The organism is Curtobacterium sp. ME12, assembly GCF_903970855.1.
Lineage (GTDB): Bacteria > Actinomycetota > Actinomycetes > Actinomycetales > Microbacteriaceae > Curtobacterium > Curtobacterium poinsettiae_A.
Genome location: NZ_CAJCKD010000032.1, coordinates 1 through 41,191, shown reverse-complemented (window position 1 = coordinate 41,191; position 41,191 = coordinate 1). Strand labels below are relative to the sequence as shown.

General features: G+C 71.8%; 47 protein-coding genes. 34 read left to right on the top strand and 13 right to left on the bottom strand.

Going from position 1 to position 41,191, the window contains the following annotated elements; genetic code table 11:
• Both H7A73_RS14295 and H7A73_RS18215 read left to right on the top strand, forming a co-directional pair.
• Nucleotides 1-918 (top strand): methyltransferase domain-containing protein (locus tag H7A73_RS14295; RefSeq protein WP_182066578.1); only part of this gene is annotated, 918 nt, incomplete at its 5' end.
• A 303-nt stretch (nucleotides 919-1,221) separates the two neighbouring features.
• Nucleotides 1,222-1,920 (top strand): transglycosylase family protein, encoded by a 699-nt coding sequence (locus H7A73_RS18215; protein ID WP_182066577.1) that lies wholly within the window; start codon nucleotides 1,222-1,224, stop codon nucleotides 1,918-1,920.
• Nucleotides 1,921-1,989: 69 nt separating this feature from the next.
• Here H7A73_RS18215 and H7A73_RS14285 read toward each other — a convergent pair whose 3' ends face one another.
• Entirely contained in the window at nucleotides 1,990-3,033 is a 1,044-nt protein-coding gene (locus H7A73_RS14285; protein WP_182066576.1) for an LCP family protein, read from the bottom strand.
• Nucleotides 3,034-3,108: 75 nt separating this feature from the next.
• Nucleotides 3,109-3,516, bottom strand: coding sequence for a MarR family winged helix-turn-helix transcriptional regulator (locus H7A73_RS14280; protein ID WP_182066575.1), 408 nt, complete (start codon nucleotides 3,514-3,516; stop codon nucleotides 3,109-3,111).
• 77 nt (nucleotides 3,517-3,593) lie between these two features.
• Here H7A73_RS14280 and H7A73_RS14275 point away from each other — a divergent pair, with 77 nt between their 5' ends.
• From H7A73_RS14275 to H7A73_RS14260, 4 genes are all read left to right on the top strand, one after another.
• Nucleotides 3,594-5,708 (top strand): MMPL family transporter, encoded by a 2,115-nt coding sequence (locus H7A73_RS14275; protein WP_182066574.1) that lies wholly within the window; start codon nucleotides 3,594-3,596, stop codon nucleotides 5,706-5,708.
• 12 nt (nucleotides 5,709-5,720) lie between these two features.
• A complete protein-coding gene (locus tag H7A73_RS14270; protein WP_182066573.1) occupies nucleotides 5,721-6,371 on the top strand; it encodes a GntR family transcriptional regulator in 651 nt (216 codons plus the stop codon).
• A gap of 146 nt (nucleotides 6,372-6,517) precedes the next feature.
• Complete coding sequence (locus H7A73_RS14265) at nucleotides 6,518-8,020, top strand: LCP family protein (protein WP_182066572.1); 1,503 nt, start codon at nucleotides 6,518-6,520, stop codon at nucleotides 8,018-8,020.
• Between the two features lie 38 nt (nucleotides 8,021-8,058).
• A complete protein-coding gene (locus tag H7A73_RS14260) occupies nucleotides 8,059-8,841 on the top strand; it encodes an endonuclease/exonuclease/phosphatase family protein (RefSeq protein ID WP_182066571.1) in 783 nt (260 codons plus the stop codon).
• 58 nt (nucleotides 8,842-8,899) lie between these two features.
• Here the strand turns inward: H7A73_RS14260 and H7A73_RS14255 are convergent, their stop codons facing one another.
• Nucleotides 8,900-9,643, bottom strand: a complete 744-nt coding sequence (locus H7A73_RS14255) for a hypothetical protein (RefSeq protein WP_182066570.1) — start codon at nucleotides 9,641-9,643, stop codon at nucleotides 8,900-8,902.
• 198 nt (nucleotides 9,644-9,841) lie between these two features.
• Between H7A73_RS14255 and H7A73_RS14250 the strand changes: the two genes are divergently transcribed.
• The gene (locus H7A73_RS14250) at nucleotides 9,842-10,768 is read left to right on the top strand and encodes an SDR family oxidoreductase (RefSeq protein ID WP_182066569.1); all 927 of its coding nucleotides are present in this window, start codon (nucleotides 9,842-9,844) and stop codon (nucleotides 10,766-10,768) included.
• 130 nt (nucleotides 10,769-10,898) lie between these two features.
• On the opposite strand, the gene H7A73_RS14245 is transcribed toward H7A73_RS14250, so the two are convergent.
• Complete coding sequence (locus H7A73_RS14245; protein WP_182066568.1) at nucleotides 10,899-11,216, bottom strand: hypothetical protein; 318 nt, start codon at nucleotides 11,214-11,216, stop codon at nucleotides 10,899-10,901.
• Between the two features lie 169 nt (nucleotides 11,217-11,385).
• On the opposite strand from H7A73_RS14245, the gene H7A73_RS14240 reads away from it, so the two are divergent.
• Together H7A73_RS14240 and H7A73_RS14235 are read left to right on the top strand one after the other, a co-directional pair.
• A complete protein-coding gene (locus H7A73_RS14240; RefSeq protein ID WP_182066567.1) occupies nucleotides 11,386-12,069 on the top strand; it encodes a TetR/AcrR family transcriptional regulator in 684 nt (227 codons plus the stop codon).
• Between the two features lie 91 nt (nucleotides 12,070-12,160).
• Nucleotides 12,161-12,355 (top strand): DUF2795 domain-containing protein, encoded by a 195-nt coding sequence (locus H7A73_RS14235; protein WP_027467172.1) that lies wholly within the window; start codon nucleotides 12,161-12,163, stop codon nucleotides 12,353-12,355.
• A 94-nt stretch (nucleotides 12,356-12,449) separates the two neighbouring features.
• On the opposite strand, the gene H7A73_RS14230 is transcribed toward H7A73_RS14235, so the two are convergent.
• From H7A73_RS14230 to H7A73_RS14220, 3 genes are all read right to left on the bottom strand, one after another.
• Nucleotides 12,450-13,967: a threonine/serine exporter ThrE family protein gene (locus H7A73_RS14230; RefSeq protein ID WP_182066566.1), complete on the bottom strand. Its 1,518-nt coding sequence runs from the start codon at nucleotides 13,965-13,967 to the stop codon at nucleotides 12,450-12,452.
• A gap of 57 nt (nucleotides 13,968-14,024) precedes the next feature.
• Complete coding sequence (locus H7A73_RS14225; RefSeq protein WP_182066565.1) at nucleotides 14,025-14,279, bottom strand: hypothetical protein; 255 nt, start codon at nucleotides 14,277-14,279, stop codon at nucleotides 14,025-14,027.
• A gap of 96 nt (nucleotides 14,280-14,375) precedes the next feature.
• The gene (locus H7A73_RS14220) at nucleotides 14,376-14,816 is read right to left on the bottom strand and encodes an OsmC family peroxiredoxin (RefSeq protein WP_182066564.1); all 441 of its coding nucleotides are present in this window, start codon (nucleotides 14,814-14,816) and stop codon (nucleotides 14,376-14,378) included.
• A 137-nt stretch (nucleotides 14,817-14,953) separates the two neighbouring features.
• On the opposite strand from H7A73_RS14220, the gene H7A73_RS14215 reads away from it, so the two are divergent.
• Both H7A73_RS14215 and H7A73_RS14210 read left to right on the top strand, forming a co-directional pair.
• Nucleotides 14,954-15,553 carry a DUF805 domain-containing protein gene (locus tag H7A73_RS14215; protein WP_182066563.1) on the top strand — a complete coding sequence of 200 codons (600 nt, stop codon included), beginning with the start codon at nucleotides 14,954-14,956 and terminating at the stop codon, nucleotides 15,551-15,553.
• A gap of 21 nt (nucleotides 15,554-15,574) precedes the next feature.
• The gene (locus H7A73_RS14210; RefSeq protein ID WP_182066562.1) at nucleotides 15,575-16,618 is read left to right on the top strand and encodes an NAD(P)-dependent alcohol dehydrogenase; all 1,044 of its coding nucleotides are present in this window, start codon (nucleotides 15,575-15,577) and stop codon (nucleotides 16,616-16,618) included.
• A 109-nt stretch (nucleotides 16,619-16,727) separates the two neighbouring features.
• Here H7A73_RS14210 and H7A73_RS14205 read toward each other — a convergent pair whose 3' ends face one another.
• Complete coding sequence (locus H7A73_RS14205; RefSeq protein ID WP_182066561.1) at nucleotides 16,728-18,608, bottom strand: gamma-glutamyltransferase; 1,881 nt, start codon at nucleotides 18,606-18,608, stop codon at nucleotides 16,728-16,730.
• A gap of 159 nt (nucleotides 18,609-18,767) precedes the next feature.
• On the opposite strand from H7A73_RS14205, the gene H7A73_RS18210 reads away from it, so the two are divergent.
• From H7A73_RS18210 to H7A73_RS14155, 10 genes are all read left to right on the top strand, one after another.
• Entirely contained in the window at nucleotides 18,768-19,964 is a 1,197-nt protein-coding gene (locus H7A73_RS18210; RefSeq protein ID WP_182066560.1) for a peptidoglycan DD-metalloendopeptidase family protein, read from the top strand.
• Between the two features lie 151 nt (nucleotides 19,965-20,115).
• On the top strand, nucleotides 20,116-20,919 hold the full coding sequence (locus H7A73_RS14195; RefSeq protein ID WP_182066559.1) for a sulfite exporter TauE/SafE family protein: 804 nt from the start codon (nucleotides 20,116-20,118) through the stop codon (nucleotides 20,917-20,919).
• Nucleotides 20,916-21,551: a DNA alkylation repair protein gene (locus tag H7A73_RS14190; protein WP_182066558.1), complete on the top strand. Its 636-nt coding sequence runs from the start codon at nucleotides 20,916-20,918 to the stop codon at nucleotides 21,549-21,551. The genes H7A73_RS14195 and H7A73_RS14190 overlap by 4 nt, the downstream gene beginning before the upstream one ends.
• Before the next feature lie 139 nt (nucleotides 21,552-21,690).
• Complete coding sequence (locus H7A73_RS14185; protein ID WP_071404842.1) at nucleotides 21,691-22,884, top strand: zinc-dependent alcohol dehydrogenase; 1,194 nt, start codon at nucleotides 21,691-21,693, stop codon at nucleotides 22,882-22,884.
• A complete protein-coding gene (locus H7A73_RS14180) occupies nucleotides 22,884-23,963 on the top strand; it encodes an NAD-dependent epimerase/dehydratase family protein (protein WP_182066557.1) in 1,080 nt (359 codons plus the stop codon). Before H7A73_RS14185 ends, H7A73_RS14180 begins: the two co-directional genes overlap by 1 nt.
• Before the next feature lie 223 nt (nucleotides 23,964-24,186).
• The gene (locus tag H7A73_RS14175) at nucleotides 24,187-24,540 is read left to right on the top strand and encodes an SHOCT domain-containing protein (protein WP_182066556.1); all 354 of its coding nucleotides are present in this window, start codon (nucleotides 24,187-24,189) and stop codon (nucleotides 24,538-24,540) included.
• Nucleotides 24,537-24,794, top strand: a complete 258-nt coding sequence (locus H7A73_RS14170) for a hypothetical protein (RefSeq protein ID WP_182066555.1) — start codon at nucleotides 24,537-24,539, stop codon at nucleotides 24,792-24,794. Before H7A73_RS14175 ends, H7A73_RS14170 begins: the two co-directional genes overlap by 4 nt.
• Entirely contained in the window at nucleotides 24,791-25,321 is a 531-nt protein-coding gene (locus tag H7A73_RS14165) for a hypothetical protein (RefSeq protein WP_182066554.1), read from the top strand. The genes H7A73_RS14170 and H7A73_RS14165 overlap by 4 nt, the downstream gene beginning before the upstream one ends.
• A 20-nt stretch (nucleotides 25,322-25,341) precedes the next feature.
• Nucleotides 25,342-25,752 (top strand): DUF6314 family protein, encoded by a 411-nt coding sequence (locus tag H7A73_RS14160; protein WP_182066553.1) that lies wholly within the window; start codon nucleotides 25,342-25,344, stop codon nucleotides 25,750-25,752.
• A 35-nt stretch (nucleotides 25,753-25,787) separates the two neighbouring features.
• On the top strand, nucleotides 25,788-26,453 hold the full coding sequence (locus H7A73_RS14155) for a pentapeptide repeat-containing protein (protein WP_182066552.1): 666 nt from the start codon (nucleotides 25,788-25,790) through the stop codon (nucleotides 26,451-26,453).
• Here the strand turns inward: H7A73_RS14155 and H7A73_RS18140 are convergent.
• Both H7A73_RS18140 and H7A73_RS14150 read right to left on the bottom strand, forming a co-directional pair.
• A complete protein-coding gene (locus H7A73_RS18140) occupies nucleotides 26,438-26,683 on the bottom strand; it encodes a hypothetical protein (RefSeq protein WP_259362915.1) in 246 nt (81 codons plus the stop codon). The two genes, H7A73_RS14155 and H7A73_RS18140, sit on opposite strands and share 16 nt — an antisense overlap.
• The gene (locus H7A73_RS14150) at nucleotides 26,653-27,441 is read right to left on the bottom strand and encodes an NAD(P)/FAD-dependent oxidoreductase (RefSeq protein WP_259362913.1); all 789 of its coding nucleotides are present in this window, start codon (nucleotides 27,439-27,441) and stop codon (nucleotides 26,653-26,655) included. The genes H7A73_RS18140 and H7A73_RS14150 overlap by 31 nt, the downstream gene beginning before the upstream one ends.
• A gap of 67 nt (nucleotides 27,442-27,508) precedes the next feature.
• Here H7A73_RS14150 and H7A73_RS14145 point away from each other — a divergent pair, with 67 nt between their 5' ends.
• Nucleotides 27,509-28,117, top strand: a complete 609-nt coding sequence (locus H7A73_RS14145; RefSeq protein ID WP_182066551.1) for a helix-turn-helix domain-containing protein — start codon at nucleotides 27,509-27,511, stop codon at nucleotides 28,115-28,117.
• 9 nt (nucleotides 28,118-28,126) lie between these two features.
• Here the strand turns inward: H7A73_RS14145 and H7A73_RS14140 are convergent, their stop codons facing one another.
• Both H7A73_RS14140 and H7A73_RS14135 read right to left on the bottom strand, forming a co-directional pair.
• Complete coding sequence (locus tag H7A73_RS14140) at nucleotides 28,127-28,780, bottom strand: hypothetical protein (protein WP_182066550.1); 654 nt, start codon at nucleotides 28,778-28,780, stop codon at nucleotides 28,127-28,129.
• 111 nt (nucleotides 28,781-28,891) lie between these two features.
• Nucleotides 28,892-29,641, bottom strand: coding sequence for a glycosyltransferase (locus tag H7A73_RS14135; protein WP_182066549.1), 750 nt, complete (start codon nucleotides 29,639-29,641; stop codon nucleotides 28,892-28,894).
• A 146-nt stretch (nucleotides 29,642-29,787) separates the two neighbouring features.
• Here H7A73_RS14135 and H7A73_RS14130 point away from each other — a divergent pair, with 146 nt between their 5' ends.
• The 9 genes from H7A73_RS14130 to H7A73_RS14090 all read left to right on the top strand — a co-directional run bounded on the left by H7A73_RS14130 (nucleotide 29,788) and on the right by H7A73_RS14090 (nucleotide 36,499).
• A complete protein-coding gene (locus tag H7A73_RS14130; RefSeq protein ID WP_182066548.1) occupies nucleotides 29,788-30,615 on the top strand; it encodes a hypothetical protein in 828 nt (275 codons plus the stop codon).
• A complete protein-coding gene (locus tag H7A73_RS14125) occupies nucleotides 30,612-31,055 on the top strand; it encodes a phage holin family protein (RefSeq protein ID WP_182066547.1) in 444 nt (147 codons plus the stop codon). Before H7A73_RS14130 ends, H7A73_RS14125 begins: the two co-directional genes overlap by 4 nt.
• Nucleotides 31,052-31,624: a DUF3618 domain-containing protein gene (locus tag H7A73_RS14120; RefSeq protein ID WP_182066546.1), complete on the top strand. Its 573-nt coding sequence runs from the start codon at nucleotides 31,052-31,054 to the stop codon at nucleotides 31,622-31,624. The genes H7A73_RS14125 and H7A73_RS14120 overlap by 4 nt, the downstream gene beginning before the upstream one ends.
• A gap of 79 nt (nucleotides 31,625-31,703) precedes the next feature.
• Nucleotides 31,704-32,129 carry a MarR family winged helix-turn-helix transcriptional regulator gene (locus tag H7A73_RS14115; RefSeq protein ID WP_182066545.1) on the top strand — a complete coding sequence of 142 codons (426 nt, stop codon included), beginning with the start codon at nucleotides 31,704-31,706 and terminating at the stop codon, nucleotides 32,127-32,129.
• 58 nt (nucleotides 32,130-32,187) lie between these two features.
• Entirely contained in the window at nucleotides 32,188-32,829 is a 642-nt protein-coding gene (locus H7A73_RS14110; protein WP_182066544.1) for an MBL fold metallo-hydrolase, read from the top strand.
• Nucleotides 32,830-32,883: 54 nt separating this feature from the next.
• On the top strand, nucleotides 32,884-33,573 hold the full coding sequence (locus H7A73_RS14105) for an HAD family hydrolase (protein WP_182066543.1): 690 nt from the start codon (nucleotides 32,884-32,886) through the stop codon (nucleotides 33,571-33,573).
• A gap of 97 nt (nucleotides 33,574-33,670) precedes the next feature.
• On the top strand, nucleotides 33,671-34,153 hold the full coding sequence (locus H7A73_RS14100; protein WP_182066542.1) for a GNAT family N-acetyltransferase: 483 nt from the start codon (nucleotides 33,671-33,673) through the stop codon (nucleotides 34,151-34,153).
• 52 nt (nucleotides 34,154-34,205) lie between these two features.
• Nucleotides 34,206-34,826, top strand: a complete 621-nt coding sequence (locus tag H7A73_RS14095) for a TetR/AcrR family transcriptional regulator (RefSeq protein ID WP_259362912.1) — start codon at nucleotides 34,206-34,208, stop codon at nucleotides 34,824-34,826.
• Complete coding sequence (locus tag H7A73_RS14090) at nucleotides 34,823-36,499, top strand: MDR family MFS transporter (RefSeq protein WP_182066541.1); 1,677 nt, start codon at nucleotides 34,823-34,825, stop codon at nucleotides 36,497-36,499. Before H7A73_RS14095 ends, H7A73_RS14090 begins: the two co-directional genes overlap by 4 nt.
• A 339-nt stretch (nucleotides 36,500-36,838) precedes the next feature.
• Here the strand turns inward: H7A73_RS14090 and H7A73_RS14085 are convergent, their stop codons facing one another.
• Entirely contained in the window at nucleotides 36,839-37,837 is a 999-nt protein-coding gene (locus H7A73_RS14085) for a LacI family DNA-binding transcriptional regulator (RefSeq protein ID WP_259362911.1), read from the bottom strand.
• 162 nt (nucleotides 37,838-37,999) lie between these two features.
• Between H7A73_RS14085 and H7A73_RS14080 the strand changes: the two genes are divergently transcribed.
• The 3 genes from H7A73_RS14080 to H7A73_RS14070 form a co-directional block, all read left to right on the top strand.
• Nucleotides 38,000-39,031, top strand: coding sequence for a nucleoside hydrolase (locus H7A73_RS14080; protein WP_182066540.1), 1,032 nt, complete (start codon nucleotides 38,000-38,002; stop codon nucleotides 39,029-39,031).
• A 6-nt stretch (nucleotides 39,032-39,037) separates the two neighbouring features.
• A complete protein-coding gene (locus H7A73_RS14075) occupies nucleotides 39,038-40,468 on the top strand; it encodes an MFS transporter (protein WP_182066539.1) in 1,431 nt (476 codons plus the stop codon).
• On the top strand, nucleotides 40,465-41,191 hold a 727-nt coding region (locus tag H7A73_RS14070; protein WP_182066538.1), incomplete at its 3' end, for a ribokinase. The genes H7A73_RS14075 and H7A73_RS14070, both read left to right, overlap by 4 nt.

The window sequence follows — 41,191 nt, the reverse complement described above, 5'->3', positions numbered from 1 at the left end:
GTCGGCATCCTCGACCACCGGCAGCGCGGGGTGGACCTCCGGCACTGCGGCATCTGCACGCCCGGCATCCGGCACGCGTTGCCCGTGCTGGCCGAGTTCGTCTCGACCGCCGGGCTGATCCCGTACGACGTCGCCGCGCGCCGGGGCGAGCTCAAGTACGTCCTGGTCACCGAGTCGCCCGACGGCGAGCTGATGATCCGGTTCGTGCTGCGTTCCGAGGGGCAGCTCCCGCGGCTCCGCCAGCACCTCGACGCCCTGCGTGCCGCACTGCCGAACGCGGTCGTGGTGACCGTCAACCTGCTGCCCGAGCACAAGGCCGTCACCGAAGGTGACCGCGAGGTCGTGCTGACCGAGCAGGAGACCCTGCCGATGCGGCTCGGCGGGATCACGATGCACCTGCGGCCGCAGAGCTTCTTCCAGACGAACACCGGCGTCGCGACCGAGCTGTACGCGCAGGCCTCGGCGTGGATCGACGAGCTCGACCCGGCATCGATGTGGGACCTGTACTGCGGCGTCGGCGGGTTCGCACTCCACGCTGCCCGTCCCGGCCGCGTGGTGACCGGCATCGAGACGAGCGCCGAGGCGATCCGTTCCGCGAAGCAGTCCGCTCGTGAGGCCGGCCTCGAAGGCCTCCGGTTCGCCGCAGACGACGCGACCGAGCACGCCGTCCGCGCCCGTCCGGACGCGGTGCCCGAGCTCGTCGTCGTGAACCCTCCGCGTCGCGGCATCGGAGAGCGCTTGTCGACCTGGCTCGAGGAGTCGGATGTCCAGCACGTCGTCTACTCGAGCTGCAACCCGGTGACCCTGGCGAAGGACCTCGCGCGCATGCCGTCGTTCCGACTGCGTCGCGCCCGGGTGCTCGACATGTTCCCGCAGACCGGCCATCTCGAGGCCGTGACCCTGTTGTCGCGGACGTGATCCGGGCCTCCCGGTCGTCATTGCCAGGGAATTGCCAAGGACGCGTACCCGGGTACGGCTCGATCACCATGGCCATGGGGATCGAGCCGTTCAGGTTCCGGGGAGGGGTACATAGCATGCACGGGTAGAACCGTTTGTCTCGGTTTGATAACAGTCAAGAGTTTCCTATGGTTGCCGACCGAGGTGCCGCCGGCCCGATGACCACTGCCCCCGGTGGCGCACCCCCACAACTGACCGCGATCGGTCGGGGTGGGCAGTGGATCCCGCAGCAGATGCGGCTCGTGACCCCGGTGGAGCAATCACATGAAGAAGCTTTCCCGTACCCGCACCATCGTCGGCGGCCTGGCGTTCGCCGGCATCGCCGCGACCGGTGTCGGCCTCGCGGCAACCCCCGCGAACGCAGCGTCCGGTTCGACCTGGGACGCCCTCGCGCAGTGCGAGTCCGGCGGCAACTGGGCCATCAACACCGGCAACGGCTACTACGGCGGCCTGCAGTTCAACCTCGGTACCTGGCAGGCGAACGGTGGCGCGGGCAACCCCGCCGCCGCCAGCCGCGAGGCCCAGATCGCCGTCGCCGAACGTGTCCTCGCCTCGCAGGGTTGGGGCGCATGGCCCGCCTGCTCGGCCCAGCTCGGGCTGAGCGGCACCAGCGGTGCAGCCCCCGCCGCGGCGGCTCCGGCCCCCGCACCGGCTCCGGCGCCCGCACAGCAGGCCGCCCCGCAGCCTGCTGCTCCGGCGCCCGCCGAGCAGGCCGCCCCGCAGCCGGCCGCGCCGAGCACGACCGAGTCGACGCCCGCCCCGGCAGCGACGACGCCGAGCAAGCCGGCCCCGGTGAAGACGAGCGGCAAGACGTACACGATCGCCTCGGGTGACACGCTCGACACGATCTCGACGAAGCTCGGGATCGAGGGTGGCTGGAAGCAGCTCTGGGCCGCGAACACGTCGACCATCGACGACGCGAACCTGATCTACGCCGGCCAGGAGCTCCAGCTCCCCGCCTGATCTCTCCGCAGACCGAACACGACGACGCCCCACGACCCCGAGTCGTGGGGCGTCGTCGTGCGTGCCGGGCTACTGCGGGTCGTCGGCGAGCCAGCCGGCGACGTCGTCGGACCGGAGCGCCTGGGACAGGGACCCGACCGCGAGCTGGTTCAGCGTCACGACCGACTGCCCGTCCGGTGACGTCCCGGAACCCGCCGTCGGTACCGTGAAGGTCACGAGGTCATCGGCCCGGACCGCGCGGAGCGACCACCCGAGTTCGGCCATCCGAGTGAACGTGAACCCGGCGTCGACCGACAGGTGTGCGCTCGTCGCAGCGACGAAGTCCTGGATGCGCCCGGGGTTGGTGACGGTGCCGCGGGACAGCAGTCCGTCCACGACGCCGCGCATGAACGCCTGCTGGTTGCGGACCCGGGTGTGGTCGGCGTCGGCGAAGGCGTGGCGCTCCCGCACGAAGGCGAGTGCCTCGGCGCCGTCGAGCCGGTTCGTCCCCGCCACGAAGTCGTGGTGGGTGGTCGAGAAGGCCTGCGGGGACGTCACGGTCACGCCGCCGAGGGCATCGGTCACGTCCTCGAACCCGGTGAAGTCGATCTCGGCGACGTGGTCGACCCGGACGTCCAGGAGATGCTCGACGGTCTGCACCGTGAGGGGTACCCCGCCCCAGGCGTACGCGGCGTTCATCTTGGCGCGCCCGTGCCCGGGGACCTCGACCCAGGAGTCCCGCATGATCGACATCAGGTAGACGTGCTGACGATCGGCGGGCACGTGCGCCAGCATCAGGGTGTCCGAACGCCCGCCCGCCGCCGCGGGTCCACCGTCGGGGTTGCCCTGCGCCCGGGAGTCGGAACCGATGAGCAGGACGTTCTCGCCCGCCGTCGGCGTCGGCCGGGTACCGCTCGGGAATGGGTTGCTGATGGTCTCACGTCCGGCGTCGAAGCTCCGAGCGAGACCGCCGACGAACGCACTCGCGACGACGGCGACGACCAGGGCGACGCCGACGAGCGAGCCGAGCGTCGCGATCAGCGCGACCAGGAACGGCCGCCGTCGCCGTCTGCTGCCGGCGGCGGCGTGCTGAGCGTGTGCAACGGCCGCGCGGGCGGCTCGGCGTTCGGACATTCGGGGCTCCTGTGGTCAGGTCGGCACGAACCGACCACGGGATACTACCGCATGTGGTATTTCAACGACAATGTTTCAATCAGTCGCTGGCTTGGCGAGTAGCTCGCCCAGCGCCGACCGGAGTGCGGGGTCCTCCGGCAGGACCTCGCGCTCGATGTGCCGCGCGGTCTCCCAGGCGGACCGGCCGGCGGCCGTCACGCTCACGATGCGGCGCCGACGATCGGCGGGGTGCGGAGCGCGCTCGACCAGGCCGTCCCGCTCCATCCGCTCGAGCGTGCGGGACATCGTCTGCGGCTGGACCCGGGCCGTGCGGGCGATGGTGTCGGCGCCGGTCGGACCGGTCCGGATCAGGATGTCGATCGCGACGACCGCGGCGTGCGAGAGCCCGATGGCGCGGAGGCGTTCGTCCCAGTCCCGCTCGACGGACCGTGCAGCCGCGGACAGCAGGCGCCCGAGGGGCCACTGCTCGCTCGTGTCCTGCATGCCGTGATTCTATGGTCGCCGAGCGCCCTCGACGGTCAAGTAGTCAGCATGCTGACGATCGGTGTACGCTCACCGACGTGTCCCGCTCCCTCCGCATCGTCCTCCCCGCGCTCGTCATCGTGGTCTGGCTCGGCATCGCCTCGGTCGGCGGTCCCTTCTTCGGCAAGATCTCCGAGGTCTCCACCAACGACCAGACCTCGTTCCTGCCCGCATCGGCCGACGCCACGAAGGTGCAGGAACGGTCCTCCGAGTTCCGCGACGAGTCGGGGGCGCCCGCGATCATCGTCCTCGAGCGCGACGGCGGCCTGACGTCGACCGACCTCGCCGACGCGAAAGCACTCGCCACGACGCTGTCCGACCGGGCCGACGTCGAGGCCGTCAGCCCGGTGATCCCGAGCGAGGACGGCGACGCGGTCGAGATCGTCGCCACGCTCACACAGGACGCCGAGACCGGGGACGCGGTCGAGGCCATCCGGTCAGACGTCGACGATGCGCTGCCGTCCGGTGTGAGCGGCCACGTCACCGGCCCGGCCGGGTTCACCGCGGACCTGACCGAGGCCTTCGCCGGCATCGACGGGCTGCTGCTCGGGGTGGCGCTCGCCGCGGTGTTCGTGATCCTGATCATCGTCTACCGATCACCCCTGCTGCCCGTCCTCGTGCTCGGTACCGCCACGTTCGCCCTGTGCGCCTCGATCCTCGTGGTCTGGTGGCTCGCCGAGGCCGACATCGTGACGGTCAACGGGCAGGTGCAGGGCATCCTGTCGATCCTGGTGATCGGTGCGGCGACGGACTACGCGCTCCTGTACACCTCGCGCTTCCGGGAGGCCCTGCGCGACCACCGCACGGGTTGGGACGCGACGAAGGCCGCCCTGCGGGGGAGCCTCGAGCCGATCCTGGCCTCGGGCGGCACGGTGATCGTCGGGGTCCTCTGCCTGCTGCTCTCCGACCTCAACTCGAACAAGGCGCTCGGCCCCGTCGCGGCCATCGGCATCGCCTTCAGCCTGCTCGCCGCCCTGACGCTCCTGCCCGCGCTGCTGCTCGCGTTCCGCCGCGCGGCGTTCTGGCCGCTGCGTCCCGCGTTCGGCAGCGCCCACCCCGAGCTCACCGGTCCGGACGCCCGTGGCATCTGGGCGCGCGTCGGCCGGCTCGTCGCCCGGCGGTCGCGAGTGGTGTGGATCGTCTGCACGGTGGGCCTGCTCGCGATGGGTGCCGGCCTGTTCGGACTCAAGGCGGACGGGGTGCCGCAGAGTGACCTCATCATCGGATCATCGCAGGCGCGTGACGGGCAGGACGTGCTGGCCGACCACTTCCCGGGCGGCTCCGGCAGCCCCGCGCAGGTCATCGGCGCGGAGCGCGACCTCGACCAGCTCGTCGATGCGATCACCGCGGTGGACGGGGTCGACGGTGTCGTCGCCGCGGCGAAGGACAGCCCCGCCGGGACCGTCCCGGTGACCGGGGACGCCGCCGGCAGCAGCACGCCGACCGTCTCCCGCGGTGACGTCCTGCTCGAGGCGACCCTGTCCGACGCCGCCGACTCGGACGCCGCCGAGCAGACCGTCCGCGACCTCCGCACCGCCGTCGAACGGGTCGACCCGGGAGCGATCGTCGGTGGCGTCACCGCGACGGCGGTCGACACGAACGACACCGGCATCCGTGACCGCACGTTGATCATCCCCGTGGTGCTCGTGGTCATCCTGCTGATCCTGATGCTCCTGCTCCGCAGCATCGTCGCGCCGCTCGTCCTGATCGGCAGCGTGATCGTGTCCTTCGCGGCGGCCCTCGGTGTCGGAGCGCTCGTCTTCGACCACGTGTTCGACTTCCCGGGCGCGGACCCGAGCGTGCCGCTGTACTCGTTCGTGTTCCTGGTGGCACTCGGCGTCGACTACAACATCTTCCTCATGACACGAGTGCGCGAGGAGGCGCTGCGACACGGTCCACGCGAGGGTGTCCTGCGCGGACTCGGCGTGACCGGCGGGGTGATCACGTCGGCGGGCGTCGTGCTCGCCGCCACGTTCGCCGCCCTCGGCGTCATACCGATCCTGTTCCTCGTGCAGATCGCGTTCGTCGTCGCGTTCGGCGTCCTGCTCGACACGATCGTGGTCCGCTCGCTGCTCGTGCCGGCGCTGGCCTACGACCTCGGGCACCGCGCCTGGTGGCCGTCGCGCCTCTCGCGGACGAACCCTGACATGTGACACGCTGGGTCCATGCCAGTTCCCTCGACGCAGCCCGCTGCCGAGCGCAAGCTCCTCCGTGACACGGTGCAGGACAAGATCCGCGACGCCATCATGGACGGCACGCTCGAGCCCGGGGAACGGCTCAACGACGACGACCTGATCGCCTGGCTCGGGGTGTCCCGCACCCCGATCCGCGAAGCCCTCGCCGAACTCGCCCGGGCCGGGCTGATCGAGATGGCACCGAACCGCTACACCCGCGTCGCGGCGCCGACGAAGGGGGAACTCCTCGACGCGTACCGCACCCTCGGCGTGATCTACGGCGGCGTCGTGCGGCTCGCGGTGCCCCGGTTCACAGACGCCCAGCGCAGGAAGATCGTGAAGATGCTCGACGACGTGCACGCGCGGGTGAGCGCCGACGAGCAGGACCAGGTCGCGCGCGACGGAGCCGGCATCTACTCGATGTGGGCCGACGCGTGCGGCAACCCGTCGCTCGTGCAGCTCTGCAACTCGACGACCGACGGGCTCTCGTTCAAGCTCCGGGTGCCGGAGCTCGCCGAGCTCGTGCCGGCCGACGTGATCCTGCCCGAGCTCACGAAGCTCAAGGACGCCGTCGTCGCGAAGGACCCCATCGCTGCCGAACTCGCCATGGAGGCGATCCACCTGCTCCCGTCGCGCGACTAGCGTCACGAGCGCGACGGGGTGACGGACAGGAGGCCCGTGGGGGCGCCGCCGACACCGTTCCGTGATCCAGGTGGTGACGGCCACTCCGGGGCGACCTTCCAGGCGCATCCCATGTCCGTTCCCCGCGCGGCGGTTATGGTTTCCCGGTGAGCAACGAACCCGAGCAGACGACCGAGCCCGCACGCCGCGGCGCCGCGACGCCGCGCCACGGGCGCCAGAAGCGACGCGCAGGCGTCGTGTTCCCGGCGGTCGCGGGGGTGCTCACCATGGCCCTCCTGCTGAGCGGTGGGTACGCGGCATTCGCCTACAACCGCCTCCAGAGCGGGGTCACGCGCATCGACGCGATCGCCGGCACGAAGAACGCGAAGGACGACGTCGACGGCAAGGCGCAGAACATCCTGCTCGTCGGCGACGACCACCGCCCGGACAACGCGACGCCGGAACAGCTCGCCGAACTCAGCACCGAAGAGGACGGCGGTGCCACGAACACCGACACGATGATCGTGCTGCACATCAACGCCGACGGCAGCCAGGCGACGATGATTTCGTTCCCCCGCGACTCGTACGTCGACATCCCGGACGTCGGCAAGGGCAAGCTCAACAGCGCCTTCTACTACGGCACCCTCAACGGCGGCGGAGACACCGGCGGTGCGAAGATGCTCATCAAGACCATCGAGAACCTGAGCGGTCTGCAGATCGACCACTACGTGCGCGTCTCGCTGCTCGGCTTCTACCAGGTGGTCAAGGAACTCGGGCCGGTGCAGGTCTGTCTGAAGCAGGCCACCAACGACCCGTACTCGGGCGTCAACCTGCCCGCGGGCAAGTCCTCGCTCAACGCCAAGGAGGCGCTGTCCTTCGTCCGACAGCGTCACGGCCTGCCGAACGGTGACCTCGACCGCAACGTGCGGCAGCAGTACTTCCTGTCGCAGGAAGCCCGGAAGGTCCTGTCGGCGGGGACGCTGCTCAACCCGGTGAAGATGAACAACATCCTCGGCGCCATCGGCGACTCGATCCAGACCGACACCGACCTGGTGTCCCTGGCCTCGCAGATGCGCAACCTGCGGCCGGGCAACATCCAGTCCGCCACGATCCCGACGCTGGGCACGCCGACCATCTACGTGAACGGCTCCGCCCTGTCGATCGTCGAGGTCGACACCGTCGGCCTGCCCGCCTTCGTGCAGGGCCTGGTCGGCGAGCCCGAGGCGTACACGAAGGCCGGCCGCGCGCAGCCGGCGAACACCGCGGTCACCGTGCTGAACGGCAGCGGGGTCGAGGGTGCCGCGACGGCTGCGGGCCAGGTCCTGACCGCCCGGGGGTTCCAGGTCGCCCCGGCCGGCTCCTCCGAGACGACCAAGACGACCCAGGTGCAGTACCCCGCCGGCCAGGAATCGCAGGCGAAGGCCATCGCCTCCGCGGTGCCCGGCGCCGTCGCCGTCCGCACCAACGCGGTCACCGGTGTCACGCTCGTGCTCGGTACCGACGGCAAGACCGCGAAGCCGATCGCGACCGAGCCGAGCGCCGGAGCATCGACGCCGTCGACCGGCGGTTCGAGCACCGGCTCGAAGCCGACGAAGCAGCCCGCGAAGGAGCCGACGCCCAAGTCGACCGACGTGCACAACTACGGGAACGACAGCACCTGCATCTACTGATGGGAACCCGCCGGGCAACCGGTCGGTAGGTTCACGGTGTGACCAGCGCCGCACGCCCGATCGTCCTGATGACCTACAACATCAAGAACCCGGACCCCGCGCACGACTGGCCGGCCCGCCTGCCGGTCGTGCTCGACCTGATCCGCCGACACGACCCCGACCTGCTGTGCGTGCAGGAGGCCTTCGCGCACCAGATGGACGACCTGCGTGTCGGCCTGCCGGACCACGCCGACGTCGGGCAGGGGCGCGAGGGCGGCGACGCCGGCGAGCACGCGGCCGTCTTCTACCGCCGCGACCGGTTTCGCCCGTCCGACGAGGGGTCGTTCTGGCTGTCGGACACCCCGGACGAGCCCGTCTCGAACACCTGGGGCAGCCTGTACCCGCGGATCGCGAACCACGCCCGGTTCCTCGACGCCGAGGGGCCCGCGTTCACCCTGCTCACCACGCACCTGGACCACGAGCCCGGTCCGCACGGCGACGAGGTCCGCGGCCGGAGTGCCGCGCTCATCGCCGAACGGCTGGCGGGCGCCACCGGCCCGGTCGTGTTCGCGGGGGACTGCAACGAACCCGCGGGCAGTGGGACGGCCTCGCGGGTGTTCGCCGAGGCCGGGTTCGCCGACGCCTGGCTCGCCGCGGGGGACCCCGCCGACCGCACTGCCACGTACAACGACTGGCAGCCACCCGTCGACTCGGGCGAGCGGATCGACTGGGTGCTCACCCGCGACGTCAGCGCCGTGGACCGCGTCGTCATCGACCACGACGGCCCCGAGACCTGGTTCGCCAGCGACCACTTCCCGGTGATCGCGACCCTGCGGGTCTGAGACACCTCAGCAGCTGCGCGCTCTGCTTGCTGTCAGCAGCTGCGCGCTCTGCTTGCTGTCAGCAGCTGCGCTGCGCGTGGACCGGCATCGGTGAACCGAGCACCGTGACCGTCGTCTCGTCCGTCAGGGCGGAGACGCCGTTGGTACCGGCGTCGTCGGAGTGCTTGCTCGACTCGTCGTCGTCCTCGTCGTGCCGGTCCATCCACCCCTCGCGGAGCAGGAGCTGCCAGGCGCGTGAGTCGTCCGAGCCGTAGGACACCCGCTCCGAGCGGGGGGCATCGGCGATCTCGTCCGCGATGTCGTCGCCCACCCGGACACCGCCCGGGCCGGTCAGCTCGATCTGTCGGCCGAGCACGCTGCGGACCGAGTCGCGCAGCACCCGGATCTCGACGGCGTTGCCGGCCGCCGCGTCGGTCGTCAGGGCTGCGACGCGGATGGCACCGCCCCAGGTGTAGGTGGTGCCCGCGGGGAAGCACGCCCCACCGTCGCCCTCGGCCGTCTGCGTGCGGGACGGTGTGCCGAGCAGACGGTTCAGGACGCTCACGGTCAGACCGGAATCGCGCATCGAGGACTCCACCACGGTGTCGTCGTCGTCCCGGAGCACGAGTGCCTCGGCGTCGAGCTCGATCGAGTCCACCCGTCGGAGTTCCGCCTTCGTCACGTGCACCGGAGCGGCGTCGCGCGAGGTCTCGGCGGCAACGGCCACGTCCGCCCCGAGCCCGGCGGTGCCGTCGAACGCGAGCGCACCGGCCGAGAAGGCCAGCACGGCGGCGCCGAGCGCCAGCAGGGTCCGAGGAGTCACCGTTCGACGGTAGGGCCTCGACCGGGACAGAACGACAGGTGTTACCGAATCGGAGCCTGCCCGTCACCGGACCGTGACAAACGAGGATCACGCACCTGCGGCCCTGGAGTGGCGCGGTCGACGGGCGTAGGCCGCTCCGCGCAACGGGGGACAGCCTCCTGGACGGCCCGCAGCGACCCCCTGCGTACCGTCGGCGGCATGACGGACCAGCAGAACGACCAGACCGGGCCTGACCAGTACGTGATGCAGGACCCCACGAAGATGTACGCCGACAAGAAGCCGGACGAGCAGTACCTCGAGGGTGCCGGCACCGACGCGGAGATGGCGCAGAACGTCCCCGCCGACCACGGTGAGGACACCTACCGCGGCTCGGGTCGTCTGACCGGCCGCAAGGCGCTCGTCACCGGTGGCGACTCCGGCATCGGTGCCGCCGTGGCCATCGCCTACGCCCGCGAGGGAGCGGACGTCGCGATCTCGTACCTGCCCGAGGAGCAGGAGGACGCCGACCGCATCGTCGGGCTCATCGAGGCAGCCGGACGCAAGGCCGTCGCGCTGCCGGGCGACATCACCTCGCTCGAGGTCTGCGAGCAGCTCGTGGCCGACGCGGTCGACCAGCTCGGGGGCCTCGACATCCTGGTGAACAACGCCGGCAAGCAGCAGAACGTCGACGACATCACCAAGATCTCCGACGAGGAGTTCGACGAGACCTTCAAGACGAACGCCTACGCGACGTTCCGGATCACGAAGGCCGCCGTGCCGCACCTGCAGCCCGGCTCCACCATCATCAACACGACGTCGATCCAGGCGTACGCCCCGTCGCCGCACCTGGTGCACTACGCGGCCACGAAGGCGACCGTGAACAACCTGGCGAAGGGCCTGGCGGCGCAGCTCGCGCCGAAGGGGATCCGCGTCAACGCGGTCGCCCCCGGTCCGATCTGGACGCCGCTGCAGCCGGCCGGCGGCCAGCCGCCGGAGGCGCTGCCGAGCGCGGGCGAGCAGACCTACCTGGGCCGCTGGGGGCAGCCGGCCGAGCTCGCGCCGGCCTACGTGTTCCTGGCGAGCGGTGAGTCGTCGTACGTCGTGGGTGAGACGCTGCACGTCGACGGCGGGATGCCGACGCCGTAGGGCGCCTGTTCCCGACGGGGCTCTGACGGGAGGCGCGGTGCCGGTGGGTACCGCGCCTCCCGTCGTCCGTGCGGTCGGGTCGACGGCGCCTGGTCGCGTCGGCGGGTCCGCTTGCGGATCCGTCGTGGCGTCAGCAGCTGACCGAGCGCGCCATCCGCTCGAGGAGCTCGCGCGCCGACAGCGCAGCGGCCAGCTCGACCTCGACGGGGTTGATGCCGATCGCCCGCTCGAACGCACGACGGCGGGCCTGGTCGGCGATCGGCACCTCGGGCCGTTGGGGCAGCACGGCGATGGCCCGAGCCGCCGCCTCGAACGCACCGGTGGGGCGTCCGAGCTGCTCCCACATGGCTCGGACGTCGTGCGCCACCTGGTCGGGGTCGCCGCCGAACTCGAAGCCGGTCGAGGCCATGGTCGCGAGTCCCTGGGCAGTGGGGTCGTTCGGGGTCATGGCGGCATGGTCGCACGGGCGGCCGCGAACCGGCTCGACGTCGTGGACTGTCCCCCCTTGTGCCGACACCCGTACCGGGGATTCTGGTGTCCCCCGTTCTGCGTTTGGATGGAGGTGCCCCGGACCCGGGGTGACACGGACAGGACGTCCGGGGACGACGGAGGGCACGATGCTCGAACACACCAGCGCCGACACGCAGGCCGCTGCGGCCGCGGCGGCCACGCTGCACCTGCGGATCACGATCGTGGGTGCCACCGTCGACCTGCTCCGGGACGTCCCCTTCCACGAAGCCCGGCCCGTGCAGGTCGCCGAGCGGATGGGCATCAGTGTCGCTGAGCTGGAGCAGCACTTCCCGTCGTGGGACGGCCTGGTCCTCGCCGCACTCGACCGCTGGAACGGTGCCCGGATGGACGAGGTCACGCACGAGGTCGGTGACGGCTCCACCGTGGACCTGCTCCGCGCCATCGTCGCATCGAACGCCGAGGACCCGGCCCTGATGCGCCTGCTCGTCGCCCTGCTGTCGGTCGCGGGCAACCCGGCGCACCCGATGGCGACCTACCTGCGGTCGCGGTACCAGCTCTTCTTCGCGCAGATCAAGCGCGGCCTGGAGCACGACGTCGCGATCGGCCGTGCCCCGCACGCGATGGACCCCCGCCGCGGCGCCGAGCAGCTGATCGCCCTGTACGAGGGACTGCAACTGCAGGCCCTGCTGCGCGCGGAGCTCGACCTCGTGGCGGCGTTCGACCGCGCGGTCGCCCGGCTCGAGCGCGGCTGGATGGAGCGGTACGAGCCGCAGGCCGCCCGCCGCCTGGCGATGTGGGACGACGACGACTCGGGCAGCTGGGAGATCTGACCGGCGGTTCGTCCGCGGAGCGCGTTCCCCGCGCCGTCGTGCAGCGCCCCGCGGGTACATCGGGAGTCGCAACCCGACGGAAGGAACCGACATGGCAGCACCGAACCCCATCCAGGTCCAGAAGTACCTGAGCGGCATCGACTACCCGGCGTCCAAGGACGACGTGGTCTCGACGGCCGAGCAGGAGGGCGCCCCGGACGACGTCCTCGAGGCGCTCCGCGCGATCCCGGACGGCGAGTACGACGCCCCGACCGCGGTGTCGAGCGCGGTGTCCGACGCCGGCTGAGCGCGGCACATCCACTCGGTGAGCAGAAGAGGTCGCGTGCGTGCGTCGCACCCGACCTCTTCTGCTCACGGAGCGCGGCCCGGACCGGTGCCGCTCACGAAGCTCCGCTCGAGCGCGACCCGCGCGGCACCGACCCGTCGCCGGGGTCGTACCCGGTGTCACGGATGACCCGCAGCGCCGTGGTGTCGTTGTGGACCGAGTGGACGACGACCCGGCGCGTCCGGCGGAGCGCTCGACGGGCACCGGGTGTCGCGAAGAGCCCGCCGAGCACCAGGCCCGCGCCGATCCCGAGTGCCACGGACACCGCCGCCACGAAGTCGAGCGCGGCGCTCGACGACCCGGACATGAAGTTCAGCAGGGCGTTCGACACGGCGACACCGGGCAGCAGTGCCCCGCAGAACGCCGGCACCGCGATCGCCGCCACGGCCGTGCGCATCCGGACGGCCGCGTAGGTCGAGAGCACCCCGAGCAGCACCGCCGCCAGGAACGTCGCCCCGAGCAGTGGCAGCCCGGCCTGCCGCAGCGACCACAGCGCGGCACCGGCGGCGACGGAGAACACCACGGCGACGGGGATCACGCGGGCGCTGGCCTGCTGCACGAAGCAGTTCGCGCCGGCCGACACCACGGTCAGCGACAGCGACGCCCACAGCGGCAGTGTCTGCGTCACGATGCCGGTCGGGTCGACCTCGATCCGCAGCCAGTGTGTGATCGCGATCCCGGCCGGCACCCCGACGACGATCGCGGCGATGACCAGCCCGATGTAGAACGCGCGGGCCACCGCCATCGCCCGGAACCCTGAGATGGCGTCCTGCGCCCAGGTCACCAGGGACGGGTGCGGCAGCAGCAGCACCACGAGCGCTGCGACGATCGTCGCCGCACCGTTCGCGGTGAGCACGCCGGCCCAGATGGCCAGCGTGCCGATCGCCGAGGCCACCGCGCCCTGCGCCCCGGACACGAAGAACTGCGGGTACCCCCGGTCCGTGAGCCAGCGCCCGGAGACGATGATCCCCAGCATCAGCACGAACGCCCCGAGTCCGGCACGCCACCCGCCTCCGGCCTGCACGGCGATCGAGATGCCGAGGACGGACAGGCCGACGTCGGACAGCCACATCGGCCACCGCGGCGGGAGTCGCAGCACGGCGACCAGTGCGCTCACCGCCGAGGTCATGTCGCGGTCGTCGTGGATCAGGTCGTCGACGATCTGGTTCGCCCGCGCGAGCTTGTCGAGGTCGGAGCCGTCCGAGCGCACGGTGCGGACCTTGACGAGCGGCGGGACGTCGGCCGGGGCGTACTGGATCGTCACCGAGCTGCCGGAGAAGTCGAGGTCGAGCGGCGCGAGGTTCCACTTCGTCGAGACCGCGACGACGGCCGTCTCGACGCTCCGGGTGTCGGCGCCGGAGGCGAGCATGACCTCGGCCAGGTCGAGGCAGAAGTCGACGATCTGGGTCGCCGTGTACTGGTCGCGCCCCTTGGCGTCGGGCTCGACGTGCTCGTAGATCGTCCCGCGCAGGCGGGCACGTGCGTCGCGCAGGTCGTGCTGCGCGAGACTGCGGCGGCGTGGCCGGGGTGGGCGGCCCGGCTTGTGCGGGCCCGGGGGGTGCTGCTCGGCCATCACGCCATGGTGCCAGTCGACGGCGGCCGAGTCCGGACGTCCGCTGGACGCTCCGGATCAGCCCCGGCGGCGCGTGCTCAGACGACCGAGGGCGAAGGCCGCGACGACCGCGCCCACCAGCACGAGGACCGGTCCCGCCGTCGCTTGCCAGGGGTGGCTCCCCGCGACGAAGGCGTAGTCGGCCTCCGGCACGAAGGCGGCGAAGCCGAATGTGAAGGTCGGCGCCGTCAGCACGAACACGATCCCGACGACGACGGCCAGCAGGCCGAGCCAGAGGGCGACGAGGGTCGGGGTGGCGAGGAATCGGGGCACGGCACGCAGCGTAGGTGGACGACGGACGGGAGGCCCGGTGCCAGCCGGCACCGGGCCTCCCGTCCGTCACGTGGTGACGACTCCTGCGGTCTGCGCTTACTGCTCGAAGGTCGCGTGCAGGGTGATCTCGACGCCGGTCAGCGCCTTGCTCACGGGGCAGGTCGCCTTGGCGTCCTCGGCGGCCTTGAGGAACGCGGCCTCGTCGATGCCGGAGACCTCGCCGCTGACGGTCAGGACGATGCCGGTGAGGCGGAAGCCGCCCGCCGGGTCCGGGCCGAGCGAGACGTCGGCCTTGACGTCGAGGGCCTCGACCGTGCCGCCGGCCTCGCCGAGGACGGCGGAGAACTGCATGGCGTAGCAGGCCGAGTGTGCGGCGGCGATGAGCTCCTCGGGGCTCGTGGTGCCCCCGGCGTCCTCGGCGGCGCGCTTCGGGAACGAGACGTCGTACGTGCCGACCTTCGAGCTCGAGAGTTCGACCTGGCCGGAACCGTCGTCGAGGCCGCCGTTCCAGGCGGTGCGTGCGGTGCGAGTGGGCATGCCCGCTCCTTTCGTGTGGGGGAGCGGTCCCGAACGGGACCACCGCTCCTGAGTCAATCGGAGAACGATCGTTCTCGCAACCCGCTCACGGCGAAGACGCAGGTCTGCCCTACGATCTGGCACATGGGGGACACGACGTGACAGGCTTCCGCGAGTCCGTGCTCGAGCAGGGCCCGGCCGACGTGACGAACCCGGTGGTCGCCTGGCTCCGGTTCTGGACCCAGGGATGGCGGTTCCACGGGCGGGCGAGTCGCTCGGAGTTCTGGTGGGTGATCGCGCTCGAGCTCGCGCTGGTCGGGGCTGCGCTCTTGATCGTCGGTGTGCACGGGACCGGTGGCCGGTGGGAGCTGTACGTCGACCCGTTCGGAGCCGTCCCGTCGCCGCGGGTCTCGTTCCACCTGCTCGACCGTGGTCAGGACGGGTGGTTCGGCTGGGGAGCCGGCGACCGGGAGGTCTGGCCGGACGCGTGGGACCTGGTGCTGCTCGTCCCGACGATCCTGACCACCGTGCCCCGGTGGTCGCTGCTCGTGCGGCGACTGCACGACCGGGACCACACCGGCCTGTGGATCCTGCTCCTCGTGTTCACGGGGCCGATCGGATGGCTCGTGGTGACGGTGATGGTGGCACGGTCGTCGCGTCCCGGTGGCGCTCGGTTCGACCGCGGGTCGTTCGCCGGGCGGCGTGGCCTCGAGGCGAATGGGCGACACATGTCGTCTTCGACGACAGGTGTAGCGTGAAGGGCGATCAAAGGAGAACCCATGCGCGCCGTCGTGTTCGAGCAGTACCAGACCTTCCCGTCCCTGACCGAGGTCCCGAAGCCCGCACCCGGGCCGGGTGAGGTCCTGCTCAAGGTCGCCGGGGCCGGTGCCTGCCACTCCGACGTCGCCGTGTACCGCGAGTTCCAGCAGGGGCAGCCGGGAGCCCAGGCCCCCGCGTTCGTGCTCGGCCACGAGAACTCCGGATGGGTCGAGGCCGTCGGTGACGGGGTCACGGGCTTCACCGAGGGCGACGCCTACCTGGTCTACGGGCCGGTCGGCTGCGGGCACTGCTCGTACTGCTCGAAGGGTCAGGACACCTACTGCGAGAACGCGGCGACGAACCCGTACATGGGCATCGGTCTCGGGCGTGACGGCGGCATGGCGGAGTACGTGACCGTCCCGGCGCGGAACCTCGTGCCGCTCGGTGACGCCGACCCGATCGCCGCCGCACCGCTCAGCGACGCCGCGCTCACGCCGTACCACGCGATCAAGAACTCCCTGCCGAACCTGGCTGGTGGCGGTCGCTTCGCGCTCGTCGTCGGCCTGGGCGGCCTCGGGCAGATCGCGGTGCAGATCCTCACGGCGCTCACCGGCGCCACGGTCATCGCGACCGACATGAAGCAGGACGCGATGGACCGCGCCGCCGCCCGCGGCGCGATCACCGTCCCCGGCGGCCCGGACCAGGCCGAGCGCATCCGCGAGATCACCGGCGGACGCGGCGTGGACGCGGCCTTCGACTTCGTCGGTGCCACCCCCACGATCACGGTCGCGCAGGCCTCGATGGCGGTCGGCGGCCGGTTCACCGTCGTCGGGATCGCCGGCGGCACCACCGAGTGGAACTTCTTCGCGACGCCGTACGAGTCGACGATCACGAACACCTACTGGGGCACCATCGAGGACCTGCACGAGGTCGTCGCGATGTACCGCGCCGGGCAGATCGTCCCCGACGTCGAGCGGTACGCGCTCTCCGACGCGCTCGAGGCGTACCGGAAGCTCGAGGCTGGGGAGCTCTCGGGCCGCGCGGTGGTCGTCCCGACGCTCTGAGGCGCGGCGTACCTGGTCGGATCGGGCGTACCTGGTCGGAAGTTCTGACCAGGTATGCCCGATCCCACTTTCCAGTGCGGGTGTTCTGGGAAGGAACGGGCGACGGGTCTCAGCGTCCCGCGGCGTAGCCCTGCGCGCCGCGGGGGTTCGCGGCAGCGCCGAGGACACCGGTGTCCGGGTCGCGGGTGACGCACGACAGCCGGCCGAGGCTCCAGTCACCGCCGCGGGTCACGACGTGTCCGCGGGCCTCGAGTGCCGCGATGACCTCGTCGCCCAGGCGGTCCTCGACGACCAGGCCCGCGGGCTCCCACGTGCGCGGCCAGAACGACCCGGGGAACGACGTCGTGTGCAGCGCGGGCGCGTCGATGGCCTGCTGCGGGGAGTACCCGCCGACGATCCACCGCAGCAGGAACAGCAGCTGCCACTGGTCCTGCTGGTCACCGCCGGGGGAACCGAGCGCAGCCACCGGGTGCCCGTCGCGGAGCACCAGGGTCGGGGTCAGCGTGGTGCGGGGGCGCTCGCCGGGCCGCAGTGTCGACGCGGTGTCCGGTTCGAGCCACGTCATCTGCAGGCGCGTGCCGAGGCAGAACCCGAGCTCCGGGATCGTCGGTGACGACTGCAGCCACCCACCGGACGGGGTCGCGCTGACGATGTTGCCCCAGCGGTCCACGACGTCGATGTGGCAGGTGTCACCGCGGGTCTCGCCGTCCGGGGTCACGAACGGCTCGCCGCGGTCCTCGAGCGGAGCCGCCGGCGGGACCTCGGTGTCGGCTTCGGCGTCGCGGGCGACCTGCACGGTGGGTTCGCCCACCCCGACCGACCCGGCGGAGTCGTACGAGGTCCGGACGGGTGGCATCGCGTGTTCGACCCAGGCGACCGTGCCGGGTCGGAGCTCCGCCGAAGCGCGCTCGCCGATCAGCACACGGCGCTCGTCGGCGTAGGCGTCGGAGAGCAGGACGTCCATCGGGACCTCGCCGTCGCCGTAGAACGCCTCGCGGTCGGCGAGTGCGAGCTTCTGCGCCTCGATGATCGTGTGCGCGCCGAGCTCGGTCGACGGGTCGAGCAGGGCGTCGTCGAGCGGTTCGAGCAGCCGTAGCGTCTGGAGCAGCGCCGGACCCTGGCCCCACGGCCCGGTCTTGGCGATCGTGCAGCCGCGGAACTCGGCGGTCGTCGCGGGTTCGTACGACGCCCGGAACGCCGCCAGGTCCGATGACCGGATGACCCCGGCGTGGTCGGTGCCCGACGCGTGCCGGTGCGGTTCGCGGACGAAGCGGTCGATCGCGTCGGCGACGGACCCCTCCGCCCACTCGGACCGGGCCGCGTCGATGCGGCCGGTCCGGCTGCCGGCACCGGCACCGGCGTCGACCAGCCGGTCGAGCACTGCGGCGAGTGCCTCGTTGCGCACCAGGTCCCCGGGGACCGGCACCGTGCCTCCCGGCAGCCACTGCGCGGCGGAGGTGGGCCAGTGCTGCTCGAACAGCTCGCGCACTGCGGTGATCGTCCGGACCACCGCAGGTGCGACCGGGTGGCCGTCACGGGCGTACCCGATCGCGGGGGCGAGGACGTCGGCCAGCTCCCAGGTGCCGTGGTCGCGGAGCAGGAGCAGCCAGGCGTCGACCGCGCCGGGGACGGTCGCGGCCAGCGCGCCGGAGCCGGGGACCAGGTCGAGGCCCTCGGCGCGGTAGTGCTCCGGAGTCGCGCCCTCGGGGGCGGGGCCCTGCCCGACCAGTACCGTCGGCACGGGGTTCGTGGCCGTCGCGAACACGGCCGTCAGGTCACCCCCGGGGCCGTTCAGGTGGGGCTCCACGACCTGCAGGACGAAGGCGCCGGCGACGGCGGCGTCGAAGGCGTTGCCGCCGCGCTCGAGCACCGACTGGGCGGTCGCCGTCGCGATCCAGTGCGTCGAGGCAGCCATGCCGAACGTGCCCTGCAGGTCCGGGCGGGTGGTCTGTGCTGCGGGCGGGACGAAGGCGGGGTTCGGCGTCGACATGGTCCCATCCTGTCCCGCGGCGATCGCTGCCGCGCTGTACACCCCCAGTCCAAGGGGTTGTGCACCCCGCGCAGAAAAGCGAACATCGTTCGGCGACTCGTGCAGGGCGAGCGCCGAACGACCGAGCGCTCGCACGGTCGGTTCCAGGGCAGGGGATCCATGACCACCACTCCGTCGACCGTCGCACGTGCGCGCCGACTCCCACGCATCGCCGGCGCCGTGACGGCCCTGGCCCTGGCGGCGGGGGCGCTCGTGGCGACAGCCGAACCGGCAGCGGCCTCTGCGGTCTGGGTCGGGTCGGCACCGGCCGGCACCAAGCTCCTACCAGGCGACCAGGTCACGTCGCCGAACGGCCAGTTCAAGCTCATCATGCAGGGCGACGGCAACCTGGTCGAGTACGGCATCGGCAACCGTGTGCTGTGGGCGTCGAACACCGCCGGCAACTCCGGCGCGATCGCCGTGGTCGGCAAGAACCGCGCCCTCGACATCACGAAGAACGGCAAGCGTGTGGCCCGCTGGGCCTCGGCCGGCACCGTGAACTCGACCGCGCTGAAGGTGCGCGCCGACGGCACGATGGCGCTGCTCGCCGGCAAGACCGTCGTCGTGAGCTGGAACGGCTACCAGGACCGGGTCCCGTCGGGGAACACCATCCTGGGTGGGACCGTCCTGCGGTCCGACACCTCGAACACGCGCATCCTCAACATGCGCACCGACGGCAACCTGGTGCAGAAGGTCAGCGGTCGCGTCGTCTGGCAGTCGCGCACCGGCGGACACCCGGGCGCCTGGGCCGAGCTGCAGGCCAAGGGCAACTTCGTCATCTGGACGCGAGACGCGTCGCGCAAGAAGGTCGCGCTCTGGAGCTCGCGCACCAGCACCGCCGGGTCGGGCAACCTGCTCGTCCAGGTCGACGGCAACGTCGTGCTCTACGGCGCGAAGGACACCCGGGTCTGGTCGAGCCGACCGGTCACCGGCCTGGCCTGGCCCGTCAACGGCACGAAGATCACCGGACGGTACGGCGACGACCGCGGCGCCGGGCACGTGCCGCGCTACCACCAGGGCACCGACGCTCCCGTGCCGGTGGGGACACCCGTGTACGGCTCCGGGACGGGGACGGTCACCAAGACCATCGCGAACGACGCCGCGTACGGCAACTACATCGTCGTGACGTACGGCATGACTGCGGTGCTGACGGCGCACCTCAGCAAGATCGAGGTGAAGCAGGGGCAGATCGTGAAGCTCGGCACCGAGATCGCGAAGTCCGGCAACACCGGACAGTCGACGGGGCCGCACGTGCACGTCGAGACGCGGCGGAACGGCACCCTCGTCGACCCGCTGAAGAACATGCACTTCCGCTGACGCGGGGGCGGGCGGGGCGTGGGGTTCGTCGTTCGCTTCGTGAGCAGGAATGGTCGGGTCGCCTTCGGGCACCCGACCATTCGTGCTCACCAAACGCGGGTGACCTCGCACCGTGCGAGAGCACGCCCGCGCCGCGGATAGCCTGGGCGGGATGAGGAAGCGCGGCGGAACGGTGCTCGTGTTGGTGGCGATCGGGATGCTGGCGGGCGTGCTGTCTGGGCTGTTCGGTGTCGGCGGTGGGGTCATCGTGGTGCCGGCGCTCATGGCCTTCGCGCGGATGGACCAGCGTCGGGCCTCGGCCACCTCGCTCGTCGCGATCGCGCCCGCGGCCGTCGTCGGCGCGGTCACCTACGCCGTGCAGGGCGAGGTGCACTGGCTCGCCGCCCTGACCCTGGCGGTCGGCAGCGTCATCGGCGCCCCGCTCGGTGCCCGGCTGCTCCGTGCCCTGCCGCTCCGCGTGCTGCCGTGGATCTTCGTCGGGTTCATCGCCGTCGTGCTGGTGTCGTTGTTCACGACGGTGCCGACCCGCGGCGGCGAGGTGCACTTCGGGGTCGTCGAGGCGATCGTCCTGCTGCTGCTCGGGCTGCTGTCGGGGGTGCTGTCCGGGCTCGTCGGGGTCGGCGGCGGGGTCGTCATCGTTCCGGGGCTCGAGGTCGTGCTCGGCGCCGGAGACCTGCTGGCGAAGGGCACGTCGCTCCTGACGATGGTGCCGACGTCGGTGTCCGGGACGGTCGCGAACCTGCGGCGCCGCGCGGTCGACCTGCGGGTGGGGCTGACGGTCGGCATCACCGCCGCGGTCTGCTCGCCGGGTGGTGCCGTGCTGGCGCGCCTGGTCGACCCGCAGGTCGGTACGTGGCTGTTCGCGGCGTTCCTGGTGGTCGTCGCGGTCATCGTGCTCAGCCGTGGGCGTCGGAGGGCACCCCAGGACGACGCGAGCGGCGGTGAGGTCGCGTGACGGGCCTCCCGGCAGGGCGCGACGCGGAAGCCGTGCTGACGGCGTTCGCCCGGACCACCGGTGACGTCGCCGCAGCCCGCAGGGTCGCGCGGCAGTTCCACGACCTCGACGAAGGAGAGCGTTCGGCGCTGCTGTGGAGCGAGGACGACGGCGCGAAGCTCGTCGCCGTCCTGCTGCTCGTGCAGGCGATGCGGGCGCACCCGGATCCGGAGCTCACCGACGAGTACCTGTCGGCGGCGAAGGCCGAACGGTTCGGAGATCCGGTGCTCGTCGACCTGGCGGCCGAGGAACTCGTCGGCGCCCCGTTGCTGGGCGCGTCGACCGGCCCGTTGTTCGCGCTGGCGAAGTCCGACCTGGCGATGGTCCGGCGGATCGCGGTCGTGGCGACCCTGGCGTTCGCGAAGCAGGGCGACGCCGAGGTGCCGCTCGGGATCGCCGGCCGTCTGGTCCGGGAGCGCAGCGAGACGGTCCAGTCGGCGCTCGGGCTGGTCCTGCGCGAGACGGGGAAGCGGGCGTCCGAGGCGGCGCTCGTGGCGTTCCTCGAGCAGAGCGGCCGGTTCCTCAGCCCGGCGGCCCGCCGGACGGCGACCGAGCACCTCCCGCCGGGGGAGCGCGACCGGCTGCGGGGCTGATCGGGGTCCGCCGGCCCCGCGCGCCGACGTGCGAGGGGGACGCGGGGCTGGGAGCGTCCACGGGGCGGGCGCGTACCGAGGAGGGGAACGCGAGTCGTGCCTCCAGGCAGGCTCGAAGCGACCACGAGAGGAACGCAACGTGCGCGCACTGACCTACCAGGGCACCGAGAAGGTGTCCGTCGAGACCGTCCCCGACCCGACCATCCAGGAGCCGACCGACGCGATCGTGCGGATCACCTCCACGGCGATCTGCGGCTCCGACCTGCACCTGTACCGCGTGCTCGGCCCGTACATCGACCGCGGCGACGTCCTCGGCCACGAGCCGATGGGCATCGTGGAAGAGGTCGGATCCGGCGTCACGAACCTGAAGGTCGGCGACCGTGTCGTCATCCCCTTCAACATCTCCTGCGGCCACTGCTGGATGTGCCAGCACGGCCTGCAGTCGCAGTGCGAGACCACCCAGGTGACCGAGTACGGCACCGGTGCCTCGCTGTTCGGCTACACGAAGATGTACGGCCAGGTCCCCGGTGGCCAGGCAGAGTACCTGCGCGTGCCGCACGCCGACTACGGCCCCATCGTCGTGCCGGACGACGGCACCCCCGACGACCGCTGGCTGTTCCTGAGCGACATCCTGCCGACCGCGTGGCAGGCCGTGCAGTACGCCCAGGTGCCCGAGGGCGGCACGCTCGCCGTGCTCGGCCTCGGCCCGGTCGGCCAGTTCGCCGCCCGGATCGGCAAGCACCTCGGCTACCGCGTGCTCGCCGTCGACCCCGAGCAGGTCCGCCGTGACCTGGGGGCGAAGCACGGCGCCGAGGTGTTCGACCTGACGAAGGACCTGGTGCCCGAGCTCGTCGACCTGACCGACGGCCGCGGCCCCGACGGGGTCGTCGACGCCGTCGGCATGGAGGCCCACGGCAACCCGATGGCGGGCTTCGCGCAGCGCGCCGCCGGCCTGCTGCCCGACAAGCTCGCGCAGAAGGCGATCGAGACCGCCGGCGTCGACCGCCTGGCGGCCGTGCACGCGGCCATCGACCTGGTCCGTCGTGGCGGCACCGTCTCGCTGAGCGGTGTCTACGGCGGCATGGCCGACCCGATGCCGATGATGACGCTGTTCGACAAGCAGATCACGATCCGCGAGGGCCAGTGCAACGTGAAGCGCTGGATCGACGACATCATGCCGCTCGTCTCCGACCCGTCGGACCCGCTCGGCACGCTCGACCTGACCACGCACCGCGTGTCGCTCGAGGATGCCCCGCACATGTACGAGGTCTTCCAGAAGAAGCAGGACGACTGCGTCAAGGTCGTGCTCGACCCCGCGATGGCCGCAGCCTGATGCGTGTCGTCGTCGTCGGCGCGACCGGCAACGTGGGGACGGCGGTGCTCCGTCGGCTCGCGGCCGTGCGCGCCGACGGCGACGGTGACGCTGCCGACGGTGCCGCCGCCGCTGGCGCCGCCCCCGGTGTCCAGATAGTCGGCGTCGCGCGGCGGCTGCCGGACCTGCGCGCGGAACCGTACGCCGCCGCCGTCTGGCACGCCGTGGACGTCGGCGACGCGGACGCCGTCGACCAGCTCACGGCCGTGTTCCAGGGCGCCGACGCCGTCATCCACCTGGCGTGGGCGCTCCAGCCGACGCACGACATCCCCGCGCAGCACCGCACGAACGTGACGGGGACGGCGAACGTCCTGGCGGCCGTCGCGCGCGCCGAGGTGCCCCAGATCGTCGTCTCGTCGTCGGTGGGTGCCTACCGCGGGGTGGACGTCGCCGGCAAGCACACCCCGGTGGACGAGACCTGGCCCGCCGACGGCATCCCGACGGCGACCTACTCGATCCACAAAGCCGCCAACGAGGCGGCGATGGACGCGTTCGAGACCGCCCACCCCTCCGTGACCGTCACCCGGCTGCGCCCGGGGCTGATCTTCCAGCGGGAGGCCGCCGCCGAGATCCGTGGGCTGTTCCTCGGACACCTGGTGCCGATGTCGATCGTGCGGTGGATCCGCTGGCTCGTGCTGCCGCTGCCGTACCCGTTCGTGTTCCAGGCCGTGCACGCCGACGACGTCGCCGACGCCTTCTGGCGTGCGGTCGACCGACGGGCAGCTGGAGCGTTCAACATCGCCGCGTCGCCCGTGCTCAACCCGCCGCGACTGGCCCGGGCCTTCGGCATGCTCGGTGCCGTGCGGATCCCGCTGCGCCTGCTGCGCGGGATCGTGACGGTGACGTGGCGGCTGCGGTTGCAGCCGACGGACGCCGGGTGGATCGACATCGCGGCGGGCGTGCCGATCATGCGGACCGACCGCGCCCGGTCGGTGCTCGGATGGGAGGCCCGACACACCTCCGAAGAAGCGTTGCGTGCACTCGTGGCCGGGTTCGCGGACGGTGCGAACGTCCCGGGGTCGGGGCCGCTGCGCGGCTGAGCGGGCTGGCCGGGGTTGCGGGGACGCTCTGGGTGTACCGGGTGCTCTCGGGCGTACCGGGTTGTTTCGGGCGTACCGGGTTGTTTCGGGCGTACCGGGTCGGAAGTTCTGACCAGGTACGCCCGTTTCCACATTCCATCGCGGGCGTTCTGGGAAGGAACGCCCGTTCGTGTTCTCCGTCTCGCGCTACGCTTCGCTCGTCGTTGTGAGAAGGGGGAGTGCGATGGTGCTCAGTTGGTCCGCGTTCAGTGAGCTCGAGGGTCCGGGGGAGTCGGGGATGCCCGACCTGTTCGACGGTTGGTTCGGCATCGCGTTCGGGGTCGTCGCGGCGTTGGCGATCCTCACGACCCTGACGATCGTCATCCTCGCGCTCTACCGGGGCAAGCGGATGGCCGACCGTGGTCAGAACCCGCTCACCATGCAGGAGGACATCGCGTACCAGGCGATGCAGAGCCGCACGTTCGCACCGGCCAAGCCGCTCGAACAGCGCCTCGCCGAGCTCGACGACCTGCACGCGCGCGGCGTGATCTCCGACGAGGAGCACCGCAGCGCCCGAGCCGAGGCCCTGCGCGGATGATGATCGCCTCCGAAGAAGTACGCAATCCCCTGATCCCGCCGGTCTACGACCTCGTCTGGACCCTGCTGATGGTGCTCATCGTCGTCGCGGTCATCGTCGCCGTGTGCATCGCGGTCGTCCGCAGCAGGCGTCCCCACGGTGCCCGTCGGGGCTCGCCGGAGCAGCGGCTCCTCGAACTCGACGAGCTGCACGCCCGCGGCGTCATCACCGACGACGAGCGCCGAGCCGCGCGGGCGGAGGCCCTGCGCGGTTGAGCATCCCCGACTTCGACGTCGAGCCCGCTGTCGGACCGCGCTTCTGGCCGCGGGTCCTGGGCGTCGTCTCTGCGGTGACCGGCGTACTCGCCGTCATCGGGTGGCCGCTGCCCATCGTCTCCGGGCGCACGGAGCGGGCGCACGCGTGGGAGCGAACCGTGCAGGGTGTCCAGGACTGGCTCGCGTTCGACGGTTGGCGCCTGTCCGGCTCGTCCTGGGTCTACGGGGCGGCGTCGATCGCGGCATTGACGGGAGCGATCACCCTGTTGCGACCCGAGTGGAGCAGCGCATGGAAGTTCGTCGTCGTGGTGGTGCCGACGGGCACCCTGCTTGTGGTCGGACCGGCGGTGCAGTGGACAGCCGGTCTGCCGTGGTCCAACTACGGCCAGGGTTCGACCGGCGGCATCGCGCTCGGCATCCTCGCGGCCTCGGTCGGCGGTGCCGCCGCCGTGGGGCTCCGGGCACTGATCCCCAGGAGTGTCCAGCACGAGGACGACGTGAACCCGCCACCCCGCGGGGTTCACTGACTCGGACGTAGAGTGGGCGGGTGCTCCTACCCACGGACCTGCTCGGGGTGTGGGACCTCGACCGCACCGTGCACGACCACCGTGCCGGGGCCGCGGGGACCGTCACCGGGACCACCACCTTGACCCGGGTCGGTGACGACGAGGTGCGCTGGGACGAGTCCGGCGTGATGACGTTCGACGGCCGGACGACGCCCGTGTCCCGGACCCTCGTCCTGCGGCGGACGAGTACCGGCGGCTGGACCGTGCACTTCTCCGACGGTCGGGTCTTCCACGACTGGGTGTGGGGCACGAGCGTCGCCCACGCCTGCGCTCCGGACGACTACACGGGGGCCTTCGACGGCGACGAAGACCGTTGGACGGTGCGGTGGGAAGCGCGCGGTCCGGCGAAGGACTACCGGCTGGACAGTGTCCTCACCCGACCACGGTCGTGAGCCGCGGGGTCGGCGGTCACCGCCAGACTGGGGGCATGGCACGCTCCTCCGGCACCGACGCCCCGCGCATCACCCTGACCGAACCGACGAACCTCGAGGACTGGGCGCCAGCTCCCGGTGACGTCCTGACGGGGGACCGCATCGAGGGCAAGCGCATCGACGTCCTCGACCTGGCGGGCGAGCGACTGCCCGACCTGGAGATCGAGGAGTGCGTCATCGACACGTTCCGGGGCGACGACGCGGACTTCCGTGGGCTCCGGGTCCGTGACTCGATCGTCGACTCGCTCGACGCCCCGATCCTGCGGGCGTCGAGTAGTTCGTGGCGCGAGGTCCGGGTCGCCGGCGGCCGGGTCGGCTCGGCGGAGCTGTACGACTCCGGGCTGAACGGCGTCGAGTTCGTCGGCATGAAGTTCGGGTTCGTGAACCTGCGCGGCTCGACGATCACCGACGTGGTGTTCCGCGACTGCGTCATCGACGAGCTCGACATCGCCGACGCGAAGCTGCTGCGGGTGTCGTTCGACGGCAGCAGCCTCCGCGCCGCCGAGGGGTCGAACACCCGCATCGACCACGTGGACCTGCGCGGAGCGGACCTCGATCGGGTCGAGCGGCTCGAGGGGTTCCGCGGGGCCACGATCGGCGCGGACCAGCTGTACACGCTCGCGCCGCTGCTGGCCGCGCAGGCCGGCTACCGCGTCGGCTGACCGGCGCCCGCGCCAGCACCAGAGCCGACGCCAGCCCCGTCCAGCGCCGCCGCCAGGTCCGCCTGCACCAGGTCGCCGTGCACCGCCGCGCCCGTCTGGGTACCGGCAGCCGCCGACGCGATGACCGTCGCCATCGGGGCCGTCACGTTGCCGGCAGCGTAGACCCCACGAGCGACGGTCTGCCCGGCGGCGTCCACGGTCAGCGCGGTCGCGAACCGGTGGTCGCCCATGAACTGGTCGCGGCGAGGCCCAGCCCGGACAGGAAGCCCACCCGCGCCTCGGGCCGGCTCGCCGTGGCCAGGGCATCGAGCTCGACGAACGAACCGTCGCCGAGTCGGACCCCGGTCAGCCGGTCGCCGTCGGAGACCACTTCGGCGACCGGGCCCTCGACGACCGAGATGCCGCGGGCGGCCAAACCAGCCAGAGCGGTGTCGTCCATCAGCGCCGGATCGGTCAGGAACGCGGTCACCCGATCACTCAGCGCCCGGAACATGAGCGCGTGGTGTGCGGCGTTCGGTGTCGTGACGAGGACCCCGATCCGCTGGTCGCGGGTCTCCCACCCGTGGCAGAACGGGCAGTGCACGACCCCGCGCCCCCACTGTTCGGCCAGGCCCGGGACCTCGGGCAGGACGTCCACGGCGCCGGAGGCGACGACCAGTCTGCGGGCCGTGACGACCGCGCCCGAGTCCAGCGTGACCGAGAAGCCGACCGGGTCGTGACCGTCACCGGTCGTGGTGGACGTGGCCACGACCCTCCCGGCCGTGACCTGGACGCCGTAGGCGGCGACCTCGTCGCGACCGATGCGGATCAGTTCGGCGGGCGCGACGCCCTCGTGGCCGAGGTAGTTGTGCGCGCCGGCCGCCGGGGCGTTGCGGGGCTCGCCGGAGTCGACGACGAGCACCGAGCGCCGCGAACGGCCGAGGATCAGGGCGGCGGAGAGGCCGGCGGCCGAGCCGCCGATGACGATGACGTCGAAGTGTTCGGACATGCGCTGATCATGCGGCCGGTCACGAGGGAACAGCAACGACGTTTGCCGGTGTGGCAACATGTCCCGCATGGCACACCGCACCCGGGGACCGGTCGCCCCGCGCACGACGGCCGACGTCGTCGACGGGGTCGGCCCCCGACTCCGCGCGCTGCGCGCCCACCGCGACGTCACGCTCGCGGCACTGTCCGAGGAGACGGGGATCTCGGTGAGCACCCTGTCGCGGCTCGAGTCCGGCCAGCGGAAGCCCACGCTGGAACTGCTGCTGCCCCTCGCTCGGGCGTACCAGGTGCCCCTCGACGACCTGGTCGGCGCACCGCAGACCGGCGACCCGCGCGTGCACATGAAGCCCGAGGTGCACGGTGGCCGTGTGGTCGTGCCGCTGACCGAGCGGACGGGTGGGGTGCGCTCGTTCAAGCAGCTGTTCCCGCCGAACACGCCGGGCGGGGAACCGTCGCTCAAGACACACGAGGGCTACGAGTGGCTCTACGTGCTGTCCGGCCGGCTCCGGCTGGTGCTGGGTGAGCACGACCTCGACCTCGGTCCCGGTGAGGTCGCCGAGTTCGACACCCACACCCCGCACTGGATGGGCAACGTGACCGACTCCGTCACCGAGGTGCTGTGCCTGTACGGGCCGCAGGGCGAACGAGCGCACGTGCGGTCTCGACCCGCCCGGTGACCTGCAGCGTCAGTCCGCGAAGACGTGCGCCACGACGTCGTCGAGCAGATCGGTCGTCTCGACGTTCGACTGCTGGACGTGGATGCCGATGTCGCCCCGCGTGAAGTACGTGTCGCCGTCCGTGACCGGGTACTGCGAGTTCTTCGAGACCTTCTGGCACAGGTACCCGTCGGACCCGTCGCCGCAGTCGTAGCCCTTCGCGCTGAGCTGGTCGAGTGCGTCGCGGGCTGCGGCCGGGTCGACGGCGTCGACCGCGATGGACAGGTACGAGACGTCGGCCTGCGGTTCCGCCCACACGCAGTACAGCCGCCCGCCGTCGCCCTGCAGCGCCGGGGTGAACGCGCTCTTCGGGATCGCGATCGGGTCGCCGACGACCGAGGGGTCGTTGAGCGGTGCCGATGCGAATTCCTCGTCCCACTTGCCGGGAGTGATCAGGTCGGTGCAGCTGGCCGGGACGGTGACGGTGTCGTCGCTCGGGGCCCCGGTGTCGGCGGGGCTCGGCGCGGTCGTGGTGTCGGTCGGGGTCGGTGCCGTCGTCGGGTCGGCCGCGGTGGTCGCGGTGGCGCTGGCCGGTCCGGCCGGTCCGGCCGGTCCGGCCTGCGCGCAGCCGCTCAGCGCGAGGCCCGCAGCCAGCAGGGCAGTGAACGTGATCGTGTGGCGCATGGTTCCCCTTCATCCGGTCGCGTCAGGTCGTGACTGTCACTCACGAACATACCGACCGGGGGTCGCGGTGGCAGGGACCGTCACCGATTCGTTGTCCCCCGACCCGGCCGGTCAGCGGCTGCGCCACCACCGCCGCGACCGCGACCGCAGCCGTCGTGCCCACCGGCGCACCGGGTTCGCCCGCCGGCCGTTCACACGGAACGTGTGGAAGGCACGTCGCGTCCGCACCCAGACGGACGGGAGGCCCGACAACGGTCGCGCGGACACCTGCACCGCGAGCACGGGGTCGGCCACCACCCGCCACGCCGGGTCGAGCTGCATGCTCAGGTCGACGTCATCGTGCACCTCGGCGTCGTCACGGTGCGCTCGCCCGCCGATCGCGGCCCAGGTCGACCGGCGCATCGCCATCGCGGACCCGAACAACGGCGGGTGCCCGAGCGCGCTCCACATCAGGACGAAGTACGGGCCCATGTACACGGCGTCCCACAGTCGTCGCACCACGGGGCCACCGCCCCGGGGTCGGCCCGGACCGGTGACCGCGACGACCTCGGGGTCTGCCAACAGCCGGATCGCGTCGGCGATCCAGGACGGCGGTGGGACGGAGTCGGCGTCGAGCCGCACGACGACGTCGCCGGACGCACGGTCGTAGCCGCGCGCCGAGGCTCTGGCGATCCCGCGCACCGGCTCCGTGAGCACGACCGCCCCGGCGTCCCGGGCGATCGACGCGCTGTCGTCGGAGCTGCCGTTGTCGACCACGACGACCTCGTCGGCCGGCCGGGTCTGGGCCGCGAGGGCGGCGAGGCACCGCCGCAGGTGCACGGCATCGTCCCGCACGGGGATCACGACCGAGACACGGGGCATCCGTCGATCCAACCGGCTGTCGCCTGTGCGGATTGCCGGACCGCGTTTCCCGGCATTCCTGTGTCCTGACCCAGAGCGCAGCGCGCACGTTCGGTGGCGACACACCCCGGTGCACGCCGGGGGTGACGACTACCGGAAGGCCGACCATGACCACGAACCCACCCGGGAACGACTCCGGGACGCCCATCCACGACCGCACCGCAGCCTCCGAGGGCCACGAGGTCGCCCCCGGCGTGACCGTGCCGTCGTACGCCAGCGGTACCCCCGCCGCGCGACCCGCAGATCCCGGTGCGCCGCAGACCTACGACCCGTACGGCGACAGCGCCGCCGAGGTGCCGTTCGACGCACCCCTCGACGCCGTCCCGGCCGACGAGCAACTCCCCGCCGTCCCGTCCGCCGCGTCCGGCGGCAGCGTCAGCGACTCCGGCGGCGCCGGTAGCTCCAGCGGCGATGGCAGCGGCTCCGGCAAGGCCGACGCGGCCAAGGGTGCCGCGCAGGACGTTGCCGGCGACGCCAAGGAGAAGGCCGCGAACGTCGCGGGCACCGCCAAGGAGCAGGCGTCGAAGGTCGCCTCCGAGGCGACCGACCACGCCAAGCAGCTCTACGGCCAGGCGTCGGAGAACCTCAAGCAGCAGGCCGGTGAACAGCAGCAGCGTGCGGCCGGCGGGCTCCGCTCCCTCGGCGAGCAGCTCGGGCGCATGGCCGAGAACGACGACGAGCAGGGTGTCGCCTCGAAGGTCGTCCGTGACCTGTCCGGCCGTGCGACCTCGGCTGCCGGGTTCCTCGAGAACCGCGACCCGGGCTCGCTGCTCGACGAGGTGAAGACCTTCGCCGCCAAGCGTCCCGGAACCTTCATCGCGATCGCCGCGGGTGCTGGACTGCTGGCCGGGCGCCTGACCAAGGCACTCGCGACCGAGATCAAGCACGAGAAGGAGGCCGGCGACGGCACCACCGGGACCGGGAGCGGCGTATGAGCCAGTCCGTCCCCGGCGCGACGCCCCTGGGGGAACCCACCCCGGAGGAGCGTGCTGCGACCACGCCGCTCGGTGAGCTGCTGTCCGACGTGTCGCGCGACCTCTCCAGCCTGTTCCGGCAGGAGGTCGCCCTGGCGAAGGCCGAGCTGACCGACTCCGCGAAGAAGGCCGGCAAGGCGGGCGGGATGTTCGGCGGCGCCGGGCTGACCGCGATCTTCGCGCTGCTGTTCCTGTCGATCGCCGCATGGTGGGGCCTCGGCTACTTGATCGGCAACGCCTGGTCCGCACTGATCATCGCGGTGGTCTACGCGATCGTCGCCGCGATCCTGGCCGTCCGCGGGCGCAAGGAGATCAAGCAGATCACCGGTGCCCCGCAGACGGTCGAGACCGTGAAGGAAGTCCCCGAGACACTCAAGCCCAACACCGGGAGGAAGCCATGAGCACCCCAGACGAGATCCGCGCCGACATCGAGCGCACCCGCGGCGAACTCGGCTCCGACGTCGACGCACTCGCCGACAAGGTCAGCCCGTCGTCCATCGCCCACCGCCAGAGCGAGAAGGTGAAGGGCCGGTTCCAGGACGTCCGTGAGTCCGTGATGGGCGCGGCCCAGTCGGCTCGCTCGAGCGCCTCCGGGTCCGCCTCGGGCGCGACCGGCCAGGCGAAGGACGTCGCGCAGAAGGGCGTCGAGAAGGCGAAGGGCAACCCCCTGGCCGTGGGCCTCATCGCGTTCGGTGCCGGTTGGCTCGTGTCGTCGCTCCTGCCGACCACCGAGAAGGAAGAAGAACTCGCCGGTGAGCTGAAGGACAAGGCGGCGCCGCTCGTCGACGAGCTCAAGGAACAGGCGAAGGACGCCGGGTCGCAGCTCGGCGACGTCGCGACGGAGCACGCGCAGGACCTCAAGGGCACCGCCCAGGAGGCCACGCAGACGGTCAAGGACGAGGCGCAGGGCGCCGCGTCCGACGTCAAGGACAACGCGCAGGGTGCGGCGGACGACGTCCGCAGCAGCTGAGCGGGACCCGATGGCGGACGGGAGGCACGGTGCCAGCTGGCACCGTGCCTCCCGTCCGTGAAGCGGTAGCGTTCCGGGCATGGACCCGATCGACGAGCTCGCTGCGGAGCTCCGACAGTCCATCGGCCGGGTCGTGCGTGCCGCACGACGCGACGCGGACGCGCTGCCGGCCACACACACCACCACCCTCGGGTTCCTGCACCGCGAGGGCTCGATGACGATCGCGGAACTCGCGCGCCGCCGAGGCGTGAAGCACCAGGGGCAGTCCCGCACGGTCGGCGAACTGGCCGAGCTCGGGTACGTCGACCGGACGGTGTCGGACACCGACCGCCGGGCGTCGGTCATCCGGATCACGGACGCCGGCCGGGCCGCGCTGCAGCGTGACATGGACGCCCGCACGGACTGGCTGGCCGACGCGATCCGCGAGGAGACCGACGCCGAGGAGCGTGCGCTGCTGCGCCGTCTGCCCGAACTGTTCGAGCGGGTCGCACGTCGGGCCGACTGAACGACCCCTCACCTTCCGGGCAGCCACAGAAGTACAACACGGCTGTACAGTTGTCCGCATGGAGTTGACGAAGTACAACCACGCCACCGTCGTCCTCGAGCAGGACGGCGTCACCCTCGTCATCGACCCCGGCGTGTTCACGCCCGAGGCCGTCGATCTCGTCCGCGGAGCCGCGGGCGTCCTCGTCACGCACGACCACGCCGACCACTTCGACATCGACGCTCTCCGTGCGGGGCTCGCCGCGAACCCGGACCTCGTCATCCGCGGTCCGGAGACCGTCGTCGAGCAGCTCGGCGAACACCACGGCCGGGTCGCAGCGGTGCACGCCGGCGACACGATCACCGTCGGACCGTTCTCCGTCCGGGTCTTCGGCGAGCAGCACGCGGTCATCCACCCCGACATCCCCTCCACGGCGAACGTCGGCTACCTGGTGGACGACGCCGTGTTCCACCCGGGCGACGCGTACCTCGAGCCCGGCGTCCCGGTGCCGACCCTGCTCCTGCCGACGAGCGGGCCGTGGACGAACACCGCCCAGGCCGTCGACTACGTGCGAGCCGTGGCACCGGAGCGGGCCGTGCAGATCCACGAGGCGATGCTGAGCGAGCTCGGCCAGCAGTCCGCCGCGCGCTTCCTCGGCCCGGACGGTCTCGGGCCGGTGCCCGTCCTGATCCTGCCGGCGGGGGAGACGATCACCGTCTGACGGACGCGGGACGCCCCTGGGAGGCGATCCGGGCCTCCCGAGCAGCATGGACGGATGGCCGACGCACCCACCACAGCAGTCCTCTTCGACATCGACGGCACCCTTGCCGACTCGAACTACGCGCACATCGACGCATGGTGGCGGGCGTTCCTGGCGGCGGGGGAGTCCGTCGACGCCTGGCGGATCCACCGCGCGATCGGGATGGACTCGGCGAAGCTGCTCGAGACGCTGCTGCCGGACGCGTCCCAGGAGACCCGCGACACCGCGAAGCAGTTCCACACCGCCTACTACGCCGAGCAGATGCCACGGCTCCGGCTGTTGCCGGGTGCGCGCGAACTCCTGCAGGCCGTCGCCGAGGCCGGGCACGCCGTGGTCCTGGCGACCAGTGCGCCCGAGCACGAACTCGCCCGCCTGCGCGACCTGCTCGACGCGGGTGAGTGGGTCACCGCCGAGACCAGCTCCGAGGACGTCGAGCAGGCGAAGCCGGACCCCGGCATCATCCGGGTCGCGCTCGACAAGGCCGGGGTCTCCGCCGACGACGCCGTGATGGTCGGGGACGCCATGTGGGACGTCGAGTCCGCCGGCAAGGTGGGGGTCCGGTGCGTCGGCGTGATGACCGGCGGCATCGGCGGTGACGAGCTCCGCGGTGCCGGAGCGGCCGAGGTGTACGACGACGCGGCGGCCGTGCTCGCGGCGTTCCGCGCCGGCAAGGGCCCGATCGCGGCACTCGGTCAGCGCGCCTGACGGGCGATGCCGGTCGCGCCTGACGGGCGATGCCGGTCGCGCCCGACGGGCGCCTCGGTTTCCGCGTCGTCGGTCGCCCGTGCCAGGATCGACGTTCGTGATCACGATCGAACGCGTGTCCTGGGACGACCCCCGCAGCGTGGTGCTCCGCGCCCGCATGGACGACGAGATGCACGAACGCTACGGGTCGGCGAACGCCGGCGAGGACCCGGCGGTCACCGCCGAGCGGGGTCGTGCGCTGAGCGTCGACCCGTCGACCGTCGTCACGTCGATCCTGGCCGTGGACGAGTCCGGTGAGCCGGTCGGGCACATCGCCGTCCGGCGTCTGGGTGACGAGGTCGAACTGAAGCGGCTCATCGTGCTGGCCTCGGCACGCGGCAAGGGCGCGGCCACCGCGCTGCTCGACGAGTGCGAGCGCGTCGGCCGTGAACTCGGCGCGCCGCGGCTCATCCTGCAGACCGGCGACAAGCAGCCCGACGCCGTGGCGCTCTACCGCAAGACCGGCTGGGACCAGATCGCGGTCTACGAGCCCTACGCGGCAACCATGCCGTGGTCGTTCTGCTTCGAGAAGGCCCTGTAGCCCGACCCCGTCCCGTATTGCACTTTCGGTGGGAGAGTGCAATTCTTGCTCGGTGAGCACCACCGAACGCACCCGCGCGCTGCGCCGACGCATGATCGTCGAGGCACGTCGGGCGACGGTCGAACACGGGCTGCACGGCTTCACCATCGAGCAGCTCTGCGAGACCGTCGGGGTGTCGCGCCGCACGTTCTTCAACCACTTCGGGTCGAAGGACGACGCCGTGCTCGGCATCGAGCTCAACGCCGACCTCGAGGCGATCGACGCCTACGCCGCCGGCGGGATCGTCCCCGGCGACCTCGACCCGCTCGACTCGATCGTCGCGCTCGCGGTCGATCAGCTGCGACGCGTCGGCATCGACCGCGCGGACGAGGTCCTCGTCCGCGGCGTCTTCGAGCGGGAGCCCGCGCTCGTCGCGCGGTTCCTGTCCGCCACCGACGCGCAGCTCGGCCGCATCACCGCGGCGGTCCGCACCCGGTTCGGCTGGGACGACCCGGCCGACCGTCGCGCGCGCCTGGTGACCGAGGCGGCCGCGGCGCTCGCGAAGGTGACGGCGGAGACGTACTTCGACGACGCCTTCGACGAGACCACCGGGCCGACGTTCGACGCCCTGCTCACCGAGAACCTCCGCCTGCTCAGGGCGGTCACCACGACCGAACGGGAACACACCACATGAGCGCCACCGCGCCGGGCACCACCAAGCGTGCCCGCCCAGGCTCCGACGGCCCGCTGCTCCTCACGCAGCGTCGCATCTGGATCATCTTCTCCGCCCTGATCGCGGGGATGCTGCTCTCCAGCCTCGACCAGACCATCGTCTCCACCGCGATGCCCACCATCGTCGGCGAGCTCGGCGGCGTCGCGCACCAGGCCTGGCTGACGACGGGGTACCTGCTCGCCTCCACCATCGTGATGCCCGTCTACGGCAAGTTCGGCGACGTCCTCGGGCGCCGCAACCTGTTCCTCATCGCGATCGCGCTGTTCACCATCGCGTCGGCCGGTTGCGCGTTCGCCACGGACTTCACGCAGCTCGTGGCGTTCCGCGCCATGCAGGGGCTCGGCGGCGGTGGGCTGATGATCCTGTCGCAGGCCATCATCGCGGACATCGTGCCGGCCTCGCAGCGCGGCAAGTACCTCGGCCCGCTCGGTGCGATCTTCGGCCTGTCCGCCATCGGTGGCCCGCTGCTCGGTGGGTTCTTCGTGGACCACCTCACCTGGAACTGGGCGTTCTACATCAACATCCCGGTCGGCATCGCGGCGTTCTTCGTGGCGTGGTTCGCGCTGACCCTGCCGAACAAGAAGGCGACGAAGCGGATCGACGTCCTCGGCGTGCTGTTCATGTCCGCCGCGACCACGTGCCTGGTGTTCTTCTCGGAGTTCGGCGGCAGTAAGGACCACGGCTGGGACGCCCCCGAGACCTGGGCCTGGTTCGCCGGTCTCGTCGTCTCGGCAGCGCTCCTGGTGTTCGTCGAGTCCCGTGCGCAGGACCCGGTGCTCCCGCTGTCGTTCTTCCGCAACCGCACCTTCCTGCTGGCCACCGGCATCGGCCTCGTGCTCGGCATCGGCATGTTCGCCGCGATCGGCTTCGTCCCGACGTTCCTGCAGATGGCCTCCGGCACCTCGGCCGCGGTCTCCGGCCTGCTGATGCTGCCGATGATGGCCGGCCTGATCGGCACCTCGATCGCTTCGGGTGTCCTGATCACCAAGACCGGGCGCTACCGGATGTTCCCGATCGTCGGCACGGTCCTGGTGGCCATCGCGATGCTCGCGATGACCCAGCTGGCGGCGGACACCCCGATCTGGCTGATCTGCGCGTACCTGTTCGTCTTCGGTGCGGGGCTCGGCCTGATCATGCAGGTGGTCGTCCTCGTCGCGCAGAACGCCGTGCCCGCCGAGCAGGTCGGTACCGCCACGTCGACGAACAACTACTTCCGCGAGGTCGGCGCCTCCCTCGGCACCGCCGTCTTCGGAGCGCTCTTCACCGCGCGGCTCACGACGTCGCTGACCGACGTGTTCCGCGGTGCCGGTGGGTCGGCGACCGATGCGGCGTCGTCGGCGGGCAGCATCGACCCCGCGACGGTTGCGAAGCTGCCCGAGGCGGTGCAGGACGGCATCGTGAACGCGTACGCCGACTCCCTGGCGCCCGTGTTCTGGTACCTGCTGCCGTTCATCGCCATCGCGTTCCTGCTCGCCCTGTTCCTGCCGCAGATCACGCTGTCCGACACGGCCGGCATGGTCGCCCGTGGCGAGGCCGTCGGCGGCGACGAGGCCGACGAGCTCGAGCGCGCCCAGCGCGCGGCGCGTGCGGAGCACGCGCAGCCGGTCGAGCCCGCGGACCGCACGCAGCAGTAGCCCGCCTCGCGAAAGCGACAGATCTGCGCGGAACGTCCGCGGACATCTGTCGCTTCCGCGTCGGCCATCGTGCGCGACGCGCGAGATCTGTCGCCTTGGCGGTGTGGTCGGTACCGTGCGCGGACGGGAGGCTCGGGGCCAGCTGGCACCGGGCCTCCCGTCCGTCGTGGCGTGCGTCCACCGCCGCGGCCGAGTGCGGCGGCACCCGCATCGCGAAAGCGACAGACTGCCGCGGAACATCGGCGGCGCACTGTCGCTTCCGCGGAGATGACGTGAGCGCCTCGGGGAGCAGCGTCGCTTCCGCGTGCAGGACTGGACCGGCTGCGCCGGCGCGTGGCGCTACGCCCCGGTGCTCGCGCGCGGCACGAGCCGCGTCGGCAGGGCTGCGGCCTCCGCGGCCGTGCCGTCGAGCATCGCCAGGAGCCGCAGCGCCGCAGTCCGGCCGAGGTCGGCGCCGGGCAGCGCCACGCTCGTCAGGGCCGGGGCGGTGACCGACGACGACGGCAGGTCGTCGAAGCCCGCGACCGCGAGTGCACCGGGGACGGCGATGCCGAGCGCACCGGCGACCCGCAGCACTCCGTAGGCGAGGGTGTCCGCGGCCGCGACGACGGCGGTGACGTCGTCGTCCTGCCAGGCCTCGATGACGTGCTCGGTGGCCGAGGCCGCGGCCTCCACGGTCAGGTCGGCACGGGCGGTGACCTCGGACACCGTGATGCCGGCGTCCGCGCAGGCCTGCTCGAACAGCTCGCGGCGCACGCCGAACGTCGCCGCCCGCGAGGTGCCGTCGAGGTAGCCCACGTGCCGGTGCCCCTGGGCGTGCAGGTGGGCGACGAGGTCGTGCACACCGGTGGAGAGGTCGTAGTTGACGGCCTCGGGGCCTCCGGGAGCGTCGAGCAGCACCACGGGGACGCTCGCCGACATTGGCTCGTCGACGGCGGGGGCATCGACCAGGATGCCGGCCGGCCGCAGCCGTTCGAAGCGCCGGACGTCGGCCGCGACCGGCTGCGCGCCCCGCTCGGTGACGGAGAGCACGAGCTGGAACCGGTCGCCCAACGTGTCGCGGACGCCACGGATGACCTCCGCGAAGAACGGGTTCGACAGGTCGGGGGCGATGAACACGACGAGGTCACCGCTGCCACGGGCCAGGGAGCTGGCAGCGTGGTCGACGACGTAGCCGAGGTCCTCCACGGCGTCGCGGACCCGCGCTGCGATGGGGGCGGAGACCCGCCCGCGGTCCTTGCCGTTCACGACGAGGGAGACCGTGGCGATGCTCGTGCCCGCACGCTCGGCCACCATCGCAGCGGTCACACGACGGCTCGGGGCGGCGGGGGAGGGCACTCGTCGATGCTAGCGAGCGCGGTGGTCGAACTTGACGTCAAGCGCTTGACGTGTTTCGATGTCAAACGCTTGACGCGCCATGTCGCCAGCGCTCTGCCGGCTCGTGGATCCCCACCACGTCGAGCACTCACCTCGATTCCCCGAAGAAGTGGAGCGCCCAGCGTGCCCGATGCGACCCAGCCCGCCGCGAAGATCATCCTCGACTGCGACCCCGGCCACGACGACGCCGTGGCGCTCCTGCTCGCCCACGGCAGCCCGGCGATCGACCTGCTCGCGGTGACCACCGTCGTCGGCAACCAGACCCTGCCGAAGGTCACCCGCAACGCCCTGGCCGTCGCCCGCATCGCCGGCATCACCGGGGTGCCGTTCGCTGCCGGTGCCGCCCGCCCGCTGCTGCGCCAGATCGAGGTCGCGCCGGACATCCACGGCGAGAGCGGCCTGGACGGCCCGATGCTCCCCGAGCCGTCGTTCGACCTCGACGAGCGCCACGCCGTCGACCTGATCATCGACACCGTGATGGCGCACGAGCCCGGCACGGTCACCCTCGTGCCGACCGGCGGCCTGACGAACATCGCCCTCGCGGCCCGCAAGGAGCCCCGCATCGTCGAACGCGTCAAGCAGGTCGTGCTCATGGGCGGCGGCGTGCACGTCGGCAACTGGAGCCCGGTCGCCGAGTTCAACATCGTCATCGACCCCGAGGCCGCGGCCATCGTGTTCGAGGCCGGCTGGGACGTCGTGATGGTCGGCCTCGACCTGACGCACCAGGCCCTGGCCACCCCCGAGGTCGCCGCGCGCATCGCCGGCGTCGGCACCGCCCCCGCCGCGTTCGTCGGCGAGCTGCTCGACTTCTTCGGCCAGACCTACAAGGACGCCCAGGACTTCGACGCCCCGCCGGTCCACGACCCCTGCGCCGTCGCCTACGTCATCGACCCCACGATCGTCCGTGCCGTGAAGGTCCCGATCCACGTCGAGACCCAGGGCGCGCTGACGCTCGGTATGACCGTCGCCGACTTCCGCGCCCCCGCACCCGAGGACTGCCGCACGAGCGCCGCGATGGAGCTCGACCATGGCCGCTTCTGGGATCTCGTCGTCGACGCCCTCGAGCGCATCGGGGAGACGGCCGACACCGGCTGGACCCCACGTGCCGCCGCCGACGCCGTCGAAGCCGGCATCACCACGACCCCGGAGCGCTGAACCCCCATGACCACCACCTCGACGAAGAAGTCGATCGGCGCCCTCACCGCCGCACTCCTCGCCGCGTGCATCGCGTTCCAGCTGAACGCGAGCATGCTGAGCCCCGCCCTCGTCACGATGGCGCGCGAGCTGCACACGGACGACGCCACCATCGGCCTGTCGCAGACCCTGTACTTCACCCTCGCGGCGCTGTTCTCGCTGTTCCTGCCGCGGTTGTCCGACATCGTCGGCCGCAAGCGCGTGCTGATCGGCATGCTCGCCGTGATGCTGGTCGGCAGCATCGTCGCCGCGCTCGCGGTGAACGTGCCGATGCTGTTCGCCGGTCGCATCATCCAGGGCGTCACCGGTCCAGTCGTCCCGATCTGTCTGCTCGTCCTGCGCAACGAGATCAGCGACCCGAAGCGCTACGGCGCCGCCCTCGGGCTGCTCACCGCGGTGAACGGTGGCATCGCGGGCGTCGACGCGCTGGCCGGCGGGTGGATCGCGACGAACTTCGGGTTCCGCGGGATCTTCTGGGTCATCGCCGTCGTCACCGTGATCGCGCTGGCACTCGTCGCCGTCTGGGGTGTCGAGTCGAAGCCCTCCGCCGGTACCCGGATGGACTGGGTCGGCGTCGTGCCCCTCGTGGTGAGCGTCGGTGCGCTGCTCACGGCGTTCAACGAGGCCGGCAAGATCGGCGCCGCGAACCCGGTGCTCGTGGTCGGTGGCGTCGTCGTCGCGCTCGTCGCCTTCGCCGTGTTCTGGGCCGTCGAGTCGCGGGTGCGGGAGCCGCTGGTCGAGACCCGGTTCCTCAAGCGCCGTGCCACCTGGGCGCTGCTGACGACGACGTTCCTGACCATGACCGGCGTCTTCGCCGTGGTCAACGGACTCGTCACGAGCCTCGCGCAGAACGGTGACGCCGGCTTCGGGATGGAGCCCGACCTGGCCTCGCTCGTGTTCCTCACCCCGTACGCGCTGGTCGGGTGGATCGTCGGACCCTTCGCCGGTCGCCTCGCCCCGACCATCGGGTACCGCGCCGTCCTGCGCGTCGGCCTGATCGGCAGCATCGTCTCGACCGTCCTGATGGCGCTCGTCGGGGTGCACTCGCTGCCGGTCCTGGTCACCGCGACCGTGCTGATCGGCGTCACCTACGCCGGCATCGCGAACATCATCCTGAACGGCCTCGGCATCGTGCTGTCACCGGAGTCGAACCCCGGGTTCCTGCCCGGCCTGAACGCCGGTGCGTTCAACCTGGGCGCCGGGGTCAGCTTCGCCGTCCTGCCCGCACTGCAGATCGCGCTCGGGGTCGGCGGGTCCGCGGGCACCGCCGGGTACTCCGGTGGCATGCTGCTCGGGGCTGCGATCACGACCGTCGCACTCGCCGTCTCGTTCCTCATCCCCCGTCCGGAGGGCGCCGAGACCGCGTCCGTCGCCCCGCAGAAGGAGACCGTCCGTTGACCGAGAGCATCGTCGTCGTCGGGTCGCTGAACGCGGACCTGGTGGTCCGCACCGCGCGCTTCCCCCAGCCCGGTGAGACCCTGCAGGGCTCCGACCTCGCGATCCTGCCCGGGGGCAAGTCCGCCAACCAGGCGGTGGCTGCCGGGAGGCTCGGGGGCACGGTGCGCATGATCGGTGCGGTCGGCGACGACGGGAACGGTGTGCTGCTCCGCGACTCCGTCGCGGCTGCGGGTGTCGACACGACGCACGTCGCGATCCGGGAGGGCGTCGCGACCGGCACCGCCGTCATCACGGTCGACGCCGCAGGCGAGAACACCATCGTGATCTCCGCCGGGGCGAACGGCACGCTCACGCCGGACGACGTGCCGGCCGACGTCTTCGCCGGCGCCGCGGTGCTGGGGCTCTGCCTCGAGGTGTCGATCGACGTCGTCCTCGCCGCCGCACGGGTCGCGCGCGCCGCCGGGGTCACGGTGCTCACGAACCTGTCGCCGTTCGGTGCCGTGCCGGCGGAGCTCCTCGAGCTGACCGACGTCCTGCTGGTGAACGAGCACGAGGCCGCGGCGCTCGGTGACCACGGCGTCGCCCGGTCGATCGTCACCCGCGGCGGTGCCGGCTGCGTCGTGCACGACGGGGGTGCCGAGCCGGTGTCGATCGACGCCGTCCGGGTCGAGCCCGTGGACACCACGGGCTGCGGCGACGCCTTCATGGGTGCGGTGGCGCTGC

Excerpts from the sequence above, each read along its gene's own strand:
- H7A73_RS18215 (WP_182066577.1), top strand. The coding sequence starts at position 1,222 with ATGAAGAAGCTTTCCCGTACCCGCACCATCGTCGGCGGCCTGGCGTTC.
- H7A73_RS14285 (WP_182066576.1), bottom strand. The coding sequence starts at position 3,033 with ATGTCCGAACGCCGAGCCGCCCGCGCGGCCGTTGCACACGCTCAGCAC.
- H7A73_RS14280 (WP_182066575.1), bottom strand. The coding sequence starts at position 3,516 with ATGCAGGACACGAGCGAGCAGTGGCCCCTCGGGCGCCTGCTGTCCGCG.
- H7A73_RS14270 (WP_182066573.1), top strand. The coding sequence starts at position 5,721 with ATGCCAGTTCCCTCGACGCAGCCCGCTGCCGAGCGCAAGCTCCTCCGT.
- H7A73_RS14250 (WP_182066569.1), top strand. The coding sequence starts at position 9,842 with ATGACGGACCAGCAGAACGACCAGACCGGGCCTGACCAGTACGTGATG.
- H7A73_RS14245 (WP_182066568.1), bottom strand. The coding sequence starts at position 11,216 with ATGACCCCGAACGACCCCACTGCCCAGGGACTCGCGACCATGGCCTCG.
- H7A73_RS14240 (WP_182066567.1), top strand. The coding sequence starts at position 11,386 with ATGCTCGAACACACCAGCGCCGACACGCAGGCCGCTGCGGCCGCGGCG.
- H7A73_RS14235 (WP_027467172.1), top strand. The coding sequence starts at position 12,161 with ATGGCAGCACCGAACCCCATCCAGGTCCAGAAGTACCTGAGCGGCATC.
- H7A73_RS14230 (WP_182066566.1), bottom strand. The coding sequence starts at position 13,967 with ATGGCCGAGCAGCACCCCCCGGGCCCGCACAAGCCGGGCCGCCCACCC.
- H7A73_RS14220 (WP_182066564.1), bottom strand. The coding sequence starts at position 14,816 with ATGCCCACTCGCACCGCACGCACCGCCTGGAACGGCGGCCTCGACGAC.
- H7A73_RS14210 (WP_182066562.1), top strand. The coding sequence starts at position 15,575 with ATGCGCGCCGTCGTGTTCGAGCAGTACCAGACCTTCCCGTCCCTGACC.
- H7A73_RS14205 (WP_182066561.1), bottom strand. The coding sequence starts at position 18,608 with ATGTCGACGCCGAACCCCGCCTTCGTCCCGCCCGCAGCACAGACCACC.
- H7A73_RS18210 (WP_182066560.1), top strand. The coding sequence starts at position 18,768 with ATGACCACCACTCCGTCGACCGTCGCACGTGCGCGCCGACTCCCACGC.
- H7A73_RS14195 (WP_182066559.1), top strand. The coding sequence starts at position 20,116 with ATGAGGAAGCGCGGCGGAACGGTGCTCGTGTTGGTGGCGATCGGGATG.
- H7A73_RS14180 (WP_182066557.1), top strand. The coding sequence starts at position 22,884 with ATGCGTGTCGTCGTCGTCGGCGCGACCGGCAACGTGGGGACGGCGGTG.
- H7A73_RS14175 (WP_182066556.1), top strand. The coding sequence starts at position 24,187 with ATGGTGCTCAGTTGGTCCGCGTTCAGTGAGCTCGAGGGTCCGGGGGAG.
- H7A73_RS14170 (WP_182066555.1), top strand. The coding sequence starts at position 24,537 with ATGATGATCGCCTCCGAAGAAGTACGCAATCCCCTGATCCCGCCGGTC.
- H7A73_RS14155 (WP_182066552.1), top strand. The coding sequence starts at position 25,788 with ATGGCACGCTCCTCCGGCACCGACGCCCCGCGCATCACCCTGACCGAA.
- H7A73_RS18140 (WP_259362915.1), bottom strand. The coding sequence starts at position 26,683 with ATGGGCGACCACCGGTTCGCGACCGCGCTGACCGTGGACGCCGCCGGG.
- H7A73_RS14150 (WP_259362913.1), bottom strand. The coding sequence starts at position 27,441 with ATGTCCGAACACTTCGACGTCATCGTCATCGGCGGCTCGGCCGCCGGC.
- H7A73_RS14145 (WP_182066551.1), top strand. The coding sequence starts at position 27,509 with ATGGCACACCGCACCCGGGGACCGGTCGCCCCGCGCACGACGGCCGAC.
- H7A73_RS14140 (WP_182066550.1), bottom strand. The coding sequence starts at position 28,780 with ATGCGCCACACGATCACGTTCACTGCCCTGCTGGCTGCGGGCCTCGCG.
- H7A73_RS14135 (WP_182066549.1), bottom strand. The coding sequence starts at position 29,641 with ATGCCCCGTGTCTCGGTCGTGATCCCCGTGCGGGACGATGCCGTGCAC.
- H7A73_RS14130 (WP_182066548.1), top strand. The coding sequence starts at position 29,788 with ATGACCACGAACCCACCCGGGAACGACTCCGGGACGCCCATCCACGAC.
- H7A73_RS14125 (WP_182066547.1), top strand. The coding sequence starts at position 30,612 with ATGAGCCAGTCCGTCCCCGGCGCGACGCCCCTGGGGGAACCCACCCCG.
- H7A73_RS14120 (WP_182066546.1), top strand. The coding sequence starts at position 31,052 with ATGAGCACCCCAGACGAGATCCGCGCCGACATCGAGCGCACCCGCGGC.
- H7A73_RS14115 (WP_182066545.1), top strand. The coding sequence starts at position 31,704 with ATGGACCCGATCGACGAGCTCGCTGCGGAGCTCCGACAGTCCATCGGC.
- H7A73_RS14110 (WP_182066544.1), top strand. The coding sequence starts at position 32,188 with ATGGAGTTGACGAAGTACAACCACGCCACCGTCGTCCTCGAGCAGGAC.
- H7A73_RS14105 (WP_182066543.1), top strand. The coding sequence starts at position 32,884 with ATGGCCGACGCACCCACCACAGCAGTCCTCTTCGACATCGACGGCACC.
- H7A73_RS14090 (WP_182066541.1), top strand. The coding sequence starts at position 34,823 with ATGAGCGCCACCGCGCCGGGCACCACCAAGCGTGCCCGCCCAGGCTCC.
- H7A73_RS14075 (WP_182066539.1), top strand. The coding sequence starts at position 39,038 with ATGACCACCACCTCGACGAAGAAGTCGATCGGCGCCCTCACCGCCGCA.